Source organism: Mesorhizobium sp., from assembly GCF_004962925.1.
GTDB lineage: Bacteria > Pseudomonadota > Alphaproteobacteria > Rhizobiales > Rhizobiaceae > Mesorhizobium.
This window is the reverse complement of sequence record NZ_SUEO01000004.1, coordinates 6840-62587: the sequence shown is the minus strand read 5'-3', so window position 1 is coordinate 62587 and position 55748 is coordinate 6840. Positions and strand designations below refer to the sequence as shown.

The window sequence follows — 55748 nt, the reverse complement described above, 5'->3', positions numbered from 1 at the left end:
CCGTCGCAATCGCGAGGGCCGCGGCGCATGAACACAACGGTCTTCAGCCGGGCCCGCATCGTCGACCCCTCGCGCGGCATCGACGAGGTCGGCACGGTCGTTGTCGAGGGCCGCAAGATCGTCGCTGCCGGCAAGGCGGCCTTGAACCAGGGCGCTCCGCAGGATGCCACCGTCATCGACTGCGCCGGCAAGGCTGTCATCCCCGGCCTGATCGATGCGCGCGTCTTCATCGGCGAGCCTGGCGGCGAACACCGCGAAACCATCGCCTCGGCCAGCGTGGCGGCGGCAGCTGGCGGCGTCACTTCCATCGTCATGATGCCCGACACCGACCCGGTGATCGACAATGTCGCGCTGGTCGAATTCGTGCTGCGCACCGCCAAGGATACGGCCATCGTCAACATCTTTCCGGCGGCGGCGATCACCAAGGGCCTCGAAGGCCGCGAGATGACCGAATTCGGCCTGCTGCGCGAGGCCGGTGCGGTCGCTTTCACCGACGGACGGCACACCATATCAAGCGCGCTGGTGATGCGCCGCGCGCTGACTTACGCGCGCGATTTCGGCGGCGTGATCGCGCATGAAACCCAAGACGCCGACCTCGCCTCGTCCGGCGTCATGAATGAAGGCCTCTATGCAAGCTGGCTCGGTCTTGCCGGCATTCCGCGCGAGGCCGAGTCCATTCCGCTGGAGCGCGATCTTGCGCTGGCGCGACTGACCGGCGGCGCCTATCACGCGGCCAAGATTTCGACGGCTATGGCGGCAAACGCGGTGACGCGGGCGAAGGCCGACGGCGCGAATGTCACAGCAGGCGTCTCGATCCACAATCTGTCGCTCAACGAGAACGACGTCGGCGAATATCGCACCTTCTTCCGGCTGACGCCGCCGCTGCGCGCCGAGGAAGACCGGCTGGCGATGATCGAGGCGGTCAAAGACGGCACGATTGACATCATCGTCTCCTCGCACGACCCGCAGGACGTCGACACCAAGCGCTTGCCCTTCGCCGACGCCGCGGCCGGTGCCATCGGACTGGAAACGCTGCTGGGCGCGGCGCTGCGGCTTTATCACAATGGCGACGTGACGCTGCTCAGGCTGGTCGAGACCCTGTCCACCGCGCCGGCAAGACTGTTTGGCTTGCCCGGCGGCACGCTGAAGCCGGGCGCTGTCGCCGATCTTGCGCTGGTGGATCTCGACGAACCGTGGATTGTCAGCGAAAGCGGCATCCGTTCGCGCTCGAAAAACACCTGTTTCGAAGGCGCGCGGCTGCAGGGCAAGGTCTTGCAAACGATGGTGGCGGGCCGCACAGTGTTTTCAGCCTAGGGAGTGTCGATATTCAGGTGATGCCGGCCTACGAACGGCGGTTTCCTGTGCCTCCGGTACTCACGTACCCAAAAGTACGCTGCGTTCCGGTTCTCGGAAACCACCATTCTCGACTCGGCCTAACCTGAATCTCAACACTCCCTCAAGCCGGCAGTTGGAGTTCAGGGGGAACAATGGCTTACGACATCGTCTTGGGGCTGGCGTTCGGCTATCTGCTCGGCTCGATCCCGTTCGGGCTCCTGATTACCCGCGCCGCCGGCCTTGGCGACGTCCGCAACATCGGCTCCGGCAATATCGGCGCCACCAATGTGCTGCGCACCGGCAATAAGAGCCTGGCCGCCGCCACGCTGCTGCTCGACGCGCTGAAAGGCACGGCGGCTGTGCTGATCGCCAGTCACTTTGCACCGGAGGTCGGACCTTGGGCCGGCCTTGGCGCCTTCCTCGGCCATCTCTTTCCGGTCTGGCTTGGCTTCAAGGGTGGCAAGGGGGTCGCCACCTATCTCGGCGTGCTGATCGCCTTGGCCTGGCAGGTGGCGCTGATCTTCGCCGTCGTCTGGCTGGCCGTTGCTTTCCTGTTTCGCTACTCCTCGCTGGCGGCGCTGACGGCTGCAGTCGTCGTGCCGATCGCACTCTATGTCCTCAGCACGCCTGAGATTGCCGGGCTATTTGCGCTGATGAGCCTGATCGTCATCATAAAACACCGGGCCAACATTGCGCGGCTGCTGGCCGGCACCGAGGGCAAGATCGGGGCCAAGGAGTGAGCCAGCGCGCCGCCGGGCCGTGGCTCAGTGACCGGCAGCGGTTGAGCTGGCTTCGTCTGATCCGCACGCCGAATGTCGGCCCGGCCACGTTTCGTGACCTGATCAACCGCTTCGGCTCGGCCGAGACAGCACTTGAGATGCTGCCCGAGCTGATGATTTCGGGCGGCGCCAGAAAGATCGTCCGCATCCCGCCGATTGCCGAGGCCGAGGCGGAGCTGGAGACAGCACGGCGGGCTGGCGCCCGCTTCGTCGGCATCGGCGAAGCCGACTATCCACCGCTGATGAAAAGCATGGACCATCCGCCGCCGCTGCTCGCGGTCAAGGGCGAAGGCGCGGTGTTCCGGCTGCCGGCGGTCGCCATCGTCGGCGCCCGCAACGCCTCGCTGGCCGGCATCAAGATGGCGCGGACGCTCGCCGCCGAACTCGGCCGCGACGGCTACGGCATCGTCTCCGGCCTGGCGCGCGGCATCGACACGGCAGCACACCAAGGCAGCCTTGCGACCGGCACGATCGGTGTGCTGGCCGGCGGCCTCGACCTGCCCTACCCGCCCGAGAATGCCGGCTTGTGTGAGGAGATTGCCGCGCGCGGCGGCGCCATCATTTCGGAAATGCCGTTCGGCTGGCAGCCACGCGCCCAGGATTTTCCGCGCCGCAACCGCCTTGTCGCCGGCGCCGCATTGGGGCTGGTCGTGGTCGAGGCGGCGCAACGCTCCGGCTCGCTGATCAGCGCCCGGCTTGCCGGCGAGATGGGCCGGCTGGTCTTCGCCGTCCCCGGCTCGCCGCTCGATCCGCGTGCCGCCGGCACCAACGCTCTGCTCAAGGACGGCGCCACCCTGGTCACCGAGGCATCGGACGTTACCAGTGCGATCGCGCCGCTGGTCGGCGCACCGGCACCAAGGACGGCGCCGCTTGGGGAGCCGCCCGACTTTTCGGCAACGCCGCCGCCCGGCGAAGACGACCGCGCCTTCGTCATCGAAGCCCTCGGCCCGACGCCGGTGGCGGTCGACGAAATCATCCGCCACACCGGCCTGCATCCCGCCCAGGTTTTCATGGTGCTGCTGGAACTGGACCTCGCCGGCCGGCTGGAGCGCCACGCCGGCGGCAATGTCTCGCTGGTTTGATCGAAATTTTGCTAACCATACAATGGTGGACGATGGGGCGGCCTAGGAGAATGCTGCTGTGCTATCGTCTTGCGGTCGGCAGCCATCTGACGCCGGAACAGGTGCGCCGTGAGGCCTTGCAGTCTCACAGGTTCCGGCTTCGCTCCACCGGATAAGCCTAAGTAATTTTAAATGAAACAATGGTGAGCGCGCAGGGATTCGAACCCTGGACCTACTGATTAAAAGTCAGTTGCTCTACCGGCTGAGCTACGCGCTCCCGCGGGCTCAGAATGCCGCCCTCGAAATTGCGCGGAACATAGGGAGAGTGCCTCGACCGGTCAACCGGAAAAAGAGGGTGCGCAAGCCGGAGTTTTCGCGGTCTCGTGACGCCTTGCAAACCGCCTCGGCAAGGCCGGACGGGCTGTCCCGCAGAAAGCCGAGACGCATTACAAATCAGCGCCTTGCCATTTTCGCGGGAACAATTGCGCAACCTGCCCGTTTTTGTCGCTACAAGGGACGACGCTTTCAAGGAGAAGATCATGAACAGGATCATGTCGGGCCTGCTGGCGACCGCGCTGTCAGCGTCATTCGCTGTAGCGGAGATCGTGCCCGTCAACGCCCAGCCCACCTACGTGCCGCTTGGTCAGAACGTTTCGTCGGATGTCCAGACTGTCGACCACAGGCGGTGGAGGCGTAGTTTCAACCGCGATTTCTCCCGTCGCGATTTCTACCGTCGCGATTTCGCGCGTGACGACGGCAGGTATTGGCGCGGCCATCGCGGTTATCGTTATTATCGTCGCGGCTATCGCCGTCACGGCGACTTCTGGTTCCCGCTGGCTGCTTTTGCCACTGGCGCGCTGATCACCGGCGCGATCATCAACAACCAGAACCGCCGCGTCTATCGAGGCGATTCGCACGTGGAGTGGTGCTACAGCCGCTACAGATCTTACCGGGCATATGACAACACGTACCAGCCTTACTATGGCCCGCGCCGGCAGTGCATCTCGCCCTATTGATAAAGCACGGGCGGAGTTGAGTAAGAGTTGTTGAAGAGCCTGCGCCGGCAACGGCGCGGGTTTTTCTGATGACATCTCGCTCGAAGAACCTAGAAGTGCGCTCTGGATCAGCTAGCCCAGCTGATGCTTTTGAGGATCAGATATAGCCCTCCGCCTTCGCCACGAGGAGAGTGATAGGCTCCAAGGGCGTCGCAAATTCGAACCATTGCCCCAGCCAGCTCCCAACCGAGCGCTTCCAGATCATTGTCCGTATCCATCACATAAGGTTGAGCCAGTTCGTCGATGCCGTTCTCCTCTCCGAAGGATCGAACCAGCTTAGCGTCGCTAAGGAGCTCGCCAGGCAAGTTTGAATTTGCCCAGGACCATAGCCAGTTGCTGGCCTTGGCGCTCGTACTGCCCGCAATCTGGATCTCGGTGACCACCTTGACGATCCCGTCCTCTGAGAACAGAAGCTTTCCAGCCTTCAGGTCGTAGTCATAGCGGGACCAACTGCCGAGGCGGAACTCGTCCTGCAACCGTGCGTTCTTCGCTTGTAGTCGCTGGAAGGCCTCTTCGCGCCAAGCAGCATACCAGTCTGGATTCATTCCCCTTCACCCCAGCATGATCTTCTCACCTACTTATTGCACGCTCAGCGTCCTGCGCACAGCATCGCGCCAGCCCGACAGCTTGGCGGAACGGACCGAAACATCCATATCCGGCTTGAACCGCCGCTCCAGCGCCCAGCTCTTGGCGAATTCCCTCGCCGTCGGCCAGACACCCGCCTTCGAGCCGGCCAGCCATGCCGCGCCGAGCGCGGTCGTCTCCAGGATCGTCGGGCGGTCGACCGGCGCATCGAGGATGTCGGCCAGCCGCTGCATGGTCCAATCCGAGGCGACCATGCCGCCATCGACCCTGAGAACGGTCTTCGCTGACGCGCCCTTCCAGTCCTTGCGCATGGCGTCGAGCAGGTCGCGGGTCTGGAAGGCGACGGATTCCAGCGCGGCGCTGGCAAATTCCGCCGGGCCCGAATTGCGGGTCAGCCCGAAGATGGCGCCGCGCGCCTCTGCGTCCCAATGCGGTGCGCCAAGCCCGACGAAAGCCGGCACCAGATAGACATTCTGCGTCGGATCCGCCGCCGCCGCCAGCACGCCGCTCTGCTCGGCCTTGCCGATCACCTTGATGCCGTCGCGCAGCCACTGCACGGCCGCACCGGCGATGAAGATCGACCCTTCCAGCGCATAAGTGGTCTTGCCGTTCAGCCTGTAGGCAATGGTGGTCAACAACCGGTTCTTCGAGCGCGCCAGATCGCTGCCGGTGTTGAGCAGCGCGAAGCAGCCGGTGCCATAGGTGGATTTCATCATACCCGGCTCAAAACAGGCCTGTCCGATGGCCGCCGCATGTTGGTCGCCAGCCACGCCGAGGATTTTTATCTCCGCGCCGAACAGACTTTTCTCTGTGATTCCATAGTCATCAGCGCAATCCTTCACCTGCGGTAGCATTTTTTCCGGTATGCCGAGAATGGTCAGAAGCTCGTCGTCCCAGGCATTCTTTTCGATGTTGTAGACCAGCGTTCGCGAAGCATTGGTGGCGTCGGTGGCGTGAACCTTGCCGGCGGTCAGCCGCCAGATCAGAAAGCTGTCGATGGTGCCGGCCAGCAATTCGCCCTTCTCGGCGCGTTTTCTGGCGCCCTTCACCTTGTCCAGCATCCAGGCGATCTTGGTGCCGGAGAAATAGGGATCGAGCAGCAGGCCGGTCTTTCTGGTGAACTTCTTCTCCAGTCCCTGCTTCTTCAACTTCTGGCACAGCGGCGCGGTGCGGCGGTCCTGCCAGACAATCGCGTTGTGGATCGGCTTGCCGGTCGCCCTGTCCCAGATGACGACGGTCTCGCGCTGATTGGTGATGCCGATTGCCGCGACGTCCGACGCATCTCGGCCGGCGCTCTTCAGCGCAGCCTTCACCGTCGCCACGACACTCGACCAGATTTCCTCCGGATCGTGCTCGACCCAGCCGGAAGCCGGATAATGCTGGGTGAATTCCTTCTGCCCGCTGCCCACCACCTTCATCTCACGGTCGAACAGGATCGCCCGGCTCGATGTCGTTCCCTGGTCGATTGCAAGGATAAAGCTGCTCATTTCCATTCCCCTCGGCGCAAACAGGGGAGACGGCAAGATGCCGCCTCCCCCGATTGTTGCGATGCGGGCGCGGACGCCCGGACCGATGCTTAATTGCTCCAGCTCTTGACCAACTCGTCGTAGTTGATGGTCTGCGGCTTGTCCTTCTCCGGCTCGATCTTCAGTTGCGGCGCGAGATTGCCCTTGGCGACGGCATCGGCGTTCCACTCTTCGAGGGTCTTTTCCTCCGCCATCTTGGGACCGATGTCGCCCTGCACGCCGGCGCGCTCGAGGCGCTCAAGCACCTTTTCCTGCTCGGCGCAGAGCGAGTCCATCGCCTCCTGCGGGGTTTTGGCACCCGACGAGGCATCGCCGATCGCCTGCCACCAAAGCTGTGCCAGCTTCGGATAGTCAGGAACGTTCGTACCCGTCGGCGACCACTGGACGCGGGCCGGCGAGCGGTAGAATTCGATCAGGCCGCCGAGCTTCGGGGCGCGGTCCGTGAAGCTCTTGTGCTGGATCGTGCTCTCGCGGATCAGCGTCAGGCCGACATGGCTTTTCTTCACGTCCACTGTCTTCGAGGTGACGAACTGCGCGTAAAGCCAGGCTGCCTTGGCGCGGTCGTCAGGCGTCGACTTGAGGAGCGTCCAGGAACCCACGTCCTGATAGCCGAGCTTCATGCCGTCCTTCCAGTAGACGCCGTGCGGCGACGGAGCGAAGCGCCATTTCGGCGTACCGTCCTCGTTCACGACGGGAAGGCCGTCCTTCACCATGTCGGCGGTGAAGGCCGTGTACATGAACATCTGCTGGGCAATTTCGCCCTGCGCCGGAACCGGTCCGGATTCCGAGAAGGTCATGCCCTGGGCCGCGGCCGGAGCGTAAGCCTTCATCCAGTCGAGATATTTCTGGATGGAATAGACCGACGCCGGACCGTTGGTGTCGCCGCCCCGAGCTACGCAGGAGCCGACGGGCCGCGACTTCTCGTCGACCTTGATGCCCCATTCGTCGACCGGAAGACCGTTCGGCAGCCCCTTGTCGCCATTGCCGGCCATCGAAAGCCAGGCATCGGTGAAGCGCCAGCCAAGCGACGGGTCCTTCTTGCCGTAGTCCATATGGCCGTAGACCTTCTTGCCGTCGATCTCGCGGCCGGTGAAGAATTCGGCGATGTCCTCATAGGCCGACCAGTTGACCGGCACGCCGAGGTCGTAACCGTACTTCGCTTTGAAGTCCGCCTTGTTCTTCTCGTCGTTGAACCAGTCGTAGCGGAACCAGTAGAGGTTCGCGAACTGCTGGTCGGGCAGCTGGTAGAGATCGCCGTCCGGAGCCGTCGTGAACTTGGTGCCGATGAAGTCGGCGAGGTCGAGGTTCGGGTTGGTGACGTCCTTGCCCTCGTTCGCCATCCAATCGGTCAGGCTGCGCGCCTGCTGATAGCGCCAATGGGTGCCGATCAGATCGGAGTCGTTGACATAGGCGTCGTAGATGTTTTCGCCCGACTGCATCTGCGTCTGCAGCTTTTCGATGACATCGCCTTCGCCGATCAGGTCGTGGGTGATCTTGATGCCCGTTATGTCGGAAAACGCCTTGGCCAGCGTCTTCGATTCATATTCGTGCGTCGTGATGGTTTCAGAGACGACCTTGATGTCCATGCCCGCAAAGGGTTTTGCAGCATCGATGAACCATTGCATCTCGGCTTCCTGGGCAGCACGATCGAGCGTCGACATGTCCTTGATCTCGGCGTCGAGAAACGCCTTGGCTTCGTCCATTCCGGCATAGGCGTTGCCTGCCCCGAGCAGCAGGACAAGCGCAGTCGTTGATGTCAAAAATTGCCGTCTCATGTGTTTCCTCCACTGTTTCAGTTTCAAGTACGATCGGAGCAGCCGCCGGCACGCGGCCGCTCCAACAGTTTCCCCCTCTATACGTAGCGGAACACGCCGATGGCGTAGACCACGGAGAGAGCGAGAGCCCACCACAGGTTGGGTCCGACAAGACCCAACCAAGCGAGATGGATAAAGGCGCTGCCAAGCAGCGATAGAAAGAGACGGTCGCCGCGCGTCGTCTCGAACCGCAGCACGCCAACCCGGGGATTGCCGCCTGGCGAGACGTACTCCCAGATCGCCATGCCGCAGAGCAGCACCAGGATCGTGATGAAAAAGACCGCCGTCGGCAGCGTCCAGGCCATCCAGGTGAGGTTCATGTCACACCCTCCCCAGGGCAAAGCCCTTGGCGATGTAGTTTCGGACGAACCAGATCACGAGCGCGCCCGGAAGGATGGTGAGCACGCCGGCTGCGGCCAGCACGCCCCAGTCGAGGCCCGAGGCCGAGACCGTGCGCGTCATAATCGCGGCGATCGGCTTGGCGGCGGTCGTGGTCAAAGTCCGCGCGATCAGCAGCTCGACCCAGGAAAACATGAAGCAGAAGAAGCAGGCCACGCCTACACCGCTCGCGATCAGCGGCATGAATATCCTGAGGAAGAAGCGCGGGAAGGAGTAGCCGTCGATATAGGCGGTCTCGTCGATTTCCTTCGGCACGCCTGACATGAAGCCTTCAAGAATCCAGACCGCCAACGGCACGTTGAACAGGCAGTGCGCCAGCGCCACCGCGATGTGCGTGTCGATCAGCCCAAATGCCGAATAGAGCTGGAAGAACGGCAGGGCGAACACCGCCGGCGGCGCCATGCGGTTGGTCAAGAGCCAGAAAAACAGGTGCTTGTCGCCGAGGAAGCGATAGCGCGAGAAGGCATATGCTGCCGGAAGCGCCACGGCGACGGAAATCACCGTGTTCATAACCACATAGATGATCGAGTTGATGTAACCCTTGTACCAGGACGGGTCGGTGAAGATCACCATGTAGTTGGCGATCGTCGGGTTTCTCGGCCACAGCGAGAACGCGCCTAGGATCTCCTGGTTGGTCTTGAAGCTCATATTGACCAGCCAGTAGATCGGCAGCATCAGGAAGATGATGTAGATCGTTGGAACCAGCCACCAGAACCGCGACTCCTCGCCCCGCCGCCGCATCTTGCGGGCCAGCGCGGCGTTCGCCGTCTGCGCTTCCGCGGTACCGGGGGTTTGCCGCATCAGCGTTCGTCCGTCGGCCGTGGTTTCGTCAAGGCGCGCCATCTCACTGCTCCGCGTCGTAGGCTGTCATGACGGTGTAGAACACCCAGGACAGGAGCATGATGATCAAGAAATAGACGATAGACATGGCCGCTGCCTCACCGAGGTTGAACTCTCCGATGGCCAGCTTCACCAGATCGATCGACAGGAAAGTCGTGGTGTTGCCGGGCCCGCCGCCGGTGACGACGAACGGCTCTGTGTAGATCATGAAACTGTCCATGAAGCGCAGCAGAACCGCGATCAGCAGCACGCGGTTCATCTTCGGCAGCTGGATATAGCGGAAGATCGCCCAGCGCGACGCGCCATCGATCTTGGCCGCCTGGTAATAGGCGTCGGGGATCGAGACCAATCCTGCGTAGCAGAGCAAGACGACGAGACTGGTCCAGTGCCAGACGTCCATGACGATGACAGTGACCCACGCGTCGAACGGGTCGTTGACATAGTTGTAGTTGAAGCCGAGTGCCCGCAGCGAATATCCGAGCAGTCCGATGTCGACGCGGCCGAACACCTGCCAGATCGTACCGACGACGTTCCATGGGATGAGCAGCGGCAGCGCCATCAGCACCAGGCAGACCGGAACGCCCCAGCCCTTCTTCGGCATGTTGAGCGCAATGAAGATGCCGAGCGGAATCTCAATGATGAGGATGATGGCCGAGAAGACCAGGTTGCGGCCCATCGCCTCCCAAAAACGGTCGGAATGTAGGATTTCGTCGAACCACTCCGAGCCCGCCCAGAAGAAGTCGTTGTTTCCAAACGTGTCCTGGACCGAATAATTCACGACCGTCATCAGCGGGATGATCGCCGAGAAAGCCACCAGCAAGAGCACCGGCAGCACCATGAACCAGGCCTTGTTGTTCCAGGTCCTTTCCATGCTCAGCCTCCCATCTCGACGCGCCAGGAATCGGCGTAGATATTGATGCCGGCCGGGTCGAAAGCGATCTTCGGATCGGCGGGAATGTCCTCGTCCTCGCCGACGATTGCCGCGATGTCGCGGCCTTCGAAACTGGCGCGCACCACCTTGTGGCGGCCGATATCCTCGACCTTCCGGATTGAAACCGGCATGCCGGTAGCGCCAAGCCTGACATATTCGGGGCGGATGCCGAGTTCGATCACGCCTGTGGTTCCAGTCTTGGGTGCGGCCGGCAATTCGATCGTCTGGCTGCCGAGCCGCGCGCTGCTGCCTTCGACCGCGACCGGCATGACGTTCATGCCCGGCGAGCCGATGAAATAGCCGACGAATGTATGCTTGGGGCGCTCGAACAATTCGGCGGGTGAGCCGATCTGCACGATCTCGCCCTCATACATGACGACGACGTTCTCGGCGAAGGTGAGCGCCTCGGTCTGGTCGTGCGTGACATAGACCATGGTGAAACCAAAGCGCCTGTGCAGCTGCTTCAGCTGCGAGCGCAGCACCCACTTCATATGCGGGTCGATCACGGTCAGCGGCTCGTCGAACAGGATCGCGTTGACATCGGAGCGCACCAGCCCGCGCCCGAGCGAGATCTTCTGCTTCTGGTCGGCGGTCAGCCCCCGCGCCTTCCTTTTGGCCATATCGGCCAACCCCGTCATTTCCAGCGTTTCGCGCACCTTGCGGTCGACGTCAGGTTCCGGAACGCCGCGGTTGCGCAGCGGGAACGCCAAATTGTCGTAGACGGTCATGGTGTCGTAAATGACCGGGAACTGGAACACTTGCGCGATGTTGCGCTCCTGCGTCGACAGATTGGTCACGTCCTTGCCGTCGAACAAAAGGTCGCCGTGCGACGGGTACAAGAGGCCGGAAATGATGTTGAGCAGCGTGGTCTTGCCGCAGCCCGACGGCCCCAGCAGCGCATAGGCGCCGCCGTCCTCGAAGGCGTGATGCACCTCCTTCAGCGCATAGTCCTTGTCCGACTTCGGATGCGGCCCGTAGGCGTGGCGGATGTGGTTGCAGTCGATGCGCGCCATGTGCCTCTTCCCTCAAGCCGCCAGCATCTGTGGCGGCGCGGCCGAGCGGCCGTTCGCGTCGAAAACCATGATGTGCCGCGGATCGATGAACACCTCGATGGTCTGGTCGGGCTCGAACACCAAGATGCCGTGTTCCAGCATCACCCAGCGGACATCGGCGAAGTCGAGATGCACAAAGCTTTCCGAACCGGTGATCTCGGTGACCGAGACCTTGGCTCTCACCGGAACCGCTGACGGGCTCGGCCGAGTAAGAGAGAGATGGTGGGGCTGGAAGCCGATCGTGTAACTCGTATCGGCAATACCGGCGAGCTCAGCCGGCACCGGGAGGTTAACCCCACCATCAAGAAGGAAGCTCGAGCCGCTCTTCTTCAGCACGATCGTGTTGAGCGGCGGATCGGCGAAAGTCTTGGCCGTGACGAGATCGTTCGGCCTACGGAAGACGTCGATCGTCGGACCGAACTGAGTGATACGGCCTTCGGAAAGCGTTGCCGTGTTGCCGCCGAGCAGCAAGGCTTCGTGCGGCTCCGTCGTGGCGTAGACGAAAATGGTGCCGGTCGCCGCGAATATCTTCGGCAATTCCGCGCGCAGCTCCTCGCGCAGCTTGTAGTCGAGATTGGCGAGCGGCTCGTCGAGCAGCACGAGGCTGGCGTTCTTGACGATGGCACGCGCCAGCGCGGTGCGCTGCTGCTGGCCGCCGGAGAGGCTGAGCGGCGTGCGGTCGAGGAAGGGCGTCAGCTTGAGAAGTGCGGCGGCATTGCGCACCTCCTTGTCGATCTTCGCCCGCTCGGTCCCGGCCACCCTCAGCGGCGAGGCGATGTTCTCGTAGACCGTCATTGCCGGATAGTTGATGAACTGCTGGTAGACCATGGCGACGTTGCGCTTCTGCACCGGGATGCCAGTGACATCCTTGCCATCGAACCAGACCGACCCGGATGTTGGAACATCAAGGCCGGCCATCAGCCGCATCAGGCTGGTCTTGCCGGAGAGCGTCGGTCCGAGAAGGACGTTGAGCGAGCCGTGCTGAAGCGTCAGCGACACGTCGCGCATATGCTCCGTCGCGCCGACCGTCTTCGTCACGTTTCTCAGTTCCAGCATGATGCCTCCTCCCAGGCTTTCTGCATCAGTCAGACCCCACTATTCGGCAGCCGCGACATGGCGCCGGCTTATTCCGCGCATGAATTCGTCGAGCGCTGCCGCCTGCTCGCGGCTCAGATGCAGGCCGCGCTTGGTCCTGCGCCACAATACATCTTCGGCCGTCATCGCCCATTCATTTTGAACGAGGTAGCGCACCTCGGCCTCGTAAAGATCGGCGCCGAAGTTCCGGCCGAGGTCGGCATTCGATCTGGCAAGGCCCAGCAACATCCTTGCGCGAGTCCCGTAAAGCCGGGTCAGGCGGCGCGCCAGGCGCGCGTCGAGGAACGGATAAGCCGTTTTCAGTTTCGCCACTTCGGCGTCGAACCCGCTCGCCGGGAAATCGCCGCCCGGCAGCGGCGCGTTTGCCGTCCACGGCTTGCCGCGCTTGCCGAGAAAACCCTCGATTTTATCGAGCATCGATTCCGACAGTCGGCGATACGTGGTGATTTTGCCGCCAAAGGTGTTGACGATCGGGGCCGTGCCCTCCCCGCCGTCGGCCTTCAGCACATAGTCGCGGGTCGCTTCCTGCGCTTTGGAGGCGCCATCGTCATAAAGCGGGCGCACGGCGGAATAGGTCCAGACGATGTCCGAACGCTTGACCGGTTTCGCGAAATATTCGCTCGCTGCAGCACAGAGGTAATCGATCTCGGCGTCGCTGATCTTCACGTCATGCGGGTTGCCAGGATAATCCTGGTCGGTGGTGCCGATCAGCGTGAACTCTTCCTCGTAGGGAATCGCGAAAATAATGCGGCCGTCCTTGTTCTGGAAGAAATAGGCGCGCGGATCGTCGAACTTCTTAGCGATGACGATATGGCTGCCCTGTACCAGCCGAACATTGTGCACGTCGTTCAAGCCGACCGTAGCGGACAGCACGTGGTCGACCCACGGACCGGCGGCGTTGACCAAAAGCCGCGCCTTGACCTCCTCAGTATCCCCGGTCTGCGTGTTTTCCAGCCTAACCGTCCAAAGCGCGCCTTCACGGCGTGCGCCGATGACTTTCGTGCGGGTTCGGATCGTTGCGCCGCGATCGGCAGCGTCGCGGGCGTTCAACGCCACCAGCCGCGCATCGTTGACCCAGCCGTCGGAATACTCGAAGGCCTTGCGAAACAACGGCTTCAATGGCTTGCCGGCCGGGTCCCTTGCCATGTCCAGCGTCTTGGTCGCCGGCAGCAATTTGCGCCCGCCAATGTGGTCGTAAAGGAAAAGGCCGAGCCTGATCAGCCAGGCCGGGCGCAGGCCCTTGGCATAGGGCAGCACGAAGCGCATCGGCCAGATGATGTGCGGCGCGTTCTTCCACAGAATCTCGCGCTCCATCAGCGCCTCGCGCACAAGGCGGAACTCGTAGAACTCGAGGTAGCGCAAGCCGCCATGGATCAGTTTGGTCGAGCCGGAGGAGGTGCCGCTGGCCAGATCGTTCATTTCCGCAAGGAAGACCGAAAAGCCGCGCCCAACTGCATCGCGGGCAATGCCGCAGCCGTTGATACCGCCACCGATGACGAAGATGTCATGGATCGGGGGTGCGTCCACAAAAGTCCTCCCGGATTTCGCATTGCAGCATTTTTAGGTTTTTACGAAACCGTGGCGGGATTATTCCGAAATGAGAACGAATGTCAAACGAAATATAAACGGCGACTATTGCCGCAACGGCACCCTTTAGGAGAGCGCCGTTTCGATCAGTTGAACCTCTGCCTCCTGACAGATCTTGCGCACCGACGGGATGTCGCAGCGGTCTGTGATGAAGGTGTTGACCTGCGACAGATGACCGATGCGGACCGGCGCCGTCCGCTCGAATTTGGTCTGGTCGGAGACGAGGATGACATGCCTTGCATTGGCGATGATCGCCTGCGCCACCTTCACTTCGCGAAAATCGAAATCGAGCAGCGCGCCGTCATGGTCGATCGCCGAGGCGCCGATGACCGCATAGTCGACCTTGAACTGCCTGATGAAATCGACCGCCGCCTCGCCGACCACGCCGCCGTCGGAACCACGTACGACGCCGCCGGCGATCACCACCTCGATCGAAGGATATATACGCATCCTGTTGGCAACATTGATGTTATTGGTGATGACCATCAGGCCGCTGTGATCAAGGAGCGCCTTGCTGACCGACTCCGTCGTGGTGCCGATATTGATGAACAGCGAGGCATTATCCGGGATCAGCCTGGCTGCCGCGCGGCCGATCGCCTCCTTCTCATCGGCGGCGATCTTGCGCCGCGCCTCATATTCCATATTCTCGATGCCGGATGGGAACAGCGCCCCGCCATGAACGCGCGATAGCAGCCGCTGGTCGCACAGATCATTGAGATCCTTGCGAATGGTCTGCGGAGTCACATTGAAATGCGTCGCCAGATCGTCGACCAGCACGCGGCCATTGTCCTTGGCCATCTGGATGATTTCGGAATGACGCGGCGACAGATACATTGGGGGAGCTCCCGTTTTCGTTTTTCTTGTCTATAGCGGAAAACGAAAGTGATGAAAAGGCATAAGCCGGCTAACGAAATTCCATGCGCCCAAAGACAAACCTCGGCGCAACTTTGCCGACCAACTCAACTCAACCCAGACCGCGGGCGATTTCGGTGATGACCTCGAAAGCGGTGTCGACATCGTCCGCCGTCGTGTCGAACTGGCCGACCTGAAAGCGGATCGCCACCTGTCCGTCCACCCGTGTCTGGGTCAGGTAGATGCGGCCATCGTCGTTGATCGCGTTGACCAGCCGCAGATTGTGTTCGTCCGCATCGATGCCGACTGCCGCCAGATGCCGGAACGAAAACAGCGACAGCATCGGTTCCGTGACAATCTCGAAATCCGGTTCCAGGGCGAGCCGCGCGGCAAGGCCTTCGCTCCAGGCGACATGGTTGCGGATCATGCCCCGGAGATTTTCCAGCCCATGGGCGCGCAGCAGGAACCATAGTTTCAGTGCGCGAAAGCGCCGCCCGAGCGGCACCGACCATTCGGAATAGTTGATGAAGCCGTCGCGCCCATGCGTCTTCAGGTAATCCGGCTTGATGGCGAGCGTCCGCACCAGGTCTTCCGGCCGGCGGATGAACTGGATCGAGCAGTCGAACTGCGCACCCAGCCATTTGTGCGGGTTGAAGACGATGGAATCCGCGTGCTCCACGCCCACCCAGAAATGCCGGTACTCCGGACATATCATCGCCGAACCGGCCCAGGCGGCATCGACATGCAGGTAGAGCCCGTGCCGTTTCGCCACCGCGGCGACTTCGGCGATGTCATCGGTGCCACCTGTGCTGGTGCCGCCGACACAAGCAATAATGCCGGCCGGCAGCATGCCCGCCTCCCGGTCGGCGGCGATGGCCGCTTCGAGGGCTGTGACATCCATGGCGCGAAAGCGGCCGGCAGCCGGAATGCGCACGAGATTGTCCTCGCCGATGCCCGATACCCAGATCGCCCGGTCAATGGAAGTATGGACCTGGTCGGAAGAATAAACGCGCAATATCGGCTGGCCATGCAGGCCCTTCTGGTTGCCCTGCCAATCGAGCGCGCGCTCGCGCATGGTCAGCACGGCGGCAAGCGTCGCCGACGATGCCGAATCCTGCATGACGCCGGAAAACCCCTCCGGCAGGCCAAGCGCCTGACGCATCCAATCGACGACGCGCGTCTCGAGTTCGGTCGCTGCCGGCGAGGTCTGCCAGAGCATGCATTGGGCGGCCATCACTGAGACCAGATATTCGGCCACCACCGAAGCTGGTGCGGCATTGGCCGGAAAATAAGCGAAGAAGCGCGGATGCTGCCAATGCGTCATGCCCGGCAGGATTTTTTGCTCGAAGTCGGCGAGGATCGCCTGCATCGTTTCGCCACCTTCCGGGGGCGAGACATCGATGCTTCTTGAGATTTCACCCGGTTCGACAAGCGGCCGCACCGGCCTTTGGCGAAGTGTGCTCCGGTAGTCGGCGCCCCATTCGGCCGCGTACAGCGACCATTCCCGGAATTCGTTGCTATTCATTTTCCTCTCCGTCGCATCGAGCCCGGCGATCAAAGAACACGAAAAACGGAGGCTTTCATTCGGGAAAGTCGGGCAGGCTCGCAAAAGCAGCCTTCAATGCGTTCGACCAGCCATCCGAGATGGTGCGATAGTATTGGTCGTCCTGGGCTATCCGCTTCTTCAGGCTGACCTTGTAGGCGTCCTTTTCGTAGAACAGCAGGTCGAGCGGCAGACCGACCGACAGGTTCGATTTCAGCGTCGAGTCGAACGACACCAGCAGCAGCTTCACCGTCTCGGCGAAACTCATCGTCTTTTCATAGGCGCGGATGATGATCGGCTTGCCGTATTTGGTCTCGCCGATCTGGAAAAACGGCGTGTCGTCGGTCGATTCGATGAAATTGCCTTCCGGATAGATCATGAACAGCCGCGGCGCGCTGCCTTTGATCTGGCCGCCGAGGATGAAAGAGGCATTGAAATAGGAATCCGCCCTGTCGCCGGTTGGTGACGAACTGGCGATGACTTCCTTGACGGTGTCGCCGACCATCCGCACCGTCTGATACATGGAGGGCGTTTCGAGCAGTGCCGGGTGGCGATCGCCAATCGCCTTGGTGCGCTCGTCGAGCAGGCTGACGACGGCCTGCGTCGTCGCCAGATTGCCGGCCGACATCAGCACGATGACGCGCTCGCCCGGTTCCTCCCAGACATGCATCTTCTTGAAGGTCGAGATCGAATCCATGCCGGCATTGGTGCGCGTGTCGGACATGAACACGAGCCCGCGATCGATCTTCAGGCCGACGCAATAGGTCATCGAATCTCTTTGGCAGCAATCTTGCCGGGGATTACTGCTCCACCGTGACGGTGACCGCAAGCTGTTCTTCCGCTTGTCCCAGCCGAATCCCTGATACGGGCGTGGCGTCGCGGTAATCACGGCCGGTCGCCACCTTTACATAGCGTTCGTCGGGCGAAATGCCGTTGGCGACGTCGAATGCGACCCAGCCCAGGCCCGCAACATGTGCTTCAGCCCAGGCATGGCTTGCCGCCTGCTCGACCGCAGCATCCATCATCAGATAGCCGCTGACATAGCGGGCCGGAAACCCCATGGCGCGCGCGGCGGCGGCAAAGATGTGGCTGTGGTCCTGGCAGACGCCGGTCTTGAGCGCCAGCGCGTCCTCGGCCGGGGTCGTCGCGTTGGTGGAGCCCGGCGTATAGGCGACACGCTCGCCGATCACGGCCATCAGCCGGTGCAATCTTTCGATATCGGTCCCATCGCCGACCGCGGCCGCGAGTTCGCGAACGCCGCTGCCTATCCTGGTCAGCGGCGTTTCATGGCAAAACAGCCAGAGCGGCGCGAAACCCTGATGCGGCCCGGAGACGCCTGATGTGTCGCGTGTCACCACCTCGCCTGATGCATCGACGGTGATGAAATCGCGCTCGCCTTCGACGCTCAACAGTCGCGTATCGTTGCCGAAATGGTCGGTAAAGCGCACTTCTTCGCGCGCCCCTTCGATCTTCAGCGCCCAGGACAAAACGGTCTGCGTCGGCCCGCTAACCGGAAGCAGCCGCAACCGCTGCAACAGATAATGCACCGGCGCATCGTAGCGGTATTCGGTCCGGTGGGTGATCTTCAGCCGCATTGCACTCGTCCTCTGAGCATCATCTTCCGAACCGAAGGTCAGCGAAGCAAAAACCGGCTTCCACTTTCCGGGATCATGCTCAATAAAACCTGTAGTCCTGCGCGATCTCGTCGCCGAGCCTGGTGTTGTCGCGAATGAAATTGGCCAGGAATTCGTGCAGGCCCGCGTCGAATATGTCCTTGATCGAGCCGGCCGTCAGCATGGCCTGGGTCTTGCCGGCTGTCGCATGACAGGCATGGCGCTCGCCATAATCGTCGCCGAGGAATTTCAGATGCTCCGTCAGGAAACGATAGCAGAAGGTCAGCGAGCGCGGCATGCGAACGTTGAGGATCAGATAGTCGGCGATATTGCTCGGCTTGTAGTCGGCCTCGTAGACCCAGCGATAGGAGCGATGCGCCGACACCGAGCGCAGGATCGATTCCCACTGGTAGTTGTCGAGCGTCGAGCCGACCCACGAGATCGACGGCAACAGCACATAGTATTTCACGTCCAGGATACGTGCCGTGTTGTCAGCGCGTTCGACATAGGTGCCGAGCTGCGAGAAATCAAAAATCTCGTTGCGCAGCATGGTGCCGTAAAACGAGCCGCGGATCAGCGCCGTCTCGCGCTTGATCGCGTCGAGCACGCTGGGCAGGTCGCGTTCGTCGATCGGCCTGGCCAGCATCCGCTTAAGCGACATCCAGGCCTCGTTGATACTCTCCCATGTCTCGCGCGTCAGCGCGGTGCGCACCATGCGGGCGTTGTTGCGCGCCGTCTCGATCGACGTCATCGTGCTCGACGGGTTCGATGTGTCGCGCAGCAGGAAATCGGCGACGTTGGCGGCAGTGTACTCCTGGTATTTCTGCGTGAAGGCAGCATCTGAACCGGCGCTGAGCAGCACCGAATTCCACTCCTCAGAAGCGTTCTGCGTACGTGTCAGCGCCATGCGCAGGCCGGCATCGACCAGGCGCGCCATGTTTTCCGCCCGCTCGATGTAGCGGTTCATCCAGTAGAGCCCGTTGGCGGTGCGGCCTAAAAGCATCAAAAAACCTTCAAATGAAAATTAGTCATCCAGCACCCACGTATCCTTGGTGCCGCCGCCCTGCGAGGAGTTGACCACCAGCGAGCCTTCCTTCAGCGCCACGCGCGTCAGCCCGCCGGGCACGATCTGGATGCGGTCGGAAACCAGCACATAGGGCCTGAGATCGACATGGCGTGGCGCCAGCCCTTTGTCGGTCAGGATCGGACAGGTCGACAGCGCCAGCGTCGGCTGGGCGATGTAGTTCGACGGCTTTGCCGCGAGTTTTTTGGAAAAATCCTCGCATTCCTTCTTGGTCGCCGCCGGCCCGACCAGCATGCCGTAGCCGCCGGACCCGTGAACTTCCTTCACTACCAGCTCATGGATGTGTTCGAGCACATACTTCAGGCTGTCCGGCTCCGAGCAGCGCCAGGTCGGGATGTTGCCGAGGATCGCCTTGCGGCCGGTGTAGAATTCGACGATCTCGGGCATGTAGGAATAGATCGCCTTGTCGTCGGCGATACCGGTTCCCGGCGCATTGGCGATGGTGATGTTACCGGCGCGGTAGACATCCATGATGCCAGGCACGCCAAGTGCCGAGTCCGGACGGAAGGTCAGCGGATCGAGGAAAGAATCGTCGACCCTGCGGTAAAGCACGTCGATCTGCTTGTAGCCTTCGGTCGTACGCATCGCGACATGGCCGTCGACGACGCGCAGATCCTGCCCCTCGACAAGCTGCACGCCCATCTGGTCGGCAAGGAAGGCATGTTCGAAATAGGCGGAATTGAAGCTGCCCGGCGTCAGCACGGCGATGGTCGGCGCGCCCTTGGTGCTTTGCGGTCGCACCGCCGCCAGCGACTGGCGCAAGAGCTGCGGATAGTTTTCCACCGGCCGCACCTTGATCTGCTGGAACAGCTCGGGAAAGAGCTGCATCATCGTCTCGCGGTTCTCCAACATATAGGAGACGCCGGACGGCGTGCGCGCATTGTCCTCCAGCACGTAGAATTCGTTCTCGCTGATGCGCACAATATCGACGCCGATGATGTGGGTGTAGACGCCGGCCGGCGGCCGCACCCCGATCATCTCCGGCAGGAACGCCTCGTTCTTGGCGATCAGCTCCTTGGGGACGCGGCCGGCGCGCAAAATCTCCTGGCGATGATAGATATCGTCGAGAAAGGCGTTCAGCGCTTGCACACGCTGCTCGATGCCTTGCGTCAGCCGTCGCCATTCATTGCCGGAAATGATGCGCGGAACGATGTCGAAGGGGATCAGCCGCTCGGAGGCTTCCTGCTCGCCATAGACGGCAAAGGTGATGCCGGTCTTGCGAAAGACGCGCTCGGCGTCCTGCATCTTTTCGGTAAGCCTGGCCGGATCCTGCTCCTTCAGCCAGCGATCGTAAGCCGAATATGGTTTTCTCAATCCGGAGATTTCCGGAAGCATTTCGTCGAACGCTGCCAATCGCATACTCCCCTGTGAGGCCATTTCACTGGCGTCACCGGAGAAAATCAAGCGCAATCGGCAATTTGGAGGATGCTGGCGATCAGTATGTCGCGGCTGCCTAAAATTAGGGCAGCACCAATAGGGCTGTGATCAGGCTTTGCCTTATGTCCAGGCAGGCGGCAGGCGCTGCTCAGAACGCGCGAAAGGTAACGACTGTGAACGTGTCCTTGATGCCTGGAAGAATCTGTACCTTCTCGTTGACGAAATGACCGATGTCTTCCTCGTCGTCGACATAGAATTTGGCAAGCAGATCGTAGTTGCCGGCCGTCGAGTAGATTTCCGAAGCGATCTCGGCATCGGCCAAAGCGCTGGCAACGTCATAGGCCTTGCCCAGATCGCACTTTATCTGCACGAAAAATGCCTTCATTGACCGGTCCTGCCTAGCCTCTGCTCGAACGAGCGGCCCTTCTCGCAGACTGAGAGCGGGCTTTCAAGCGTTGGAATTCGGCTCTGTCTCGCCAGACAGGCGAATGTTTGCGATCGCTGAAACCGCGAGGCGTCTCGAGGCGTATGGTATGATGCGTCTTCGGACAGCGATTTTTGAGGGACAACGGAGGCAGGCCATGCGCCGCGCGTCATTCGCATTCGCAATCGTTCCACTGCTCCTGACCTCTTCGGCATTTGCCAGCGACGCTGAGGTCAAGGCGGAGCAGACAGTCATCGACAGCCAGTTGAAAGCCTTCCTCGCCGATGACGGCGCCACCGCCTACAGTTTCGCGGCGCCGAACGTGAAACGGATATTCCCGACCGTCGACACCTTCATGAACATGGTCACCAACGGCTACGCACCGGTGCGCAAGCCGCAGAGCTATTCCTTCGGCAAGGTCGAGCAGACCGGGCCGGTCTCGATCATCCAGCAGGTGCTGATCGTCGGACCCGACGGCAAGGACTACGAGGCGGTCTACACGCTGGAGCAGCAGCCGGACGGCAGTTTCAAGATCACCGGCTGCAGCTTGCGGGCGGCAAACTCAGTCATCACCTGAGGCGCGTGCGTCAATGTCGCGCCCTGCCGCCCGACATGTCGAACACCGCGCCGGTATTGAAGCTCGAGGCATCGCAACAGAGCCAGAGGACCAGCGCCGCGACTTCCTCCGCCGCCCCAAGCCGCTTGAGCGGACTGGCCCCAATCATCTCGCTGACGACCTCGTTGCCGAGACGCCGGATAAGATTGGTATCGATCGGTCCGGGCGCGACGCAGTTGACGCGAATGTCGGTGTCGCAGACCTCACGCGACAAGGCTTTGGTAAAGGCAATGATGCCTGCGCTCGCCGCCGAATAGGCCGCTAGGTTCGGCAATCCTTCCTTGCCGGCGAGCGATCCCATGTTGACGATGCGGCCGCGGCCGGTCTTGCGCATGACCGGCAATACCTGATGCGTGACCTCGAACGTCCCGACGAGATTGACCCCGATGATGCGTTGCCATTCGGCCGGGTCGAAGGCCTCGAAGCCAAGGTAAGGACCAAGATAGCCCGCATTGTTGACGAGAATATCGATTTGGCCCGTACTGGCGACGACTTCGCCGAGGGCATTGCTTATGTCCTGCGCCTTGGTCACGTCGACGGTCTGGCTGCGGGTTTCATCATTCGGCGTAGGATCGGCGTCCCATATCCAGACGTCGGCTCCCGACCTTACCAACTGCGTGGCCACGGCCCTGCCGATGCCCCTTGAGCCACCGGTAACGATCGCCGTCTTGCCGGCAAAGTCGTATGTAACGGTCATGGCTGATCCCCGCAGCGGAACTCTGCTCCCGGGCAGGCAGTCCGTCAATCGCAGGGACGCGCTAGACGGCCGGAATATCGCCCCGCGCCCAGCCCTCTGATATCTCCGCCGCGCGCGCCTCGAAGGTCTGCGCCTCGATTGCGGCACGGATGTCCTGCATCAGCTTCTGGTAATAGGACAGATTGTTCCAGGTCAGCAGCATGGCGCCAAGCGACTCCTGCGAGCGCACCAAATGGTGCAGATAGGCGCGCGAATAGTCTCGGGCGGCCGGGCAGTCGCTCTCCTCGTCCAGCGGACGTGGATCGTCGGCATGGCGGGCGTTGCGCAGATTGACCTTGCCGCGCCTTGTGTAGGCGAGGCCATGGCGGCCGGCGCGTGTCGGCATAACGCAATCGAACATGTCGATGCCGCGCGCCACCGATTTCAATATGTCGTCGGGCGTGCCGACGCCCATCAGATAGCGCGGCCTGTCCGCCGGCAGCTCCGGGCAGGTGATGTCGAGCATTTCGAGCATCACCGCTTGCGGCTCGCCGACAGCCAGCCCGCCGATCGCATAGCCCTTGAGGTCCATCGCTTTCAGCGCCTGCGCCGAGCGCAGCCGCAAGGCCGGTATGTCGCCGCCCTGGACGATGCCGAACATCGCCTTCCCCTGCTGGTCGCCGAACGCCGTCTTGCAACGCTCGGCCCAGCGCAGCGACAGCTCCATGGCCCGCTCGATCTCATTCTCCATGGCCGGCAGCGCGGTGCATTCGTCGAGCTGCATCTGGATGTCGGAATCGAGCAGCCCCTGGATCTCGATCGAGCGCTCGGGCGACATCTCATAGGCGGCGCCGTCGATGTGCGAGCGGAAGGTGACGCCCTTTTCGGTGAGTTTCCTCAGCTTCGACAGCGACATCACCTGAAAGCCGCCGCTGTCGGTCAAGATCGGATGCGGCCAGCGGGCGAATTCATGCAGGCCGCCAAGCCGCGCCACACGCTCGGCGCCGGGCCGCAGCATCAGATGATAGGTGTTGCCCAGGATGATGTCCGAACCGACGCCGCGCACCTGATCCATGTACATGGTCTTGACCGTGCCGCCGGTGCCGACCGGCATGAAGGCCGGCGTGCGGATTTCTCCGCGCGGCATGGCGATCGCGCCGCGCCGCGCCTTCCCGTCGGTTGCCAGCACCTCGAAGGTAAACGCCTTAGTCATTGAGTTCCTTGTTGTATACCGGAGGCGCGTCCATCATTCTCCTCCTTGAACAGCAGACTTGCGTCTCCGTAGGAATAGAACCTGTAGCGGTTCTCGATCGCATGCGCATAGGCCGCACGCATCGTTTCCAGACCGCAAAACGCCGAAACCAGCATGAACAGCGTCGAGCGCGGCAGATGGAAATTGGTCATCAGCATGTCGGCAGCCCTGAAACGGTATCCGGGCGTGATGAAGATGTCGGTCGGACCCGACCATCCGGTCAATATGCCGTCCTCCCGCGCGGCGCTCTCCAGCAGGCGCAGCGACGTCGTACCGACGGCGATGATGCGCCGGCCACGCGCTTTTGCCGCGTTGAGCGCTTCGGCGGTTTCCGCGCTGACCGAGCCGATCTCGGCATGCATCTTGTGATCGGCGGTGTCGTCGACTTTTACCGGCAGGAACGTGCCGGCGCCGACATGCAGGGTGACGAAGCGCCGCTCGACGCCCTTGGCATCCAGCGCCGCGAAAAGCTCCGGCGTGAAATGCAGGCCGGCCGTGGGGGCGGCGACGGCACCCTCCTCCCTGGCATAGATCGTCTGGTAGTCGCTGCGGTCGCGCTCGTCGTCGTCGCGCTTCGAGGCGATGTAGGGCGGCAACGGAATGTGGCCGACGGCGTGGAGTGCCTCGTCAAGGAATGGGCCTGAGAGGTCGAAGCCAAGCAAAGCCTCGCCGGCGTCGCCCTTTTCGATCACCGTGGCATCGAGCTGGCCGAGAAAGCAGGAATTGGCGTCATGGCCGAAATGGATACGGTCGCCGGCGGCAATGCGCTTGCCCGGCCGCATGAAAGCCAGCCAGCGGTCCGGCGCCACCCGCATGTGCAGCGTGGCTTCGACTTGCGCCGTCGCCTCGCCGCGCCGCCTGATGCCTTTCAACTGCGCCGGGATGACCTTGGTGTCGTTGAAGACCAGCACATCACCGGCCTCGACCAGGGCCGGCAAATCGAGCACCGTACGGTCTTCGAGCCCCTCACCCGGCCTGACCACCAGCATCTTTGCACTGTCGCGCGGTTCTGCCGGTCGAAGCGCGATGCGCTCCTCCGGCAGTTCAAAGTCGAAAAGGTCGACGCGCAAGGAAGTCCCGCCTCAAGGTTCCGGGCAGGTCACCGCCCGCTGCAAACGACCGATTCCGTCGCCAGCGCCGGAGTGGCCGCCGCGGCAAGCATCAGCGTGATAGCCGCGACAGCCCGGTAGGTCATTTCACGTCGGCCGCGACCTTCAGCGACACGATCTTGTCGGGATCCGGAACCGGCTCGCCGCGCTTGATCTTGTCGACATTGTCCATGCCTTCGATGACCTGGCCCCAGACCGTGTATTGGCGATTGAGGAAGGCGGCATCGTCGAAGCAAATGAAGAACTGCGAGTTGGCCGAGTTCGGGTTCTGCGAGCGCGCCATCGAGCAGGTGCCGCGACCGTGATTGGCGTTGGAGAACTCCGCCTTCAGGTCGGGCTTGTCGGAGCCGCCCGTGCCGGCGCGGGACGGCGCGAAGGAGGGCTTGCTGGAATTGCCGAATTTCACGTCGCCGGTCTGCGCCATGAAACCGTCGATGACGCGGTGGAACACGACGCCGTCATAAGCACCTTCGCGCGCCAGTTCCTTGATACGGCCGACATGGCCAGGCGCCAGATCGGGAAACAGTTCGATGACGACCTTGCCCTTGGTCGTTTCCATGATGAGCGCGTTCTCGCGGTCCTTGATCTCGGCCATGTCAGAATATCCTTTGAAACTAATGGGTTTACTTGCCGTCGGCGGCGATACGCACCTTGAGCATGCGATCGGGACCGGTGACAACCCCGTTCTGCGCCTCGTCGCCTTTCTTTATCTGGTCCACCAACTCCATGCCCTTCTCGACATTGCCGACGATGGTGTACTGGCCATCGAGCGGCGGCGCCGGCGCGAACATTATGAAGAACTGCGAATTGGCGGAATCCGGATCCTGCGAGCGGGCCATGCCGACCACGCCGCGTACGTAACGCTCGGATGTCGAGAATTCGGCCGGCAGGTCGGGAAGAGCGGAACCGCCGGTACCGACGGCGTCGGCGTTGAAGCCGTTCTTCATGTTGCCGAATTTCACATCGCCGGTCTGTGCCATGAACCCGTCGATGACGCGGTGGAAAGCGACGTTGTCGTAAGCGCCCTGGCGCACCAGCTTCTTGATCTGCTCGACATGCTTCGGCGCGAGATCAGGCCTGAGTGCGACGGTCACGTCGCCGCCCTTCAGCGTGATGATCATGGTGTTTTCCGGATCGGCGGCGAAGGCCGAAACAGATGCAGCCACGAGGCCGAAAAGAACGACAAAGCAAGTGGCGAGCCTTTTGAGCTGCATGGATCTTTCTCCGAAAACCTTTGTTTCATGCATGTCGTTGTCCCGAAACCGGGTTCGACTTTTGGGCGACATGCATTATTTCGCGAATTTGGCAGTGAGCGCGCCGGCCACAGCCGCTGGCACGAAGGGGCGGATGTCGCCTCCCATCGAGGCTATCTGACGGACAAGTGTGGCGGTAATGGTTCGCACCGAAGGGCTGGCGGGTAGAAAAACCGTCTGCAGTTCCGGCGCCATGGTCTCGTTCATGCCGGCCATCTGCATCTCATAGTCGAGATCGGTGCCGTTGCGCAGGCCACGGATCATGATCGAGGCGCCGTGCTTCCTGGCCGCGTCGATGACCAACCCGTCGAAGGCGACGACCTTGATGCGGGCGCCGTCACGGCCGAATTCGGCCTTCGTCGCCGCTTCGATGAGGCCGACCCGTTCCTCGAAGGAAAACAGCGGCTTCTTGCCGGGATGAATGCCGATCGCCGCATAGACGGTGTCCGCCACGGCCAGCGACGCCTTCAGCACGTCGAGATGGCCGTTGGTCAGCGGGTCGAAGGAGCCGGCATAAAGGGCGATGCGTTCGGTCATGGCAGGTGCTTCTAGCGAGCCTCTCTCGCAAAGGCAATCCGATCAGCGAGCCGCCGATGCATGTCGCCCAAAAGTGCGCAGCGGTTTTGGGACAAGGACATGCACCCAATGCGCATCGCCTGGGCCACCTTAATCGCGATGCGCTTTGAGTGAACCTTTTGGCCGAAATGAACGACAGATGAACGGGCCGATCACAGAGGCTTCACGCAGCGTTCACTAGGTTGCAGCTTCAGAAGATGAAACCAAAAACCCATTTAAACGTTGTTAGGCGCAGGAGAACACGCACATGCTGATCTACATGCTCGCCGCCGCAATGACCGTCGCCATGCTGATTGCCACCGTATTCGGGTTGCATCAGGAAGCAGGGCGTGTCCGCGCCAAGGCCAATACCAAACGGTTCGAGGGCTTCGGTATCCGCAAGCCTTATCGCCACTTCTGAGCGGGCCGCTATTTGTTGACGGCGCCGGCCCGTCGGGCCGGCACTTCCCCCTCAAGGTCTACTCGGCGCCGTTGTCCGGGTCAGCGCCTTCAGCACCGGCACCCAGGCTGGCGTTGCCCTCAACACCCTCTTCAGCGTCCTCGTCCGACTGCGGTTCCGATATCCGCTCCACCGAAACGACCTTCTCGCCGTCGGCCGTGTTGAAGATGGTCACGCCCTTGGTGGCGCGGCTGGCGAAACGAATGCCGTTGACCGGCACGCGGATGACGGTGCCACCGTCCGAGACCAACATGATCTGGTCGTCATTGCCGACCGGGAAGGTCGCCACCAAGCGACCGATCTCAGCCACTTTCGACACGTCGGTGGCGCGAATGCCCTTGCCGCCGCGCCCCGTGAGGCGGAAATCATAGGAAGACGAACGCTTGCCGTAGCCATATTCCGTTACCGTCAGCACAAACTGCTCGTGTGCCCTAAGGAATTCGTAGCGCTCGTCGGAAAGCTCCGTCTCCTCGCCAACCTCTTCATTGGTGAGCTGGATGTCTTCGTCCTCACCGGCCGCAATGCCGGCGGCGAGCCGCCGTTCGGCCACCACCCGCTTGAGATAGGCGGCGCGCTCGGCTGGCGGCGCCTCGACGTGTTCGATCACCGCCATCGAGATCACGCGGTCGGTGGCAGCCATGGCGATGCCGCGCACGCCGACCGAATTGCGGCTCTGGAAGACGCGCACGTCGCTGACCGAGAAGCGGATGCACTGGCCGGAGCTTGCGGTCAAAAGCACGTCGTCATTGTCGGTGCAGGTCTCGACACCGAGAATCTCGTCGCCTTCCTCTTCCAGCTTCATGGCGATCTTGCCGTTGCGGTTGACCTGGACGAAGTCCGACAACTTGTTGCGGCGCACCGTGCCGCGCGTGGTGGCGAACATCACGTCGAGCTCGCCCCAGCTGGTCTCGTCCTCGGGCAGCGGCATGATGGTGGTGATGCGTTCCCCCTGCTCCAGCGGCAGCATGTTGATCAGCGCCTTGCCGCGCGATTGCGGGTTGCCGATCGGCAGGCGCCAGACCTTTTCCTTGTAGACGATGCCGCGCGAGGAGAAGAACAGCACCGGCGTGTGCGTGTTGGCGACGAACAGCCTGGTGACGAAATCCTCTTCCTTGGTCGACATGCCGGAGCGGCCCTTGCCGCCGCGGCGCTGCGCCCGATAGAGCGACAGCGGCACGCGCTTGATATAGCCGGAATGGCTGACCGTCACGACCATGTCCTCGCGCTGGATCAGGTCCTCGTCTTCCATATCAGCCCCGCCCTCGGAGAGCTCGGTGCGGCGCGGCGTGCCGAACTCGTCGCGCACGGCGGCAAGCTCGTCCTTGACGATCTGCTGAATGCGGGCGCGGGACGACAGGATGTCCAGGTAATCCTTGATCTCGTCGCCGATCGTGTTCAACTCGTCGGCGATTTCGTCGCGGCCGAGCGCGGTCAGGCGCTGCAGGCGCAGCTCGAGGATGGCGCGCGCCTGTTCCTCGGAAAGATTGTAGGTGCCGTCCTCATTAATGCGGTGGCGCGGATCGTCGATCAGCAGGATCAGCGATTCGACGTCGCCCGAGGGCCAGCGCCGCTCCATCAACTGCTCGCGCGCCGTCTGCGGGTCCGGCGCGCTGCGGATCAGCTTTATCACCTCGTCGATGTTGGCAACGGCAATAGCAAGGCCGACCAGCACATGGGCGCGGTCGCGCGCCTTGCGCAGCAGGAATTTCGTGCGCCGGCTGATCACGTCCTCGCGGAAGGCGACGAACGCCTTCAGCATGTCGGTCAGCGTCAGCAATTCCGGCTTGCCGCCGTTCAGCGCCACCATATTGGCGCCGAACGACGTCTGCAGCGGCGTAAAACGGTAGAGCTGGTTGAGGATGACGTCGGCGACCGCGTCGCGCTTCAATTCGATGACAACGCGGTAGCCCTGGCGGTCGCTCTCGTCGCGGATGTCGGAAATGCCCTCGATGCGCTTGTCGCGCACGAGCTCGGCCATCTTCTCTATCATCGACGACTTGTTCACCTGATAGGGAACCTCGGTGATGATGATCGATTCGCGGTCGTTGCCGCGTTGCTCAATATTGACGCGACCGCGCATGACGATCGAGCCGCGGCCCGTCGAATAGGCGCTGTAGATGCCGGAACGGCCGAGCACGATGCCGCCGGTCGGGAAATCCGGCCCCGGAATGATCTCCATCAGCGCCGGCAGGTCGATCGCCGGATTGTCGATGAGGGCAATGGCGCCGTTGCAGACTTCACCCAGATTGTGCGGCGGGATGTTGGTGGCCATGCCGACGGCGATGCCGCCGGAGCCGTTGACCAACAGGTTCGGGAAGCGCGCCGGCAGGACTTTCGGTTCGCTGCCGGACGCATCATAAGTGTCCTGGAAATCGACGGTGTCCTTGTCGATGTCTCCCAGCAACTCGTGCGCGACCTTGGTCAACCGCGACTCGGTGTAGCGCATCGCCGCCGGCGGATCGCCGTCGATCGAGCCGAAATTGCCTTGCCCGTCGATCAGTGGCACGCGCAGCGACCAGTCTTGCGCCATGCGCACCAACGCGTCGTAGATCGAAGCGTCGCCATGCGGATGGTATTTACCCATCACGTCGGCGACCGGGCGGGCCGACTTCACATATTTGCGGTTCCAGTGGTAGCCGCTCTCATGAGCGGCGTAGAGGATGCGGCGATGCACCGGCTTCAACCCGTCGCGCACGTCCGGCAGCGCACGGCTGACGATCACGCTCATGGCGTAATCGAGATAGGAGCGCTGCATCTCCTCGATGATGGATATCGGCTCGATGCCGGTGGGGCCGCCGTCGGCGCCGCGCGGTGTCTTCTGGTCGGTCAAATCAGGTCACAATCTAATCAGGAATCACTCGGTGCTTATATAGGAAGCCGGGCCGAAACTCCAATGTCCGCGGCAGTTTTCCAGTGGCGATTTTTGTGGTGATTTCAAAAGGATATCACTGATTGCGACGATATGGCCGAGGCGCTTTTCGTGGCCACCGGCGCAAAGCTCATTGTCAGGCCAATTTTGCTTCACAAAGCCGGAATGGCAGATGCGTTCGGCAATTTATCGCCTCGCCGCCGGACCCGATAGGCGCTGGGCGCCTCCCCCATCACGCGCCGGAAACGGCGGTTGAAGGTCGACAAATCGTTGAACCCCGCCTCGAAGGCGATCGTCGAGATCGCCTCGTCCGACATGCGCAGCCGCAGCGCCGCCCTGTGCAGCCGGGTTTTCAGCAGGAACTGGTAGGGCGTCACGCCCGCCACGCGCCGGAAGCTGCGCAAGAAATGATAGGGACCGGTCGCCGTCTCGCTTGCGAGCTCGGCAAGCGAGACGGTCTGGTCTGCATCCAGTTCGATGCGCCGGACCGCCTCGGCGACCCGTTTCTGGTCGCGGCGGCTCGGCGCCTGGGCAGCAGGCGTGGCGCCGGAAGCGATCGCCGCGCCGGCAATGCGCAGAGCGAGTTCCTCGAACGCGTCGATGTCGGCTGTCTCGCGCGCAACCTCCGCCTCGGCCAGCAGCGGTGCCAGCGCCGGCAAGGGCGGCAGCCGCGGTGTCTTGAAATTAAGCTTCTTTGCATCCGGGATGTCGGCGACGATCTGTTCCATATAGGCTGGCTCGAAATGGAAGGAGAGGCAACGGTCGCCAGCGCCATGCTCATGTCCGCATTCATAGCATGTGCCCGGGTTGCCGAGCAGAAGCGCGCCCGGCGCCAGCATCGCCGTGCCTTGGCTGGCGCGGCAGCGGAAGGTGCCGCTGGTCACCGCGGCGACGCAGAAATTGCGATGCTCTTCCTCGGACGGGCGATCAGCGGCGCCGGCTGTGCAGACCACGTCCGACACATGCCAGCCTCCTCCCGGACGCCAGTGTATGCGCGCTCGTTGTCATGGCCTGAAAGATAGCAATTTTTCCCAAGCACAGAACCCTGCTGCCGCCTATTCTTCCCAATCTCCTGACAAAACGGGGCTCCTGACAAGATGAGGTCGAAATCATGCTCAATTCATCTTCCTTTGCCGAAGCCTTGCACAGCGACGGGCCTGCGGCGGACTTGGCGGAAAAACTGAACCTTTACGGCCGCTTCGTCGGCCCCTGGACATTCGACGCCACGCGTCATCTCGAAGACGGCCAGGTGCTGACCGGGCGCGGCGAGGTCCATTTCGGCTGGGTGCTCGAAGGCCGGGCGATCCAGGACGTATGGATCCTGCCCGCGCGCGACGCCGGTCCCTCGCCGTCGCTCGGCAAATGGACCTTCTATGGCACGACACTGCGCGTCTATGACCCCGGCGTCGACGCCTGGCACATCTTCTGGAGCGATCCGCGCACCCAATACTACAGCCGCCAGCTCGGCCGAGCCGAGGGCGACACCATCGTCCAGGAAGGCGCTGACGGCACCGGCGCCTCGGTGCGCTGGAGCTTTCAAGGCATTACCGAAAATTCGTTCCGCTGGCTGGGCGAACGTTCGCAGGACGACGGCGCGACCTGGCGGCTCGAAGTCGAGTTCCTGGCACGGCGAGCCGTCAGCACCTGACCTGCACGGTTTCCTCTGACACTGCTTTGCTCTACCAATGCAGGGTCTCGGGCGCGGCCCGGTGGGGAGGGTCAGATGCCGAGCTTCGACAGCCTGTTCAACGCCTTCGTCACCATTCTCGTGACCATCGATCCACCTGGCCTGGCACCACTCTTCCTCGCCGTAACACGCGGCATGAACCGCGAGGAGCGCAACCAGGTTTCCGTGCGCGCCTCGATCATCGGCTTCCTGGTGATGGCGCTGTTCGCAATCGCTGGCGCATCGATCCTGTCGGTGTTCGGCATCACGCTGCCGGCCTTCCGCGTCGCCGGCGGCTTCCTGCTGTTCTTCATCGCCTTCGAAATGGTGTTCGAGCGCCGGCAGGACCGCAAGGAGAAGATCGGCGATGTCGCCATCACCAAGGACATGATCCACAACATAGCCGCCTTCCCGCTGGCGATCCCGCTGATCGCCGGTCCGGGCGCGATTTCAGCGACCGTCCTGCTGTCCGGCTCTTTTCCAGGTTTTGGCGCGCAGGCAGCACTTGTCGGCATCATCGCGATCTGCCTTGTCATCACCTACCTGGTGTTCGTGCTGGCCGAGCGCATCGACCGCATCCTCGGCCAGACCGGCCGCTCGATCCTGACACGGCTGCTCGGCGTCATCCTGGCGGCGCTCGCCGTGCAGTTCGTCGCCGACGGCATCAAGGCGCTGATGGCGGTATGACGTCAGATCCGGTAGCCGATCCCAAGATCGTCGAGCTGGAGCTCGCATTGTTGCGAGCGCCGACCCGCTATGACCCGGATTTTCTTGAAACCGTGCTCGACGACGGCATGATCGAGTTCGGAAAATCCGGCAACGAATACGACAAGAGATCGATTCTGGCAGCGCTTTCTGCGTCGAAAGCCGAACCGGCACCGGATGATGCGCTCGAGATGACCGACGTCAGAACAGTTCAATTGGCGCCTGAGGTGTTGCTTTTGACTTACCGGCTAAGGCCCAAGAAAGAAACAGCTATTCCGTCACTGCGCAGTTCCGTATGAAAACGCACCGGTGGGCATTGGCGATTGGTATTCCACCAGGGAACCCGAGCCGCGTCCCAAGAAACAAACGGCCCCTGAACGCCGGTTGTCACACGGGCCTCGTCGTTAAGCTCGCGCGACGACGCTATCCTATTTAGCTGTCGTATCGATAACTTCGAAGTCGTGGGTGATCTCGGCGGTCTTGGCCATCATCGCCGAGGCCGAGCAGTATTTTTCGATCGAAAGCGCGATCGCCCGTTTCACCTTGTCGTGCGAGAGCGCCCGGCCCTTGACGACGAAATGCATATGGATGCGCGTGAATACCCTTGGATCGACTTCTGCCCGGTCGGCGTCGAGTTCGACCACGCAGTCTTCAACCGCCTCGCGCCCCTTTTCGAGGATGTGGACGACATCATAGGCCGAGCAGCCGCCAGTGCCGAGCAGCACCAGTTCCATCGGGCTCGGCCCCGGGGTCCTGCCTTCCGGCCCGAACGCGGTCCCCAGCACCACCTTGTGACCGCTGCCGGATTCGCCGACAAAGGTGCGCTCCTCGACCCATTTGACCCGCGCTTTCACCTGATACGTCCTTTCACTGCGCATCACTCAAATGCACAACGTCCCGAAAATCCAAGACAGATTTTCGGGACGCCAATTCGTGGCCCCAAGTAGCTGGCGTTTTTCGCCCGCGTAAGGGTCGTCCGTCCCAAGAAATCAGAACGGAATTTCGTCATCCAGTTCGCGCGACGAACCGCCGCCACCGCCGCTCTTGTTGCCGCCGCCGCCGCCACGATTGAAACTCTCGCCCGGGCCGGACTGGCCGAAATCGGAACCGCGGCTGCTGCCGCCACCGGCATAGCTACCGACCTGACCGCCCTCGCCCTGCCCGCGTGCGTCGAGCATCTGCAGCTCGCCACGGAATTTCTGCAGCACGATTTCGGTCGTGTAGCGGTCATTGCCGGTCTGGTCCTGCCATTTGCGCGTCTGCAACTGGCCCTCGACGTAAACCTTAGCACCCTTCTTCAGATACTGCTCAGCTACCTTGGCGAGCTGGTCGTTGAAGATGACGACGTTGTGCCACTCGGTCTTTTCCTTGCGCTCGCCGGAAGTCTTGTCGCGCCAGCTTTCCGACGTGGCGACGCGGATGTTGACGACCGGCTCACCCGAATTCAAACGGCGGATTTCCGGGTCCGCCCCGAGATTGCCCACCAGAATGACCTTGTTGACGCTACCCGCCATGATACTTCTCCGCGCTCATCCGAAACAAATTTTTGTCGCTGCACCTTATAGAGTGTGGGTTCTCTCCGCTTGCTGTGGCTGGCTTTTCCCACAAGGTTTTTGTTCTCTTTTCGTTCTAGAATGGAGGTTCTGCGCTGTCAATGGTTGTCAGTAACAAGTAGTGTCTTGGCGTCGAATTTCCACGACCTTTAGGATCGAGGGCGAACACGATGGAGACGGTTGCGCATGACGACCAGCCGCAAGAAGAGTGGCGAGCGGGAGTAAAGACTCGCATGCACGTCTCAGCTCGCAACGGCGCAACTCAACTTTGCATATTTGAACAATGGGTCGAACCGGCAGTTGGCGCCCCAACACATTGGCACCCGGTCGAGGAAGTGCTTACTGTGATCGCCGGGAAGGCCGAGATGTGGATCGATGAAGACCGTGTCGTCTTGGCTGCCGGACAGTCGCTTGTTGTCTCCGCGCACAGGAAACATGGCTTCCGAAACGTCGGCTCAGAGATGCTTCATATACAGGCCGTGCTCGCGTCACCAATTTTCGAGGCGACATTCAACGGATCCACTGAGATGGTGAGGCGCTGGCTTCCAGCGGTCTTGTAAAAAAACTGCGCCTGCCTAAAAACACGGCTTGCCAAACCAATAAGTGTAGACTTATGCTTCTGCCATGATCGAAGCAGAGATTTTTCGAGCGCTTTCCGACCCGACGCGCCGCGCTGTCTACGAACGGCTCTCCGCCGGCGAGATGACCGTATCGGAACTGCGCGGCGGCATGACCGTGTCGCAACCGGCCGTGTCGCAGCATCTCGCGGTGCTGCGCGGCGCCGGTCTGGTGGTCGAGCGGCGAGCCGGCCGCAACGCCTATTATCGCGCCGATCCGCAAGGGCTTGACCCACTGCTCGGCTGGATCGAGCGCTACCGTGCGTTCTGGCCCGAGCGTATCGAACGGCTCAAGGCGGTTTTGAAGGATATGGATCAATGACGGCAAAACAGCATTCGGACGCGACGGACTCGATCGAGTTCGAGTGCGAGCTTCCAGACCCGCCGGAAAAAGTGTGGCGGGCGCTGACGGTGCCGGACCTGCTCGCGGCCTGGATGATGCCGAACGACATCAAGCCCGAGATCGGCAGCCGCTTTGCCTTTGCCAAGCCGGACGCACCGATCGAGTGCGAAGTCCTCGACGCCGAGCCGGAACGCCTGCTGCGCTACTCCTGGCGGGAGCGGCCGGAGCCTGGCAATGCAGCGGATCCGCTCGCCAGCCCACTGGATAGCATTGTCACCTTCACGCTCGACCGCACCGTGTCAGGCGGCACGCATCTGCGCATCGTCCACGATGGCTTTGCGCGGGTAGCTACGCCCGCGGTTGCGATGGTGGGCGCCGGTTGCCGGCTTTCGCTCAACGCACACGAGCCCAAACAGACCATTGCCGCAAACACGCCTCGCCTCTTCCTGCGCGCGGCCTGAGCCACATAACGGAGAAAAACGATGAGCGGTCTTGCCAACCTGGTGCCGATGGTGATCGAGCAGTCGAGCCGCGGCGAACGCGCCTTCGACATTTTTTCGCGGCTGCTGCGCGAGCGCATCGTCTTCATCAACGGCCCGATCGACGACAATGTGTCGGCGCTGGTCTGTGCCCAGCTTCTATCGCTGGAATCCGACAATCCCGACAAGGAGATATCGCTCTACATCAATTCGCCGGGCGGCGTGGTGACCAGCGGCTTCGCCATCTACGACACGATGCAGTATATCCGCAGCCCGGTATCCACCGTCTGCATGGGCTTTGCCGCCTCGATGGCCTCGTTCCTGCTGATGGCGGGCACGCCAGGCCGGCGCATCGCGCTGCCCAACACCAGCATCGTGCTGCACCAGCCGCTGGGCGGCTTTCAGGGTCAGGCTTCCGATATCCAGCGTCACGCCGAAGGCATCTTGCGCACCAAGAAGCGCATGACCGAACTCTATGCGCATCACTGCGGCCGCACTTATGAAGAGGTCGAACGCACGCTCGACCGCGACTATTTCATGACCGCCGCGGAGGCAAAGACATGGGGCCTTGTCGATCATGTATTCGATACGCGCAAACAGGCGGCGTGAAGGGGTAGCCGAACACCATAAGCGGCAACAGCCAAGCCCGTTCGGCAAGTTTGATCACCACCGGTCTGGCTTCAGGCCCTGTGCGGCGATATGGTCGTTCGATGTCCGACAAAGATCCACGCATTAGTTTGAACCGGCTGACCATCGGGATCGCCGTCGCGGCGATGACCTCCGGCACGGCGTTTGCCGAAGACAATTTAACGCCTTCGCACAAAACCACGCTGCCCGGCGTGGCCGACGACTATCGCATCACCAAACCGGCTCCCGAACCCGACGATGCCGTGCCCGGCAACGATAACAACGGCCAGTTCAAGATCGGCGATACCGATGTCAGGATTTCCGGCAGTATAACCTTCGATGTCGGCGCCGGCTCGATCAAGCCCTCCCGGCGATAGGCCATCTGCCTTCATCGCTGCCACAAGGCAGCCCGTGCGCCTGCGGTCATCTGAAACGAATAGCCCCGCCGTTGCTTCAGCAAAACGGTCGGGGCTTTCTTGGATTTAAAATCCAAACTTGCCGGGAATATACTGCCGGCGTTCGATTTCGGATGCTTTGCGGTGTTCAGCCGCTGATCCGACTAGTGGTCTCTGATTTTTATAAGGATCGGCAGGTCACGGTTTGTCGGGCGGCGCAAACGCCTAGCCCTGGCACTTATGCCTGCCGCGGCTCCACCGACACGTGGAGCCTCAAGGGACTGTCCGGTGGAGTCATTCCTTCTGCTCTCCTCTTCTGTCCATTGCGACTGGTGTCGTCCGAAGCACATATCGCAAAAGCCTGCGACGTCTAGCAGGCCACCTTAGGGTGGCGAGGCCATCGAAAGACGGCCGGCTTCGGTGACGTTCAGAGTCTGACTCTCTGAGGCAGAGACGTCAACAGTTGGATAGCCGATTACAAAAAATGTGATCGCTTATACGGCAAATCCGAAATCCGCTGCAGTTTTGAGCAGCGCGGCATCGGCCGTGGATTAGAGTGCTGCGCGCTGCACTATCTATCCTGTCGGCCTTGTGGGATTCGTCTTCTGCTCTTTTGCTTGTCAGAGAAGGTTCGCGAGCCAGCAAACGCCTGAAACTTTAAACCCACCATGATGGGGCGGCTTGTGAAGCTGGTTTCATGGACGCTTTTGTCAGGAGCGTGTTCGGCCTTTGTTCTTTCCGCTTGCTCGCCTGCGCGAAAGACGGTTAAAGGCTTTGGTCGAGAGTTGTGGTGTCTCTCGAAAAGGTGACGAAATTACCTACATAGGGGATGGCCGGGACAACCCGCCATCCCATGAGATTCCAGATCTGAGGCGGCGACCGGCGATGGCCGACCATAAATATCTTTCCATTCGCGGGGCGCGCGAACACAATCTGAAGAATGTCGATCTCGACCTGCCGCGTGACAGCCTGATCGTCATGACCGGCCTGTCGGGGTCCGGCAAGTCGTCGCTCGCCTTCGACACCATCTATGCTGAGGGCCAGCGCCGCTACGTCGAGAGCCTGTCGGCCTATGCGCGGCAATTCCTCGAAATGATGCAGAAGCCAGACGTCGACCAGATCGACGGCCTGTCGCCAGCCATCTCAATCGAGCAGAAGACCACGTCGAAGAACCCGCGCTCGACGGTCGGCACCGTTACCGAGATCTACGACTACATGCGGCTGCTGTTCGCGCGCGTCGGCATCCCTTATTCGCCGGCCACCGGCCTGCCGATCGAGAGCCAGACGGTGTCGCAGATGGTCGACCGCGTGCTGGCGGTCGAGGAAGGCACGCGCCTGTTCATCCTGGCGCCAATGGTGCGCGGCCGCAAAGGCGAGTACCGCAAGGAACTGCTGGATCTGCAGAAGAAAGGCTTCCAGAGGGTCAAGGTCGACGGCATCTTCTACGAAATTGCCGACGTGCCGGCGCTGGACAAGAAATACAAGCACGACCTCGACGTCGTCGTCGACCGCATCGTCGTGCGTGGCGACCTGGCGACGCGGCTTGCGGATTCCATCGAAACCGCGCTGAAGCTCGCCGACGGGCTGGCAGTGGCGGAATTCGCCGACCGGCCGCTCGACGCCAGCCAGACCGGCGAGGATTCGGTCAACAAGTCGAAGAACGAGACGCATGAGCGCATCCTGTTCTCGGAAAAATTCGCCTGCCCTGTATCCGGCTTCACCATTCCCGAGATCGAGCCGAGGCTATTCTCCTTCAACAACCCGTTCGGCGCCTGCCCGACCTGCGACGGCCTCGGCAGCCAGCGCGCGATCGACGCCAGCCTGATCGTGCCCGACGACAATCTGTCGCTGCGTGCCGGCGCCGTCAGCCCATGGGCGAAATCGACCTCCCCCTACTACGTGCAGACACTGGAGGCGCTGGGCAAGGCGTATGGCTTCAAGCTCGGCGACAAATTCAGGGATCTGACCGAAGAGGCAAAGCAAGCCATCCTGCATGGCACCGGCGAGCGCGAGGTCACCTTCCAGTACGATGACGGTCTGCGCTCCTACAAGACGACCAAGACCTTCGAAGGTGTCATTCCCAATCTCGAACGGCGCTGGAAGGAAACCGAATCTGCCTGGATGCGCGAGGAGATCGAGCGCTTCATGTCGGCCACGCCTTGCCCGGCCTGTCGCGGCTACCGGCTGAAGCCGGAATCGCTTGCTGTGAAGATCGCCGGAAAGCACATCGGCGAGATTACCGAGCTGTCGATCCGCAAGGCTGACCATTGGTTCACCGAGCTGCCCGCCTCTCTCAGCGACAAGCAGAACGAGATCGCAGTGCGCGTGCTCAAGGAGATCCGCGAGCGGCTGCGCTTCCTCAACGATGTCGGGCTCGACTATCTGACGCTGTCGCGTAATTCCGGCACGCTGTCTGGCGGCGAGAGCCAGCGCATTCGGCTGGCCTCGCAGATCGGCTCCGGCCTGACCGGCGTGCTCTACGTGCTGGACGAACCATCGATCGGCCTGCACCAGCGCGACAATGCGCGCCTGCTCGACACGCTGAAGCATCTGCGCGACATCGGCAACACGGTGATCGTCGTCGAGCACGACGAGGACGCCATCCTGCATGCCGACTATGTCGTCGATATCGGGCCGGCCGCCGGCATCCATGGCGGCCACATCATCGCGCAGGGAACGCCGCAGCAGATCATGGCGAGCCCGGCCTCGATCACGGGCAAATATTTGTCGGGCGAGCTCGAAGTCGCGACGCCGGCCGTGCGTCGCGAGGCCAAGAAGAATCGGCGCTTGAAGATCGTCGGCGCGCGCGGCAACAATCTGAAGAACGTCACCGCCGAAATCCCGCTCGGCACCTTCACCGCCGTCACCGGCGTGTCCGGCGGCGGCAAGTCGACCTTCCTGATCGAGACCTTATTCAAGGCGGCGTCGCGCCGCATCATGGGGTCGCGCGAGCACCCGGCCGAGCATGACCGCATCGAGGGCCTCGAATTCCTCGACAAGGTCATCGATATCGACCAATCGCCGATCGGACGGACGCCGCGCTCCAATCCCGCCACCTACACCGGCGCCTTCACGCCGATCCGCGACTGGTTCGCCGGCCTGCCGGAATCCAAGGCGCGTGGCTATCAGCCAGGTCGCTTCTCATTCAACGTCAAGGGCGGACGCTGCGAGGCCTGCCAGGGCGACGGTGTCATCAAGATCGAGATGCACTTCCTGCCGGACGTCTATGTCACCTGCGACGTCTGCCACGGCAAGCGCTACAACCGCGAGACGCTCGACGTCTTGTTCAAGGGCAAGTCTATTGCCGACGTGCTCGATATGACGGTCGAGGAAGGCGTCGACTTCTTCGCCGCAGTACCCGGCGTGCGCGACAAGCTGGACACGCTGAAGCAGGTCGGCCTCGGCTACATCCATGTCGGACAGCAGGCGACGACTTTGTCGGGCGGCGAGGCGCAGCGCATCAAGCTGGCCAAGGAACTGTCGCGCAAGGCGACCGGAAAGACGCTCTACATCCTCGACGAGCCGACCACCGGCCTGCATTTCCACGACGTCGCCAAGCTGCTCGAAGTGCTGCACGAGCTGGTCGACCAGGGCAACACGGTGGTCGTCATCGAGCACAATCTCGAAGTGATCAAGACCGCCGACTGGGTGCTCGACCTTGGCCCCGAAGGCGGCGACGGCGGCGGCGAGCTGGTGGCGTCGGGCACGCCGGAGGACATCGTACGCGAGAAGCGCAGCTACACCGGGCATTTCCTGCGGGAATTGCTGGAGCGGCGGCCCGGAGGCAAGCGCGAAGCGGCGGAGTGATGGCGAAGAACGGCCTCATCACGGTCGAAAGCCGTTTTGGCGTGACCGAAACCATCGATCGCCTAACTGAGGTGGTAAAGCGCGCGGGATTGCTTGTCTTTGCGCGCATCGATCACGCTGCCGGCGCACACGATGTCGGCGCATCGTTGCGTCCGACCGAACTCTTGATTTTCGGCAATCCGAAAGGCGGTACGCCGCTGATGCAGGACCGGCAGCTTGCCGGTATCGATCTGCCGGTTAAAGCGCTGGCCTGGGAAGATGCACAAGATAAGGTCTGGCTGTCCTACAACGACGCGCATTGGCTGGCCGAACGCCATGGCCTCGGCGCCGTCAGCCGCGATGCCGTCGCGGCTATCGCAGCAGGCATGGACAAGGTAGTCGCAGCAGCCACCGGCACGGATCCGCTATGAGGCTGGCTCGGTCCGACGATCTTGGCGATGTCCTCTCGCTGACCGAAGCCGCCTACGCTCCCTACACCGCCTTGCTCGGCGCGCCGCCGATCCCGGTCACCGAAGATTATGCGCCGCGTATCGAGCGCGGTGAGGTCTGGCTACTGGAGGGTGGCGGCGAGCCGGCCGGACTGCTGGTTCTCGAACGGCATCCGGATCACAGCATGATCTTCTCCGTCGCCGTCGCTCCTGCCTTCCAGGGCAAGGGTCATGGCATCGCCCTGCTCAATCACGCAGACGAACAGACACAGCTGTGGGGCTTGCCCGAGGTGCGGCTCTATACCAACGCCAAGATGGAGCGGAACATCGCGCTCTACAAAGAGTATGGCTTTCACGAAACGGGTCGTCGGCCCAATCCATACCGGCCAGGGTGGACGATCGTCGACATGGCGAAGACTGTCGAGACGATCGCTACGGCCTGATCCATTTCAAACTCGGGAGGACGACAATGACCCAATCAGGAAAAATCCGCGCCGGCATGGGCGGCTGGACCTTCGAGCCGTGGGACACGTCCTTCTATCCGGACAAGCTATCCAAGGCGAAGCAGCTGCACTACGCAACCCGGCAGGTGCCGAGCATCGAGGTCAACGGCACCTATTATTCGAGCTTCAAGGAGCCGACCTTCGTCAAATGGGCTGGTGAGGCGCCGGATGGCTTCGTCTATTCGCTGAAAGGCAACCGCTTCGTCACCAACCGCCGCGTACTCGGCGAGGCTGGCGAGTCCATGATGCGCTTCCTGGGGTCAGGCGTCGCCGCGCTCGGCGACAAGCTCGGCCCGATCCTGTGGCAGTTCGCGCCAACCAAAAAATTCGACCCGGACGATTTCGAAGCCTTCCTCAAGCTTTTGCCTGAAAAGCAGGACGGCGTGGCCCTGCGCCATGCGGTGGAGGTGCGCAACGACAGCTTCATCGTGCCGGAATTCGCCGCGCTGGCGCGCAAATACAAGGTCGCGATCGTCTACGCCGACCACGCCAAATATCCTGGGATCGCCGATGTCACCGGCGATTTCATCTATGCCCGGTTGCAGACCGGCAGCGACGACAATCCCGACTGCTACACGCCAAAGGCGCTCGACGAATGGGCGGCGCGCGCAAAAACCTGGGCGGGAGGCAAGGTGCCGGCCGACCTGCCGCGCGCCGATCCGTCGACCGATGCACCGGTAAAACCGCGCGATGTGTTCGTCTACTTCATCACCGAAGGCAAGGTCCGTGCGCCCTTCGGCGCCATGGCGCTGATGAAGCGCGTCACAGGCTGACGGCCTGGAATTGTGACATCTTCACCACCATTATCGATACCTCCTTGCTGCATGAATCCGCGGAGCTAGGGCAGCCGCGGGTTAGGGCATGTCGCTCGACTACCACTCACTTCTGCTGGCCGTCGGTTTTTCCGCCGCCTGCCTGAGCCTGACGTTGTTCGGCATCTGGCTGACAGCACGAACTGAAAAGTTCCTGCTGACATGGGCGATCAGCGCTTTGTTGGTCGTCGGCGATGTTTTTATCTACCAGGACTATATCGAGACGCCCGGACGCATCCTCGGCATTGCGACGTTCGCCCTGCTCCTGGTTGGGTTCTCGACCATGCTGGGCGCCGCCTACCAGTTCAGGTCAGGCCGATCGCCGATCCCGCTGACGGCTCTCGGCAGCTGCATTTCGCTTGCCCTGGCGCTGCCGCCGATGGCGCTCGGATATGACGGGCTCGGTTTCATGTTCGAAAATCTCCTTGCCGCCCTGCTTCTGTTTGCAACGGCTTATCAGTACTGGATCGGGCGCGCTGAAGCCCCTGTCCCGATCATCGGCCTCGCCGTGCTCTACTCGGCCACCGGCGTTTCCTTTGTGCTGTGTGCCGTGGCTCTTGCGTGGGATGGGAAGCTTGTCCTCGGACATGCGCCGAGCAACTGGGCCGAGGATCTGAGCCTCGTCATCGTCATCGCCAGCATGACCGGCATCGGTGCCCTTTCGCTGGCGCTCAACCAGGGTCGCCTGGCCCGACATCACCGTCTGGATGCGCTGACCGATCCGCTGACCGGCCTGCTCAATCGCCGCGCCCTGTTCGATCTCAATGGCAGCGCCCCAATCGGAGCTTTCACGGCGGTGGTCGTGTTCGACCTCGACGGCTTCAAGGCCATCAACGATGAATTCGGCCACGCCACGGGCGATCAGGTGCTGAAAGTGTTCGCCGAGGAACTCGTCGAGAACCTTCGCCCGACCGATGTCGCCGCGCGCATGGGCGGAGAGGAATTCGCGCTGGTTCTGAAGCGCACCCTGCCCGAAACGGTGGAATTCACCGCCGGCCGTATACGCACCGCCTTCGCCGCGCGTGTCATCGAGACCGAAACCCGTCACCTGACATGCACCGTCAGCGCCGGATATGCTTTCGGCAGCAAGGACGGCATAAGTTTCGACAAGGTGCTCAGCGCCGCCGACAAGGCGCTCTATGTCGCCAAGCGTGGCGGTCGCAACCGCGTCGCGGCCTCGATATTCCGACGCGCGAGTTAGTCGCTTGGCAATACAGGGCAGCCGCCCTCCGCCAGCTCTTATGCCGCCATGACGACCTCGTTGTAGGCATCGAGATCGACGTAAAAGACCTTGGTGATCTCCGCAATCAGCTCGTCGTGATCATATCCCTGCGATTTCAGAATGTTGATGGCGGTCATGATGTCAACGCGCTCGATGAGCCGTCTTTTCTGGTAGTCCTCGACATAACGTTCCATCGGCTGTCCCGGGCCCAAGTGCCCCAAAAGCGTTGAACAACGATCAGATCGCAGGAAGGAGGCGGCCTGCATGGAACATGCCGGCTGAGCCCGCGCCTCACCCTTGATCTGTCAACGAGACTGATACGGAAAGCGGCCGACTCAACAAGGCCAAGTAAAGACTAGCATGCAATCTTCGGTGCGCTAGAGTTGCAGCCGGTGGGATTGAAGAAAGACTGCAGACCTTCGTGACTTCGTCATCCTGGGGCGAAGCAAGGAGCGAAGCGACGCAGACCCCAGGATGACGAAGGAGGAATGGTTCGGCTAATCCTAGAGGTTTGCGACCCTACACCGTAAGAAACTTGCGAACGTCCGCCCGGTCGAGATCCTCGGCCGGACCGGTGTGGACGATCAGGCCGCGGTCCATAATGTTGACCTCGTCCGCCAGTTCCCGGCAGAAATCGAGATACTGTTCGACCAGCAGCACGGCGATGCCTGCCTGGTCGCGCAGATAGCGGATGGCGCGGCCGATATCCTTGATGATCGACGGCTGGATACCTTCAGTCGGCTCGTCGAGCACCAGCAGCTTCGGCCGCATCACCAGCGCCCTGCCGATGGCAAGCTGCTGCTGCTGGCCTCCGGAAAGGTCACCACCCCTGCGGCCGAGCATCTGCTTCAGCACCGGGAACAATTCGAAGATGTGGCCGGGAATGTTGCGATCGGCGCGCCTCAATGGCGCAAAGCCCGATTCGAGGTTTTCCCGCACGGTGAGCAGCGGGAAGATCTCCCTGCCCTGCGGCACGAATGCGATGCCCGACCGGGCGCGATCATACGCCGCGCTCCGGTCGAGCGCCTTCCCCTCGAAGGCAACACTTCCGCTCGTCAGCCGGTGGTGGCCGACGATCGATCTCATCAAACTGGTTTTCCCGACGCCGTTGCGGCCGAGCACGCAGGTGATCTTGCCCGCGCCGGCCTTCAGCGAGACGCCGCGCAGCGCCTGGGCGGCGCCATAGTGGAGCGTGGCATTGGAGACTTCGAGCATGGTCAGCGCTTTCTCCAACGCCTGAAGAACGAAAGGTCGAAATGATGGAACGGAACGCGCCAGACCATGATCATCTCCCCAGATAGACTTCGACGACCCGCTCGTCGGCTGAGACGAAATCGAGCGAGCCTTCGGAAAGGACCGAGCCTTCGTGCAGGCAGGTGACCTTGACGCCGAGCTCGCGCACGAAATGCATGTCGTGCTCGACGACGATGACCGAATGGTCGCGCGCAATATCCTTGAGCAGCCGCGCGGTCTCCTCGGTCTCGGCATCGGTCATGCCGGCGACCGGTTCGTCGACCAGCAGCAGCTTCGGATCTTGCGCCAGCAGCATGCCGATCTCGAGCCATTGCTTCTGTCCATGGCTGAGATTGGCGGCGAGTTCGCTACGCTTGTCGCCAAGCCGGATAATGCCAAGGATGTCGTCGATCTGCCGCACTTCCGCGGCCGAGTGGCGATGGAACAGCGCCGGGAAGATCGAGCGTGGCCCCTTCAGCGCCAGCATCAGATTCTCCTCGATCGTATGGCTCTCGAAGACGGTCGGCTTCTGGAATTTCCTGCCGATGCCCATCATGGCGATTTCGGCCTCGTCATGTTTCGTCAGGTCGACCTCGCCGTCGAAATAAACCTCGCCCGCGTCGGGCCGCGTCTTGCCGGTGACGATGTCCATCATCGTGGTTTTGCCGGCACCGTTGGGACCGATGATCGCGCGCATCTCGCCCTTGTCGAGCACCAGCGACAGATTGTTGATGGCGCGAAAGCCGTCGAAGGAAACCGAGACGCCGTCGAGATAGAGGATGGTGTTGCTCTTCGACATCGCTCACTCCGCCGGCTGCGGTTCGGGGCTGGATGCCGACCAGTCGCCAGGCGTTCTCGCGGCCCTGCGAACGATCTTCGGCGGCGCCGGGACCTCGGCATCGGTGCCGGCTTCCTCGGCGATCGAGGCCGCCCGCAGCGCCTTGGCATTGCCGCGCCAGGAATCCCACATGCCAACGATGCCCTTGGGCAGGAACAGCGTGACGGCGACAAACAGACCGCCCAATGCAAACAGCCAGAACTCCGGCAGCACGCCGGTGAACCAGGATTTGCCGGCATTGACCACGAGCGCGCCGATGATCGGCCCGACGATGGTGCCGCGCCCGCCGACGGCCGCCCATACCACGACCTCGATAGAATTGGACGGTTCGAACTCGCCTGGATTGATGATGCCGACCTGCGGCACGTAGAGCGCGCCGGCAATGCCGGCCATGACAGCCGACACGGTGAAGGCGAACAGTTTGACGTTCTCCGCGCGCCAGCCAAGAAAGCGCGTGCGGCTCTCGGCGTCGCGCACCGCCATCAGCAGCTTGCCGTATTTTGAACCGACGATTGCCCAGGTGACGAAGACGGCGAGCGCCAGCGTGACCGCGCTGGCCGCGAACAATGCCGAGCGTGTCGCATCGGCCTGCACGTTGAAGCCGAGAATATCCTTGAAATCGGTCAGGCCATTATTGCCGCCGAAACCCATGTCGTTGCGGAAAAATGCAAGCAGCAGCGCATAGGTCATCGCCTGGGTGATGATCGACAGATAGACGCCGGTGACGCGGCTGCGGAAGGCGAACCAGCCGAAGACGAAGGCGAGCAGGCCGGGCACCGCAAGCACCATGATCGCGGCAAACCAGAAATGGTCGAAACCGTACCAGAACCATGGCAATTCCTTGTAGTTCAGGAACACCATGAAATCCGGCAGCAGCGGATTGCCGTAGACGCCGCGCGAGCCGATCTGGCGCATCAGATACATACCCATCGCATAGCCGCCGAGCGCGAAGAAGGCGCCGTGGCCGAGCGAGAGGATGCCGCAATAGCCCCAGACGAGATCGAGTGCCAAGGCGAGCAGCGCGTAGCAGAGATACTTACCGGTGAGCGCGACGATATAGGACGGCACGTTGAAGGAACTTGTGGGCGAGACCGCAAGATTGAGCAGCGGCACGATGATGGCGACCGCCAGCAGGACGAAGATCGTGATGGCGATGCGGCGGTCGGCGCCGGCAGCGAAGAAGCGTCCCGTGATCATGCTTCCACCGACCTGCCCTTCAGCGCGAACAAGCCGCGCGGGCGTTTCTGGATGAACAGGATGATGAGGACCAGGACGACGATCTTGCCGAGGACTGCCCCGGCATAGGGTTCGAGGAACTTGTTGACGATGCCGAGCGAGAAGGCGCCGACCAGCGTGCCCCAGAGATTGCCGACGCCGCCGAAGACGACGACCATGAAGCTGTCGATGATGTAGCCGCGGCCGAGATTGGGCGAGACATTGTCGATCTGGCTAAGCGCGACGCCGGCGATGCCGGCTATGCCGGATCCCAATGCAAAGGTCAGCGCGTCGACCCATGGCGTCCTGATCCCCATCGATGCGGCCATGCGGCGGTTGGCGGTGACGGCGCGCATCTGCAGGCCCCAGGGCGTGCGCTTCATCACATAGAGCAGCACCGCGAACACGCCGAGCGCGAATACCAGTATCCAGAGCCGGTTCCAGGTCACGGCAAGCTGGCCGATATCGAACGAACCGGACATCCATGACGGGTTGCCGACCTCTTGGTTCGTCGGCCCGAAGATGGTGCGCACGGCCTGCTGCAGGATCAGCGAGACACCCCATGTCGCCAGCAGCGTCTCCAGCGGCCGGCCGTAGAGGAAACGGATGACGCCGCGCTCAATGACAAGGCCGACAAGCGCCGCAACGAGGAAGGCGAGCGGCAGCGCAATGACCAGCGACCAGTCGAACAGGCCAGGAAATGAATTGCGGATGACCTCCTGCACGACAAAGGTGGTGTAGGCGCCGAGCATGACCATTTCGCCATGCGCCATGTTGATGACGCCCATGACGCCGAAGGTGATGGCAAGGCCGATCGCCGCCAGCAGCAGCACCGACCCCAGCGAAATGCCGTACCAGATGTTCTGGCCAGCATCCCACAGTGCCAGCGTCGAATTGATGTTGGCGATCGCCGCCGTCGCCGCGTCCTTGACCGCGCCTTCGGAATTGGCCTCGACGGAGGTGAGCAGGGACAGCGCGTTGCGGTCGCCGCGCGCGCCGATCAGCGCGATCGCCGCCAGTTTGTCGGCCTCCGGCCTATCCGACGCCAGAACAGATGCGGCGCGGGCCTGTTCGAGCAGCGCTTTGACGCTTGCCACGGTTTCGCTGGCGATTGCGGCATCGAGTGGCTCGATGTTTGTGGCATCGGGTGTCTTGAACATGGTGTCGGCGGCGGCGATGCGCGCAGCCGGGTCTTTCGCGCCGAGCGTCAGCGTGCCCAAAGCATCGCGGACGGCGCGGCGCAGCGTATTGTTGACCTTGATTTTGGTGATCTCGCCCTTGGCCGCATCGCCGGACTTTTCACCGCTCAGCGGGTCGAGCAGCTCAACGCTGCCGCCACCTTCCTTGCCGATGAAAACCTGAGAATCGGTCTTGCGGACGTAAAGATCACCCTCCGCAAGCGCGCCAAGCGGGCGTTCGACGGCAGTATCACCGGTAGCCGCGAGCTCGTGCACGACAGCTTCGATCGCTGAAAAATTCGAGGCAGTGGCGAATTTGGTGACGATGGCGCGCAGATCCGCCTCGGCAGCATTCGACGGCGACAGCATCCCCAGGAGGAGCAGCAGCGTCAGCCCAATCACGCGGATCAAGATCATCGGTTTCTGGCGACTCTCGAAGGGTTGGAAGTTCGCGTCCGGGCGGACTGAGGAGAGGAGGAGTTCGCCCGGACGCGTCGCGGTCTAGGTCGTGGAGAGATCCACGACCGGTCAGACCCGGGAGGATCAGTTGGTTCCCTTGCCGCCGCACTTGCCGGTGGCGACATTGAAGTTGCCGCAGGACAGAGGCGCGCGCCAATCGGAGATCAGGTCCTTCGAATCAGCCAGGTAGTCGGACCACTCGTCGCCCATCACCAGGCCGGGCGTCTGCGAGACGGTCTCGAACTGGCCGTCGGCCTGGATTTCACCGATCAGCACCGGCTTGGTGATGTGATGATTCGGCATCATGGTCGAATAACCACCGGTCAGGTTCGGCACCGAGACGCCGACCACGGCATCGATGACTTTGTCAGGATCGGTGGTGCCGGCCTTCTCGACCGCCTTCACCCACATGTTGAAGCCGACATAGTGGGCTTCCATCGGGTCGTTGGTGGTGCGCTTGTCGTTTTTGATGAACTTGTGCCAGTCGGCAATGAACTTCGCATTCTCCGGCGTGTCGATGCTCTGGAAGTAATTCCAGGCGGCGAGATGGCCGACGAGCGGCGCGGTGTCGAGACCGGCAAGCTCTTCCTCGCCGACCGAGAAGGCCATGACCGGGATGTCCTCGGCCTTGATGCCCTGGTTGCCGAGTTCCTTGTAGAACGGCACGTTGGCGTCGCCATTGACGGTCGAGACGACGGCGGTCTTCTTGCCGGCCGAGCCGAACTTCTTGATCGTCGAGACCTCGGTCTGCCAGTCGGAGAAGCCGAACGGCGTGTAATTGACCATGATGTCTTCGGCGGCGACGCCCTTGGCCTTCAGATAGGCTTCGAGGATCTTGTTGGTGGTGCGCGGATAGACGTAGTCGGTGCCTTCGAGCACCCAGCGTTTCACCGAACCGCCATCCTCGCTCATCAGGTAGTCGACGGCCGGAATGGCCTGCTGGTTCGGCGCCGCGCCGGTGTAGAACACGTTGCGCTCGCTCTCCTCGCCCTCATACTGGACGGGATAGAACAGGATGTTGTCGAGTTCGCTGAACACCGGCAGCACCGACTTGCGCGACACGGAGGTCCAGCAACCGAACACCGCCGCGACCTTGTCCTTGGAGATCAGCTCGCGTGCCTTTTCGGCGAACAGCGGCCAGTTGGAAGCCGGGTCGACCACGACCGCTTCGAGTTTCTTGCCGAGCAGGCCGCCTTTTGCATTCTGCTCTTCGATGAGCATCAGCATGGCGTCCTTCAGCGTCGTCTCCGAAATCGCCATGGTCCCCGACAGCGAATGGAGAATGCCCACCTTGATCGTGTCGTCAGCCGCCTTGGCCGGGACGCTCGTCAGCAGGCCGGCCGTGACCACGCTTGCCGAAAACATTTTTGTTATTGTCGAGAAACTGCCCCTCATATTTCAAAACTCCCAAGCTGGTTGATCGCATCGCAAACAGACCATGCAACGGCTGTGCCAACCGCAGGAGCAAAATTGAGCAGGCTGAGATTTCCTAGCTCTATCAGCCGGTTAATATATTAGCCGCCAAAGATGAGCGCCGCCGCCGGCGTTCTGCTTGAGAAAAAACGACCCGCACTCGCCTAAGTTTTGCTCACATGCCAATTAATGCATAAATCTTGAGCAGAACCACATCAAAGACGGCGAACCGTTGCAGCGCTGCAGGAAAATGGGGCAAGTTCGATCTTCAACAGAGCGACGTCATGGCCCCCAGGATTTCTCGTATTTTCAGCATAGTGCTTCTGGCTGCGGCCACCGGCGGCGCACGCGCCGAGTTCACCGACGGCAAATTGCCGGACGGTGCCTATCACTGCGAAGTCTATCTGCTTGGCACGTTCCTCAGCCTTGGCGACATCACCATCAAGGGGAACGTCTATAGCGGCCCGGTGACCTTCGGAACCGCTTCGCAGGCTTACAATTATCAAATGGATGCAAACGGCGAGATCACCTGGTTGGGTCCATTGGGCGGCTACACGACCGGCGGCAACTCGATATCGCTTACGCAAGCCACCCTGGACGGTCAAACCAGCCCATCCTTCGACATCATCATGAAGCAGCCTGACGGCGCCTTCACCGCCTCGACCTGTACGAAACGTTGAGCGCGGTCCCGGGCCGCCATCGCGTTACAGGAAGTGTTCCCTCTCATGTCATCCGGATGTTGCCGAAGCAGCATAGGCAGCGGTGCGCCGTTACCATCCACCCAGAGAGGCAGACATCATGGCCAACTCCCCGTCATCACCCTCCCCTGTCATTCGCGACGTCATCGCCGCGCGCGTCTCACGCCGTGGTCTGCTGAAAGGCGGCCTTGCATCCGGCGCGTTGCTTGCGGGCGGCAGCTTCGTCGGCTCGCTGTTTGCCGGCGAAACACATGCCGCTGCCGCACTCTCGACGCTGGGCTTTCCCGAGCTGAAGCGCGTCTACGACAAAACCCATGCCGCCGCCGAAGGGTACGAGACCACGATAGTGGCACGCTGGGGCGACGCGCTCGCAACCGGCCTGCCGGATTTCGATGGCAACAAGGTCGCCGCCGGTGAGCAGGAGAAGCGCTTCGGCTACAATTGCGACTACATCGCCTTCATGCCGCTGCCGAAAGGCTCGGTCAGCTCCGACCACGGCCTGCTCTGCGTCAACAACGAATACATTTCTCCCAACGTGATGTTTCCCGGCATGACCGAGGACGATGCCGGCAAGATGATGTCCAGGGAACAGGTCGATCTCGGCATGGCGGCCATGGGCCATTCGATCGTCGAAGTTGCCATGAAGGACGGCAAGTGGGCGATCGTCGAGGACAGCCCGCTCAACCGCCGTATCACGGCCAACACCGAAATGACCGTATCCGGTCCCGCCGCCGGCCATGCGCTGATGAAAACCTCGGCGGATGCAACCGGCACCAGGGTTCTCGGCACCAGCTACAATTGCGGCGGCGGTGTCACGCCATGGGGCACCGTGCTGACATGCGAGGAAGGCGTTTCCGATATTTTTGGTGGCGATCCGAAAAAGGCACCCATTGCCGACATCCTCGATCGCTACGCTTTCGACGGCTCCGACTTCTATGGCCGTGCCCGTTTCCATGACCGGTTCAACCTCGACAAGGAACCGAACGAGGCAAACCGTTTCGATTGGGTGGTCGAGATCGATCCCTATGATCCGACCTCGAAGCCGGTGAAGCGCACAGCACTCGGCCGCATGTCGCACGAAGCCTCCACCGTCGTCGTCAACAAGGACGGCCGCGTTGCCGTGTACATGGGCGACGACGACTATTTCGAATACATGTACCGCTTCGTCTCGAACCGGGCCTACGATCCGGCGAACCCGGCCTCCGGCAAGGACCTTCTCGATGACGGCGTGCTTTCGGTGGCGCGGTTCGATGCCGACGGCACCATGACCTGGCTGCCGCTGGTTCACGGCCAGGGCAAGCTCACCACCGAAAACGGCTTTGCCGACCAGGCCGAAGTGCTGCTGAAGACACGGCTGGCGGCCGACGCACTGGGTGCTACGCCGATGGACAGGCCCGAGGATATCGAGACCAATCCAGTCACCGGCCGCGTTTATGCGGTGATGACCAAGAACAAGAAACGCGACCAGTCGAAGGTCAACCCGGCGAATACGCGCCCCGAAAACCTCTGGGGCCATATCGTCGAGCTGATCCCGCCCGGCGGCCGTGGTGCCGAGGCCGACCATACGGCCGAAAAATACGAATGGGACCTGTTCGTGCTGTGCGGCAATCCCAAGGACGCCGCGGTCGGCGCGACCTTCCATGCCGACACGTCGGAGGATGGCTGGTTCGTATGCCCCGACAACATCACCTTCGACCCGGCCGGGCGGCTCTGGGTCGGGACCGATGGCGCCAACGACTTCGATCTGCCGGACGGTGTCTACGGCATCGACACCGAAGGTTCGGCGCGCGGCCTACCAAAGCTGCTTTTCACCTGCCCGCAGGGTGCCGAGGCTACCGGCCCCTGCTTCACGCCGGATGGCACGACGCTGTTCCTGTCGGTCCAGCACCCGGCCGAGGACGCCGAGACGCTCGACAAAGCCGCGACGCTGTGGCCCGACTTCAAGGACGGCCAGCCGCCGCGGCCCGCCGTGGTCGCCATCCGCCGCAAGGATGGCAAGCCGGTCGGCGCGTAGCTCTGGCACCGACAAAAACAGGCGCGGAACCATGCGAGGCTCCGCGCCGGCTGGCAGCCGGGAGGGCTACGGCTAGATGCTCTTAGCCGACATCTGTTCAGCGATATAATCGGCCTGACGAATCGCCAGCGACACGATCGTCAAAGTTGGATTTTCAGCGCCGCCGGTGGTGAACTGGCTGCCATCCGACACGAACAGGTTCTTGATGTCGTGTGCTTGGCCATGTTTGTTGACGACGCCGTCGGCCGCCTTCTCGCTCATCCGGTTGGTGCCGAGATTGTGGGTCGACGGATAGGGCGGCGTCGGGAAGGTCCGCGTCGCCCCGACCGCCGCGTACAGCGCCGAGCCCTGTTTGTAGGCGTGGTTGCGCATTGCGGTGTCGTTGGCATGATCGTCGAAATGGACATCCGCCACCGGCATGCCGTGCTCGTCCTTGATGTCGGCATGCAGCGTGATGCGGTTTTCCTCGCGCGGCATGTCTTCGCCGACGATCCACATGCCGGCCATATGGTCGTAGTGATCGAGCGCCGTGGTGAAGGAACGTCCCCAGCCGCCGGGATTTAGGAAGGCGGCCATGAACGGCAGGCCGAGCGACAGCGTCTCTAGCTCATAGCCGCCGACGAAGCCGCGCGAGGGGTCGTTGCGCGCCTCGTCGCGGATGATTCCGGCCATCGTGGTGCCGCGATACATATGCACCGGCTTGTCGAAGATGCCGTAGACCGAGCCCGTGGTGTGGCGCATGTAGTTCTTGCCGACCTGTCCCGACGAATTGGCAAGGCCGTCGGGAAACTGGCTCGATGCCGAATTGAGCAGCAGCCGTGGGCTCTCGATCGAGTTTCCGGCGACGGCGACAATGCGGGCCTTCTGTTCCTGCAGTTTGCCGTCCTTGTCGGCATAGACGACGCCGGTCACCTTGCCTGAGGCATCGTGGTTGATCTTGATAGCCATGGCATTCGGCCTGACCTCGAGATGACCGGTCGCCTCGCCCTTCGGGATTTCGGTATACAGCGTCGACCACTTGGCGCCCCATTTGCAGCCCTGGAAGCAGAAGCCGGTTTGCTGGCAGGCATTGCGGTCGTCGCGCGGCTCGGAATTGATCGCCATCCGGCCGGTGTGGCACTCCTTGTAGCCGAGCTTGTCGGCGCCGGCCTTCATCACCTTGAAGTTGTTGTTGCCGGGAAGGCCCGGGATGTTGTTGGTGAGCGTCACGCCAAGCTTGTCTTCGGCCTTTGCGTAGTAGGGCTCCAGATCGGTCAGCGTGATCGGCCAATCAAGCAGGTTGGCGCCATCCAGCTTTCCGTAGGTCCTCCAGGATGACGACATCGATGCCCTTCTGGGCAAGTTCGTTGCCGAGCGTGCCGCCGCCGGCGCCCGAGCCGATGATGACGACCACGCCATTGTTCTTGAGATCAAATGCTGCTGCCATGGTTTCCTCCCACGATGTCTGTTGTGTGCGGTTGCGACGAGAGGCTCAGAGCCACTCGATGTCGTCGAACCCGCGCGCCATGTAGCCGCCCTTGGAGTAGGACTCGCCCTCGTAGCCAAAAATCGGCCAGACCTCCTTCTGGTTGTAGAGGCCGACGACAAGTCCGCCGCGGACCGCCTGGAAGAACGGCGTGTCCTCGATCTCCCTCAGCACGGCAACGCGCTGCTCCTCCCAGCCGAGACCGGTGTAGCCGTCCTTGCCCGACTTCAAGTCGAGATCGGCGATGCCCTTTTCGATGAGATCCTTGTGGGCCGGGTCTTTGCCGGCCTGCTCGTCATGGGCCTTGACGGCGATTGCGTAATATTTGTCAGGCACTTGATCGTGCGGGTAGATGTCGCGCGCCATCTGAATCAGGGTCGCCATGGTTTCGGGCTTTAGCGCGGATGTTTGGAGACCCCAGGCATGTTGCGGACTGATGACGGCGCTGCCTGAAATGACCAGCAATGCGCCGACACCGCCGCGTTTCAGAAGTTCGCGGCGCGACAGCCCGGGCTTGCTTTCGTAAATCGTGACCATTTCTTCCTCCCTTGCTTGCTATTTGCACCGTGAAGGTGCCGTTGCTGGCGCCGCGGCGCGGCCGCGATGTCTCCTATTTGAACCGGCCCCGACGCTGCAGGACCTCGATCTTGTAGCCGTCGGGATCCTCGATGAAGAAGAAGCGCGCGAGCAGCGCTCCGTCGCGGTTGAACTCGACGATCTTTTTCGGGTTCAGGCCAAGCGCGCCAAGCCGGTCGTGTTCGCTGTCCAGATCGATGACCGAAACGGCGAGATGCCCGTAGCCATCGCCGAGCGCATAAGGCTCTTCACGGCCCTTGTTAACGGTGAGCTCGACCTCGAACTCCGCCTCGGCATTGCTCAGATAGACGAGCGTGAAAGTATCGAAATCGAGCCGTTCGGCGACATCCATCCCAAAGGCTTTCCGGTAGAAATCGACGGACCGGGCTTCCTCCAGAACCCGGATCATGGTGTGGATCGCCTTCGCCAAATGACACTCCCTTGCAGCAGCGCCATATGCGCGTCGGCATGATTATGCGCGGGTTTCGGCAAAGATGGTGGCAGCCGATTACCACGCGCTAATCTAACGACCGCGTGGCATACTGCTTAAGGACGAAAGTCCGATTGCTGTTTTCCGCTTTCCAGCTGAAGATAATTGGCCACGATAGGCACTGCTCAAAGGCGCGAATCACTGCTGATTGCGCCCAAAAATCAACAAGAATGGCCAAAGCCAACAAGAAGGGAGGTAACCGATGTGCAGGGTTTTTGCCGGGCAGGATCCGGAGGGCTACCGACAGATCAACCGCTCGATCCGCATCGACGGGCACTCGACCAGCATCCAGCTCGAGGCGACGTTCTGGGCTTTGCTCGACGAGATCGCCGACAGCCAGGGTCTGACGACGCCGAAATTCATCTCGAAGCTCTATGACGAGGCTATCGAGATCAATGGCCAGATTCCAAACTTCGCGTCGATGTTGCGCACGACCTGTGCTCTCTATCTGAAAGGCCATCGGCCAGGTATCGAAGAACACACGACGCCTAAGCGGCAAGCAGCCTAGTTTTCGGCTGCAACATCGAGGGCCAGCCGGGTCATATCGGTGAAAAGCGCCTGGCGTTCGGAATAGTCGGTTTGCTCGCCGGTCACCACATTGTCGACGACGGTCAGCAACGACAGCGCCCGGGCGCCGAAGTGGGCCGCGATGCGATAGAGCGCGCTGGTCTCCATATCCACGGCGAGCGCGCCTTCAGCCTGCACCTCGGCAAAGCGGGCACTCCCCTCCGGATGATAGAATATGTCACTGCAGGCCGTCAGCCCGGCATAGTGTTCGATGTCGAGTTCGCCAGCCCTGGCCAGAGCGCGGGCAAGCAGCGTCGGATCGGGGCCAGCAGCGGCATCGTAGAGCCCGTAGACCTGGCCACTCCCTGCACTTTCACCATGAACCGATTGCGAGATCACCAGGCTGCGCAGCCCGACCTTGGCGGTCAAGGCGCCACAGGTACCGGTGCGGATCAGCGTCCTGACGCGATGGAAGTCCAACAATTCGTGCGCGTAGATGAGAAATGACGAGACACCGATCCCCGTCGACTGGATGCTGACCGGCCTGCCCCGGAAAAGACCGGTGAAACCGAGGGCGCCCCTGCGGCGGTTAACGCAGCGCGGCGCCTCGAGAAAAGTCTCGGCCATCCATTCGGCGCGCTGCGGGTCACCCGGCAACAGCACCGTTTCGGCATAATCGCCTTTGCCTGCCTCGTTGTGCGGCGTCACGGCATCTACCCCAAAATCTCCGCCGCGTTGTCATCGCAATCATGGCAGGCTGGCG

General features: G+C 61.9%; 56 protein-coding genes, 1 tRNA gene and 2 pseudogenes. 22 read left to right on the top strand and 37 right to left on the bottom strand.

The features are described from left to right. Nucleotides 1-27 precede the first annotated feature (27 nt). From E5W87_RS02325 to dprA, 3 genes are all read left to right on the top strand, one after another. Nucleotides 28-1314 (top strand): dihydroorotase, encoded by a 1287-nt coding sequence (locus E5W87_RS02325; protein WP_292393645.1) that lies wholly within the window; start codon nucleotides 28-30, stop codon nucleotides 1312-1314. Nucleotides 1315-1487: 173 nt separating this feature from the next. Further along, the gene (plsY, locus tag E5W87_RS02320; protein ID WP_292393592.1) at nucleotides 1488-2075 is read left to right on the top strand and encodes a glycerol-3-phosphate 1-O-acyltransferase PlsY; all 588 of its coding nucleotides are present in this window, start codon (nucleotides 1488-1490) and stop codon (nucleotides 2073-2075) included. Further along, nucleotides 2072-3196 carry a DNA-processing protein DprA gene (dprA, locus tag E5W87_RS02315; RefSeq protein ID WP_292393590.1) on the top strand — a complete coding sequence of 375 codons (1125 nt, stop codon included), beginning with the start codon at nucleotides 2072-2074 and terminating at the stop codon, nucleotides 3194-3196. Before plsY ends, dprA begins: the two co-directional genes overlap by 4 nt. A 180-nt stretch (nucleotides 3197-3376) precedes the next feature. Here dprA and E5W87_RS02310 read toward each other — a convergent pair. Then, a tRNA-Lys gene (locus E5W87_RS02310) sits at nucleotides 3377-3452 on the bottom strand. Between the two features lie 262 nt (nucleotides 3453-3714). Here E5W87_RS02310 and E5W87_RS02305 point away from each other — a divergent pair. Continuing rightward, nucleotides 3715-4191: a BA14K family protein gene (locus tag E5W87_RS02305; RefSeq protein WP_292393588.1), complete on the top strand. Its 477-nt coding sequence runs from the start codon at nucleotides 3715-3717 to the stop codon at nucleotides 4189-4191. A 107-nt stretch (nucleotides 4192-4298) separates the two neighbouring features. Here E5W87_RS02305 and E5W87_RS02300 read toward each other — a convergent pair whose 3' ends face one another. From E5W87_RS02300 to E5W87_RS02225, 16 genes are all read right to left on the bottom strand, one after another. Beyond that, nucleotides 4299-4775 (bottom strand): DUF6882 domain-containing protein, encoded by a 477-nt coding sequence (locus tag E5W87_RS02300; protein ID WP_292393586.1) that lies wholly within the window; start codon nucleotides 4773-4775, stop codon nucleotides 4299-4301. Nucleotides 4776-4808: 33 nt separating this feature from the next. Further along, nucleotides 4809-6302 (bottom strand): glycerol kinase GlpK, encoded by a 1494-nt coding sequence (glpK, locus tag E5W87_RS02295; RefSeq protein WP_292393584.1) that lies wholly within the window; start codon nucleotides 6300-6302, stop codon nucleotides 4809-4811. 89 nt (nucleotides 6303-6391) lie between these two features. After that, the gene (locus E5W87_RS02290) at nucleotides 6392-8116 is read right to left on the bottom strand and encodes an ABC transporter substrate-binding protein (RefSeq protein WP_292393581.1); all 1725 of its coding nucleotides are present in this window, start codon (nucleotides 8114-8116) and stop codon (nucleotides 6392-6394) included. A 77-nt stretch (nucleotides 8117-8193) separates the two neighbouring features. Then, nucleotides 8194-8475, bottom strand: coding sequence for a DUF2160 domain-containing protein (locus E5W87_RS02285; protein WP_292393579.1), 282 nt, complete (start codon nucleotides 8473-8475; stop codon nucleotides 8194-8196). A 1-nt stretch (nucleotide 8476) separates the two neighbouring features. Continuing rightward, complete coding sequence (locus tag E5W87_RS02280; protein WP_292393644.1) at nucleotides 8477-9355, bottom strand: carbohydrate ABC transporter permease; 879 nt, start codon at nucleotides 9353-9355, stop codon at nucleotides 8477-8479. Nucleotides 9356-9398: 43 nt separating this feature from the next. Continuing rightward, a complete protein-coding gene (locus E5W87_RS02275; RefSeq protein ID WP_292393577.1) occupies nucleotides 9399-10265 on the bottom strand; it encodes a carbohydrate ABC transporter permease in 867 nt (288 codons plus the stop codon). A 2-nt stretch (nucleotides 10266-10267) separates the two neighbouring features. Continuing rightward, nucleotides 10268-11338, bottom strand: coding sequence for an ABC transporter ATP-binding protein (locus tag E5W87_RS02270; protein WP_292393575.1), 1071 nt, complete (start codon nucleotides 11336-11338; stop codon nucleotides 10268-10270). A gap of 12 nt (nucleotides 11339-11350) precedes the next feature. Further along, the gene (locus E5W87_RS02265) at nucleotides 11351-12433 is read right to left on the bottom strand and encodes an ABC transporter ATP-binding protein (RefSeq protein ID WP_292393572.1); all 1083 of its coding nucleotides are present in this window, start codon (nucleotides 12431-12433) and stop codon (nucleotides 11351-11353) included. A 39-nt stretch (nucleotides 12434-12472) separates the two neighbouring features. Further along, nucleotides 12473-13999: a glycerol-3-phosphate dehydrogenase gene (gene glpD, locus E5W87_RS02260; RefSeq protein ID WP_292393570.1), complete on the bottom strand. Its 1527-nt coding sequence runs from the start codon at nucleotides 13997-13999 to the stop codon at nucleotides 12473-12475. A gap of 126 nt (nucleotides 14000-14125) precedes the next feature. Beyond that, the gene (locus E5W87_RS02255; RefSeq protein ID WP_292393568.1) at nucleotides 14126-14893 is read right to left on the bottom strand and encodes a DeoR/GlpR family DNA-binding transcription regulator; all 768 of its coding nucleotides are present in this window, start codon (nucleotides 14891-14893) and stop codon (nucleotides 14126-14128) included. A gap of 130 nt (nucleotides 14894-15023) precedes the next feature. Beyond that, nucleotides 15024-16436: a pyridoxal-dependent decarboxylase gene (locus E5W87_RS02250; protein ID WP_292393566.1), complete on the bottom strand. Its 1413-nt coding sequence runs from the start codon at nucleotides 16434-16436 to the stop codon at nucleotides 15024-15026. Nucleotides 16437-16491: 55 nt separating this feature from the next. Beyond that, nucleotides 16492-17223, bottom strand: coding sequence for a peptidase (locus E5W87_RS02245; RefSeq protein WP_292393564.1), 732 nt, complete (start codon nucleotides 17221-17223; stop codon nucleotides 16492-16494). A gap of 31 nt (nucleotides 17224-17254) precedes the next feature. After that, complete coding sequence (locus E5W87_RS02240; protein ID WP_292393562.1) at nucleotides 17255-18049, bottom strand: transglutaminase family protein; 795 nt, start codon at nucleotides 18047-18049, stop codon at nucleotides 17255-17257. A 79-nt stretch (nucleotides 18050-18128) separates the two neighbouring features. After that, a complete protein-coding gene (locus tag E5W87_RS02235) occupies nucleotides 18129-19070 on the bottom strand; it encodes an alpha-E domain-containing protein (protein WP_292393560.1) in 942 nt (313 codons plus the stop codon). A 21-nt stretch (nucleotides 19071-19091) separates the two neighbouring features. Further along, nucleotides 19092-20504 (bottom strand): circularly permuted type 2 ATP-grasp protein, encoded by a 1413-nt coding sequence (locus E5W87_RS02230; RefSeq protein ID WP_164759054.1) that lies wholly within the window; start codon nucleotides 20502-20504, stop codon nucleotides 19092-19094. A gap of 172 nt (nucleotides 20505-20676) precedes the next feature. After that, the gene (locus E5W87_RS02225) at nucleotides 20677-20913 is read right to left on the bottom strand and encodes an Lrp/AsnC ligand binding domain-containing protein (protein ID WP_023674883.1); all 237 of its coding nucleotides are present in this window, start codon (nucleotides 20911-20913) and stop codon (nucleotides 20677-20679) included. A 196-nt stretch (nucleotides 20914-21109) separates the two neighbouring features. Between E5W87_RS02225 and E5W87_RS02220 the strand changes: the two genes are divergently transcribed. Continuing rightward, nucleotides 21110-21529, top strand: a complete 420-nt coding sequence (locus E5W87_RS02220) for a DUF4864 domain-containing protein (protein ID WP_292393557.1) — start codon at nucleotides 21110-21112, stop codon at nucleotides 21527-21529. 10 nt (nucleotides 21530-21539) lie between these two features. On the opposite strand, the gene E5W87_RS02215 is transcribed toward E5W87_RS02220, so the two are convergent. The 6 genes from E5W87_RS02215 to coaD form a co-directional block, all read right to left on the bottom strand. Next, nucleotides 21540-22265: an SDR family NAD(P)-dependent oxidoreductase gene (locus E5W87_RS02215; protein ID WP_292393555.1), complete on the bottom strand. Its 726-nt coding sequence runs from the start codon at nucleotides 22263-22265 to the stop codon at nucleotides 21540-21542. Between the two features lie 61 nt (nucleotides 22266-22326). Next, nucleotides 22327-23457, bottom strand: coding sequence for a tRNA guanosine(34) transglycosylase Tgt (tgt, locus tag E5W87_RS02210; protein WP_292393554.1), 1131 nt, complete (start codon nucleotides 23455-23457; stop codon nucleotides 22327-22329). Beyond that, nucleotides 23454-24566, bottom strand: a complete 1113-nt coding sequence (queA, locus tag E5W87_RS02205) for a tRNA preQ1(34) S-adenosylmethionine ribosyltransferase-isomerase QueA (RefSeq protein ID WP_292393552.1) — start codon at nucleotides 24564-24566, stop codon at nucleotides 23454-23456. The genes tgt and queA overlap by 4 nt, the downstream gene beginning before the upstream one ends. Nucleotides 24567-24687: 121 nt before the next feature. Next, on the bottom strand, nucleotides 24688-25200 hold the full coding sequence (locus E5W87_RS02200; protein ID WP_023801171.1) for a peptidylprolyl isomerase: 513 nt from the start codon (nucleotides 25198-25200) through the stop codon (nucleotides 24688-24690). A 28-nt stretch (nucleotides 25201-25228) separates the two neighbouring features. After that, nucleotides 25229-25819: a peptidylprolyl isomerase gene (locus tag E5W87_RS02195; RefSeq protein ID WP_292393550.1), complete on the bottom strand. Its 591-nt coding sequence runs from the start codon at nucleotides 25817-25819 to the stop codon at nucleotides 25229-25231. A 75-nt stretch (nucleotides 25820-25894) separates the two neighbouring features. Further along, entirely contained in the window at nucleotides 25895-26395 is a 501-nt protein-coding gene (gene coaD / locus E5W87_RS02190) for a pantetheine-phosphate adenylyltransferase (RefSeq protein ID WP_292393548.1), read from the bottom strand. Between the two features lie 286 nt (nucleotides 26396-26681). Here coaD and E5W87_RS02185 point away from each other — a divergent pair, with 286 nt between their 5' ends. Continuing rightward, entirely contained in the window at nucleotides 26682-26834 is a 153-nt protein-coding gene (locus tag E5W87_RS02185; protein WP_095485300.1) for a hypothetical protein, read from the top strand. A 58-nt stretch (nucleotides 26835-26892) separates the two neighbouring features. Here the strand turns inward: E5W87_RS02185 and gyrA are convergent, their stop codons facing one another. Both gyrA and E5W87_RS02175 read right to left on the bottom strand, forming a co-directional pair. Continuing rightward, nucleotides 26893-29703 carry a DNA gyrase subunit A gene (gene gyrA, locus E5W87_RS02180; RefSeq protein ID WP_292393545.1) on the bottom strand — a complete coding sequence of 937 codons (2811 nt, stop codon included), beginning with the start codon at nucleotides 29701-29703 and terminating at the stop codon, nucleotides 26893-26895. A 191-nt stretch (nucleotides 29704-29894) separates the two neighbouring features. Then, nucleotides 29895-30750, bottom strand: a pseudogene (locus tag E5W87_RS02175) (helix-turn-helix transcriptional regulator). 103 nt (nucleotides 30751-30853) lie between these two features. On the opposite strand from E5W87_RS02175, the gene E5W87_RS02170 reads away from it, so the two are divergent. From E5W87_RS02170 to E5W87_RS02160, 3 genes are all read left to right on the top strand, one after another. Next, entirely contained in the window at nucleotides 30854-31390 is a 537-nt protein-coding gene (locus tag E5W87_RS02170) for a hypothetical protein (protein ID WP_292393542.1), read from the top strand. Nucleotides 31391-31465: 75 nt separating this feature from the next. Beyond that, nucleotides 31466-32095, top strand: a complete 630-nt coding sequence (locus tag E5W87_RS02165) for a MarC family protein (protein ID WP_292393540.1) — start codon at nucleotides 31466-31468, stop codon at nucleotides 32093-32095. Continuing rightward, entirely contained in the window at nucleotides 32092-32412 is a 321-nt protein-coding gene (locus E5W87_RS02160) for a nuclear transport factor 2 family protein (protein WP_292393537.1), read from the top strand. Before E5W87_RS02165 ends, E5W87_RS02160 begins: the two co-directional genes overlap by 4 nt. 129 nt (nucleotides 32413-32541) lie before the next feature. Here the strand turns inward: E5W87_RS02160 and E5W87_RS02155 are convergent, their stop codons facing one another. Next, nucleotides 32542-32967, bottom strand: coding sequence for an OsmC family protein (locus E5W87_RS02155; protein WP_292393535.1), 426 nt, complete (start codon nucleotides 32965-32967; stop codon nucleotides 32542-32544). Between the two features lie 135 nt (nucleotides 32968-33102). Beyond that, on the bottom strand, nucleotides 33103-33627 hold the full coding sequence (gene ssb / locus E5W87_RS02150; RefSeq protein ID WP_292393533.1) for a single-stranded DNA-binding protein: 525 nt from the start codon (nucleotides 33625-33627) through the stop codon (nucleotides 33103-33105). Nucleotides 33628-33836: 209 nt separating this feature from the next. Between ssb and E5W87_RS02145 the strand changes: the two genes are divergently transcribed. The 10 genes from E5W87_RS02145 (at nucleotide 33837) to E5W87_RS02100 (ending at nucleotide 42878) form a co-directional block, all read left to right on the top strand. After that, complete coding sequence (locus E5W87_RS02145) at nucleotides 33837-34226, top strand: cupin domain-containing protein (RefSeq protein WP_292393531.1); 390 nt, start codon at nucleotides 33837-33839, stop codon at nucleotides 34224-34226. Between the two features lie 64 nt (nucleotides 34227-34290). Next, nucleotides 34291-34605: a helix-turn-helix transcriptional regulator gene (locus tag E5W87_RS02140; RefSeq protein ID WP_126106447.1), complete on the top strand. Its 315-nt coding sequence runs from the start codon at nucleotides 34291-34293 to the stop codon at nucleotides 34603-34605. Continuing rightward, nucleotides 34602-35087 carry an SRPBCC domain-containing protein gene (locus tag E5W87_RS02135; RefSeq protein WP_292393529.1) on the top strand — a complete coding sequence of 162 codons (486 nt, stop codon included), beginning with the start codon at nucleotides 34602-34604 and terminating at the stop codon, nucleotides 35085-35087. Before E5W87_RS02140 ends, E5W87_RS02135 begins: the two co-directional genes overlap by 4 nt. A gap of 21 nt (nucleotides 35088-35108) precedes the next feature. Further along, nucleotides 35109-35714 (top strand): ATP-dependent Clp protease proteolytic subunit, encoded by a 606-nt coding sequence (locus E5W87_RS02130; protein ID WP_292393527.1) that lies wholly within the window; start codon nucleotides 35109-35111, stop codon nucleotides 35712-35714. Nucleotides 35715-35815: 101 nt separating this feature from the next. Then, complete coding sequence (locus tag E5W87_RS02125) at nucleotides 35816-36109, top strand: hypothetical protein (RefSeq protein WP_292393642.1); 294 nt, start codon at nucleotides 35816-35818, stop codon at nucleotides 36107-36109. A gap of 903 nt (nucleotides 36110-37012) precedes the next feature. Beyond that, complete coding sequence (uvrA, locus tag E5W87_RS02120) at nucleotides 37013-39934, top strand: excinuclease ABC subunit UvrA (RefSeq protein ID WP_292393525.1); 2922 nt, start codon at nucleotides 37013-37015, stop codon at nucleotides 39932-39934. Continuing rightward, nucleotides 39934-40344, top strand: coding sequence for a DUF302 domain-containing protein (locus E5W87_RS02115; RefSeq protein WP_292393523.1), 411 nt, complete (start codon nucleotides 39934-39936; stop codon nucleotides 40342-40344). Before uvrA ends, E5W87_RS02115 begins: the two co-directional genes overlap by 1 nt. Next, complete coding sequence (locus E5W87_RS02110; RefSeq protein ID WP_292393521.1) at nucleotides 40341-40805, top strand: N-acetyltransferase; 465 nt, start codon at nucleotides 40341-40343, stop codon at nucleotides 40803-40805. Before E5W87_RS02115 ends, E5W87_RS02110 begins: the two co-directional genes overlap by 4 nt. Before the next feature lie 26 nt (nucleotides 40806-40831). Continuing rightward, a complete protein-coding gene (locus E5W87_RS02105) occupies nucleotides 40832-41638 on the top strand; it encodes a DUF72 domain-containing protein (protein WP_292393519.1) in 807 nt (268 codons plus the stop codon). A gap of 88 nt (nucleotides 41639-41726) precedes the next feature. Continuing rightward, nucleotides 41727-42878 (top strand): GGDEF domain-containing protein, encoded by a 1152-nt coding sequence (locus E5W87_RS02100; RefSeq protein WP_292393518.1) that lies wholly within the window; start codon nucleotides 41727-41729, stop codon nucleotides 42876-42878. Between the two features lie 38 nt (nucleotides 42879-42916). On the opposite strand, the gene E5W87_RS02095 is transcribed toward E5W87_RS02100, so the two are convergent. From E5W87_RS02095 to urtA, 6 genes are all read right to left on the bottom strand, one after another. Beyond that, a complete protein-coding gene (locus E5W87_RS02095; protein WP_292393516.1) occupies nucleotides 42917-43093 on the bottom strand; it encodes a hypothetical protein in 177 nt (58 codons plus the stop codon). 325 nt (nucleotides 43094-43418) lie between these two features. Next, complete coding sequence (urtE, locus tag E5W87_RS02090; protein WP_292393514.1) at nucleotides 43419-44114, bottom strand: urea ABC transporter ATP-binding subunit UrtE; 696 nt, start codon at nucleotides 44112-44114, stop codon at nucleotides 43419-43421. 70 nt (nucleotides 44115-44184) lie between these two features. Then, nucleotides 44185-44931 carry an urea ABC transporter ATP-binding protein UrtD gene (gene urtD / locus E5W87_RS02085; RefSeq protein ID WP_292393512.1) on the bottom strand — a complete coding sequence of 249 codons (747 nt, stop codon included), beginning with the start codon at nucleotides 44929-44931 and terminating at the stop codon, nucleotides 44185-44187. 3 nt (nucleotides 44932-44934) lie between these two features. Then, a complete protein-coding gene (gene urtC, locus E5W87_RS02080; RefSeq protein ID WP_292393510.1) occupies nucleotides 44935-46167 on the bottom strand; it encodes an urea ABC transporter permease subunit UrtC in 1233 nt (410 codons plus the stop codon). Next, complete coding sequence (gene urtB, locus E5W87_RS02075; RefSeq protein WP_292393508.1) at nucleotides 46164-47780, bottom strand: urea ABC transporter permease subunit UrtB; 1617 nt, start codon at nucleotides 47778-47780, stop codon at nucleotides 46164-46166. Before urtB ends, urtC begins: the two co-directional genes overlap by 4 nt. Nucleotides 47781-47906: 126 nt before the next feature. Then, nucleotides 47907-49217, bottom strand: a complete 1311-nt coding sequence (urtA, locus tag E5W87_RS02070; protein ID WP_292393506.1) for an urea ABC transporter substrate-binding protein — start codon at nucleotides 49215-49217, stop codon at nucleotides 47907-47909. A 302-nt stretch (nucleotides 49218-49519) separates the two neighbouring features. On the opposite strand from urtA, the gene E5W87_RS02065 reads away from it, so the two are divergent. Then, nucleotides 49520-49915: a hypothetical protein gene (locus E5W87_RS02065; RefSeq protein WP_292393504.1), complete on the top strand. Its 396-nt coding sequence runs from the start codon at nucleotides 49520-49522 to the stop codon at nucleotides 49913-49915. A 118-nt stretch (nucleotides 49916-50033) separates the two neighbouring features. Continuing rightward, the gene (locus E5W87_RS02060) at nucleotides 50034-51947 is read left to right on the top strand and encodes a PhoX family phosphatase (protein WP_292393502.1); all 1914 of its coding nucleotides are present in this window, start codon (nucleotides 50034-50036) and stop codon (nucleotides 51945-51947) included. Nucleotides 51948-52019: 72 nt separating this feature from the next. Here E5W87_RS02060 and E5W87_RS02055 read toward each other — a convergent pair. The 3 genes and pseudogenes from E5W87_RS02055 to E5W87_RS02045 form a co-directional block, all read right to left on the bottom strand. Beyond that, nucleotides 52020-53373 (bottom strand): annotated as a pseudogene (locus E5W87_RS02055) (GMC family oxidoreductase). A gap of 45 nt (nucleotides 53374-53418) precedes the next feature. Then, nucleotides 53419-53949 carry a gluconate 2-dehydrogenase subunit 3 family protein gene (locus E5W87_RS02050; protein WP_127204127.1) on the bottom strand — a complete coding sequence of 177 codons (531 nt, stop codon included), beginning with the start codon at nucleotides 53947-53949 and terminating at the stop codon, nucleotides 53419-53421. Nucleotides 53950-54022: 73 nt separating this feature from the next. Continuing rightward, nucleotides 54023-54418: a VOC family protein gene (locus E5W87_RS02045; RefSeq protein WP_127291606.1), complete on the bottom strand. Its 396-nt coding sequence runs from the start codon at nucleotides 54416-54418 to the stop codon at nucleotides 54023-54025. Between the two features lie 262 nt (nucleotides 54419-54680). On the opposite strand from E5W87_RS02045, the gene E5W87_RS02040 reads away from it, so the two are divergent. After that, entirely contained in the window at nucleotides 54681-54986 is a 306-nt protein-coding gene (locus tag E5W87_RS02040) for a ribbon-helix-helix domain-containing protein (protein ID WP_126106434.1), read from the top strand. On the opposite strand, the gene E5W87_RS02035 is transcribed toward E5W87_RS02040, so the two are convergent. Next, the gene (locus E5W87_RS02035) at nucleotides 54983-55693 is read right to left on the bottom strand and encodes a DeoD-type purine-nucleoside phosphorylase (RefSeq protein WP_292393498.1); all 711 of its coding nucleotides are present in this window, start codon (nucleotides 55691-55693) and stop codon (nucleotides 54983-54985) included. The two genes, E5W87_RS02040 and E5W87_RS02035, sit on opposite strands and share 4 nt — an antisense overlap. Between the last annotated feature and the right edge of the window lie 55 nt (nucleotides 55694-55748).

Bases quoted from the DNA above. Each gene is read 5' to 3' on its own strand.
- E5W87_RS02250 (WP_292393566.1), bottom strand. From the start codon at position 16,436: ATGAATAGCAACGAATTCCGGGAATGGTCGCTGTACGCGGCCGAATGG.
- plsY (WP_292393592.1), top strand. From the start codon at position 1,488: ATGGCTTACGACATCGTCTTGGGGCTGGCGTTCGGCTATCTGCTCGGC.
- E5W87_RS02290 (WP_292393581.1), bottom strand. From the start codon at position 8,116: ATGAGACGGCAATTTTTGACATCAACGACTGCGCTTGTCCTGCTGCTC.
- E5W87_RS02270 (WP_292393575.1), bottom strand. From the start codon at position 11,338: ATGGCGCGCATCGACTGCAACCACATCCGCCACGCCTACGGGCCGCAT.
- E5W87_RS02215 (WP_292393555.1), bottom strand. From the start codon at position 22,265: ATGACCGTTACATACGACTTTGCCGGCAAGACGGCGATCGTTACCGGT.
- E5W87_RS02060 (WP_292393502.1), top strand. From the start codon at position 50,034: ATGGCCAACTCCCCGTCATCACCCTCCCCTGTCATTCGCGACGTCATC.
- E5W87_RS02265 (WP_292393572.1), bottom strand. From the start codon at position 12,433: ATGCTGGAACTGAGAAACGTGACGAAGACGGTCGGCGCGACGGAGCAT.
- E5W87_RS02140 (WP_126106447.1), top strand. From the start codon at position 34,291: ATGATCGAAGCAGAGATTTTTCGAGCGCTTTCCGACCCGACGCGCCGC.
- E5W87_RS02245 (WP_292393564.1), bottom strand. From the start codon at position 17,223: ATGACCTATTGCGTCGGCCTGAAGATCGATCGCGGGCTCGTGTTCATG.
- E5W87_RS02160 (WP_292393537.1), top strand. From the start codon at position 32,092: ATGACGTCAGATCCGGTAGCCGATCCCAAGATCGTCGAGCTGGAGCTC.
- E5W87_RS02300 (WP_292393586.1), bottom strand. From the start codon at position 4,775: ATGAATCCAGACTGGTATGCTGCTTGGCGCGAAGAGGCCTTCCAGCGA.
- E5W87_RS02200 (WP_023801171.1), bottom strand. From the start codon at position 25,200: ATGGCCGAGATCAAGGACCGCGAGAACGCGCTCATCATGGAAACGACC.
- urtB (WP_292393508.1), bottom strand. From the start codon at position 47,780: ATGATCTTGATCCGCGTGATTGGGCTGACGCTGCTGCTCCTCCTGGGG.
- E5W87_RS02220 (WP_292393557.1), top strand. From the start codon at position 21,110: ATGCGCCGCGCGTCATTCGCATTCGCAATCGTTCCACTGCTCCTGACC.
- E5W87_RS02135 (WP_292393529.1), top strand. From the start codon at position 34,602: ATGACGGCAAAACAGCATTCGGACGCGACGGACTCGATCGAGTTCGAG.
- E5W87_RS02125 (WP_292393642.1), top strand. From the start codon at position 35,816: ATGTCCGACAAAGATCCACGCATTAGTTTGAACCGGCTGACCATCGGG.
- E5W87_RS02130 (WP_292393527.1), top strand. From the start codon at position 35,109: ATGAGCGGTCTTGCCAACCTGGTGCCGATGGTGATCGAGCAGTCGAGC.
- E5W87_RS02095 (WP_292393516.1), bottom strand. From the start codon at position 43,093: ATGGAACGTTATGTCGAGGACTACCAGAAAAGACGGCTCATCGAGCGC.
- E5W87_RS02145 (WP_292393531.1), top strand. From the start codon at position 33,837: ATGGAGACGGTTGCGCATGACGACCAGCCGCAAGAAGAGTGGCGAGCG.
- E5W87_RS02185 (WP_095485300.1), top strand. From the start codon at position 26,682: ATGCTGATCTACATGCTCGCCGCCGCAATGACCGTCGCCATGCTGATT.
- E5W87_RS02305 (WP_292393588.1), top strand. From the start codon at position 3,715: ATGAACAGGATCATGTCGGGCCTGCTGGCGACCGCGCTGTCAGCGTCA.
- E5W87_RS02255 (WP_292393568.1), bottom strand. From the start codon at position 14,893: ATGTATCTGTCGCCGCGTCATTCCGAAATCATCCAGATGGCCAAGGAC.
- E5W87_RS02165 (WP_292393540.1), top strand. From the start codon at position 31,466: ATGCCGAGCTTCGACAGCCTGTTCAACGCCTTCGTCACCATTCTCGTG.
- urtD (WP_292393512.1), bottom strand. From the start codon at position 44,931: ATGTCGAAGAGCAACACCATCCTCTATCTCGACGGCGTCTCGGTTTCC.
- urtE (WP_292393514.1), bottom strand. From the start codon at position 44,114: ATGCTCGAAGTCTCCAATGCCACGCTCCACTATGGCGCCGCCCAGGCG.
- E5W87_RS02050 (WP_127204127.1), bottom strand. From the start codon at position 53,949: ATGGTCACGATTTACGAAAGCAAGCCCGGGCTGTCGCGCCGCGAACTT.
- E5W87_RS02040 (WP_126106434.1), top strand. From the start codon at position 54,681: ATGTGCAGGGTTTTTGCCGGGCAGGATCCGGAGGGCTACCGACAGATC.
- E5W87_RS02285 (WP_292393579.1), bottom strand. From the start codon at position 8,475: ATGAACCTCACCTGGATGGCCTGGACGCTGCCGACGGCGGTCTTTTTC.
- uvrA (WP_292393525.1), top strand. From the start codon at position 37,013: ATGGCCGACCATAAATATCTTTCCATTCGCGGGGCGCGCGAACACAAT.
- E5W87_RS02110 (WP_292393521.1), top strand. From the start codon at position 40,341: ATGAGGCTGGCTCGGTCCGACGATCTTGGCGATGTCCTCTCGCTGACC.
- E5W87_RS02325 (WP_292393645.1), top strand. From the start codon at position 28: ATGAACACAACGGTCTTCAGCCGGGCCCGCATCGTCGACCCCTCGCGC.
- E5W87_RS02225 (WP_023674883.1), bottom strand. From the start codon at position 20,913: ATGAAGGCATTTTTCGTGCAGATAAAGTGCGATCTGGGCAAGGCCTAT.
- E5W87_RS02170 (WP_292393542.1), top strand. From the start codon at position 30,854: ATGCTCAATTCATCTTCCTTTGCCGAAGCCTTGCACAGCGACGGGCCT.
- E5W87_RS02105 (WP_292393519.1), top strand. From the start codon at position 40,832: ATGACCCAATCAGGAAAAATCCGCGCCGGCATGGGCGGCTGGACCTTC.
- E5W87_RS02240 (WP_292393562.1), bottom strand. From the start codon at position 18,049: ATGCGGCTGAAGATCACCCACCGGACCGAATACCGCTACGATGCGCCG.
- coaD (WP_292393548.1), bottom strand. From the start codon at position 26,395: ATGACCGAACGCATCGCCCTTTATGCCGGCTCCTTCGACCCGCTGACC.
- urtC (WP_292393510.1), bottom strand. From the start codon at position 46,167: ATGATCACGGGACGCTTCTTCGCTGCCGGCGCCGACCGCCGCATCGCC.
- E5W87_RS02100 (WP_292393518.1), top strand. From the start codon at position 41,727: ATGTCGCTCGACTACCACTCACTTCTGCTGGCCGTCGGTTTTTCCGCC.
- urtA (WP_292393506.1), bottom strand. From the start codon at position 49,217: ATGAGGGGCAGTTTCTCGACAATAACAAAAATGTTTTCGGCAAGCGTG.
- ssb (WP_292393533.1), bottom strand. From the start codon at position 33,627: ATGGCGGGTAGCGTCAACAAGGTCATTCTGGTGGGCAATCTCGGGGCG.
- E5W87_RS02065 (WP_292393504.1), top strand. From the start codon at position 49,520: ATGGCCCCCAGGATTTCTCGTATTTTCAGCATAGTGCTTCTGGCTGCG.
- tgt (WP_292393554.1), bottom strand. From the start codon at position 23,457: ATGACTAAGGCGTTTACCTTCGAGGTGCTGGCAACCGACGGGAAGGCG.
- E5W87_RS02195 (WP_292393550.1), bottom strand. From the start codon at position 25,819: ATGCAGCTCAAAAGGCTCGCCACTTGCTTTGTCGTTCTTTTCGGCCTC.
- E5W87_RS02275 (WP_292393577.1), bottom strand. From the start codon at position 10,265: ATGGAAAGGACCTGGAACAACAAGGCCTGGTTCATGGTGCTGCCGGTG.
- E5W87_RS02115 (WP_292393523.1), top strand. From the start codon at position 39,934: ATGGCGAAGAACGGCCTCATCACGGTCGAAAGCCGTTTTGGCGTGACC.
- E5W87_RS02235 (WP_292393560.1), bottom strand. From the start codon at position 19,070: ATGCTTTTAGGCCGCACCGCCAACGGGCTCTACTGGATGAACCGCTAC.
- glpK (WP_292393584.1), bottom strand. From the start codon at position 6,302: ATGAGCAGCTTTATCCTTGCAATCGACCAGGGAACGACATCGAGCCGG.
- E5W87_RS02280 (WP_292393644.1), bottom strand. From the start codon at position 9,355: ATGCGGCAAACCCCCGGTACCGCGGAAGCGCAGACGGCGAACGCCGCG.